Genomic DNA, 57671 nt, shown 5'->3' on the forward strand with positions numbered 1-57671 from the left:
CCAAATTTTGTTTCTGTCATGAGTAAGACGGTGAAACCGTCTTGGAGTTTTCCTGTACTAGAAGCTATATCGGCTTCTAGTAATAATGCTACTACGATAAGTCCATTCTTTTTAACGTTGTAAAAATAAGAGTGCATTTAAGAAATGGACTTTTATGAGATAGTAATGGATGCTAGCAGCTTCGCAAAGCGAATCTCATGGCTAATGCTATAGAGAAAAATCATTTCTAAAGGGAGACGACTGAAGTCGTCTCTTTTTTGTATAAAAAATAGGAGATAAGTCTTGACAAAAGATGAAAAAAGGGTTATTTTATAAAACGTAATATTTACGATTTAAAAAGGAGATATATATGAAGCCAACTAGAAAACAACTTTGGATGGCAAGCTTAAGTAGTGTTATTGCACTTAGCGCTGCAGCTTGTGGACTATTTCAAGGACAAACAGATAACAATTCTCAACAGCAAGTTGAAGAAACAACTGTGTCAAATGCTCAAATGACTAAATTTGAAAAACTTGCAGAAGAAATTAAAAATAATAAGCCAAAAACAATTGTGGGAGAAGTATTCGAAAATGGATACTTAAAAAAACATGGAGATCACTACCATTTTGTATATGGAGCTCCTCCAGCAGATGCTATTTATGAACAAAAAACTTCTGCAACTGCAATTAGTTCTGCAGATGATGGATATGTCTTTAATCCAAATGATATTGTAGAAGAAAATGAAATGGGATATGTTGTTCGCCACGGGGATCACTTCCACTTTATTTATAAAAATAATGCGCAACAAACGATTGCTACAACATTGGCTACAAATTCAGTAGCGAATGAACATCATGAAGAAGATGGGTATGTATTTGATAAAAAAGATGTTGTTAGTGAGACAGAAACAGGATATGTCGTAAGACACGGGGACCATTTCCATTTTATATTTAAAGATAAACAAGGAAATCCAGTAGTAACTACAGAACACCATGAACACGAAGGTGAGCACCATGAACACGATGGCGAACATCACGACCACGAAGGTGAACACCATGATCATGACCATGATGGCTATGTATTTGATAAAAAAGATATTGTTAGTGAAACAGCAGAAGGTTATGTAGTGCGCCATGGAGACCATTTCCACTTTATTTATAAAGATAAAGATGGGAAACCTATTGTAAGTAATGAACATCATCACGAAGGCGACAAACATGAGCATGAAGGAGAGCACCACGACCACGAAGGTGACAAACATGACCATGAAGGTGAGCACCACGATCACGAAGGTAACAAACATGACCATGAAGGTGAGCACCACGACCATGAAGGTGACAAACATCATCACGAAGGTGAACACCATGACCATGATGGGTATGTATTTGATAAAAAAGATATTGTTAGTGAAACAGCAGAAGGTTATGTAGTACGCCATGGAGACCATTTCCACTTTATTTATAAAGATAAACAAGGAAATCCAATTTTAGAGAACCACGACCACGAAGGTGACAAACATGAACATGAAGGTGAGCACCACGACCACGAAGGCGACAAACATGAAAATGAAGGTGAGCACCACGATCACGAAGGTGACAAACATGACCATGAAGGTGAGCACCACGATCACGAAGGCGACAAACATGAACATGAAGGTGAACACCACGACCACGAAGGTGACAAACATCACCATGAAGGTGAACACCACGACAAAGATGACCACGAAGGTGAACATCACGATCATGACCATGATGGCTTTGTCTTTAGAAAAGAAGATATTGTAAGTGAAACTGAATCTGGATATGTAGTTCGTCATGGCAATCATTTCCATTTTGTTTATAAAGATAAAAATGGAAAACCAATTTTAGATAATCACCACCATGAGCATGAAGGCGAAAAACATGACCACGAAGGTGAGCATCATGAACATGAAGTCGACAAACATGAGCATGAAGGTGAGCACCACGATCACGAAGGCGACAAACATGACCATGAAGGTGAACATCACGACCATGAAGGTGAAGTAACTTCAGATAACCATGTTTCTACAATTCTAAATGAAAAAGATTTAAATGAAAAATCTCCAGAAGTTCAAAAATATTTGGACTACATTGCTTATGCATATGGTGTTGAAAGAGATTCAATTAAATTAGAATCAGCATATAAAGATGGAAAATATGTAGGAAAAGTATTTGCTTTCCAAAATATGGAACAAGGTCAAGATAAAACACATATTCATCCTTGGGCGATTCCATTACGTAATTTTGAAGTACCAAGTTCAGATGAATCGATTGATCCTGAATTAAGATTCGCACAAGAAATTGCTTCTTTAGCAAAACGTATGGGAATTTCTGTAAAAGACATTCGTATTTTAGGCGATAAGTTTGAAGTACCACATGGAGATCATAGTCACTCTCTAAAAATTCAAAATATTGAAGGTGCTAAAAAATATGTTGCGAATAAATTGAAAGAAATTACGCCAACTTATATTGCTGGAGATTTAGATACAAAAGCAGTTGAAAGTCAAATTGAAACATTAGCAAATAAAGCAGTTGAAAAATATAAAACTCAACCTGTTGAATTAAGCCGTATCCTTACAAGTTTACGTGAAATCAAAGAACGTTTAGATGAAAAAGGAAATTCAACTCAAGGATATTTAGAGTTATTAAAACAATTTGATGAAAAATATATTGAAAAAGCATCAACAGTTACAACGCCAGAACTTTCTAAAGAAGAGAAGGCTCTAAACGCATTACACGAAAGTATTATTCGTACGATTAACGATTTAGATTTAACGGATTATAATGTCACAAAAGATGAATTAAGAGCTGCAGCGAATAAAGCTATCGAAGCGAAAGATATGAAAGCTTTAGAATCTGTAAGAGATTATGTACAAGCATTACAAGATGCGAATAAGCGTCTTGGAGTTGAAGGTATGAAGTATTTATACTTCTTAACACAACATGTTCAAGATAAACCATTACCGTTTGAGTTAAGAGAAAAAGTTTCTGATTTAATTGCAAAATTATCGAAAGCAAAATTCATTCCTGGTGAAACAGGAACAACTGAAGCGATTATTAGTCCATCGTATTTTGCCACAAAAGAAATCAAAAAAGCTCATGAAAATCCAGCTGAAAAAGTGGATACACGAGTTGGTGAAAAATACAAGGCAATTGCAAAACCAGATGATGAAGAATCGATGAGTAAATTAGCTGAGATGAAAGAAATGGCTGAAATTGCGTTGGATCAAGAAGATAAAGATAATTCAATCCCAACTTCAGATTTCACTGAAGAACTATCTGAAGAAGTGAAGAAAGATTTAGCAACACCAAAATCAAAAACTACAGCTACAACTGAAAATAGTACAACTCCAAAAGCAGAAGAATCAACTGCTAATGAAGCAAGTGCTCCAGTGGAAGTTGAAAAACCAGTGGTTACTGATAAAGCAGAGGAAACAGTAGCACCTACTAATACAACAGCTACACCACAACCTGCAACGTCAGCTAGTGAACAACCACACGCTTAATTTGTCGATAAACTGATAGCCAAACTACTTGTAGAACATACATATAGTGGCAATCGAAAAAGAACCGAATTGTACCGAATTCGGTTCTTTTTTTATAAACTTTATTAATATTTTTTATATTTTGAAAAAACTATGTAAATTTTTAGAAGTAAAAAGTTGATAATAATTCTTATAAATTCATGAAAAGCATTGTTTTTATAACAAAGAAAGCGTATTCTTAAATTGGTTAAATAATGATTTAATCAAAAAAACTTTTGCGTAAAGAGGGGATAGCTATGAATAAAAAAGTTAGTAAGACATTATTATCTACAGTCCTTATTGGACTTGTGTTATCTCAACAAGCTGTTGAAGCTTGTTCTGCATTTATTATTGGTAAAGGACTAACAAAAGATGGTTCGTTCTTGTATGGACGTACGGAAGATTATCCATATCCACATGAAGATGGAACTCAACAACATACTCATAATAAAAATTTCTTTGTAAATCCTGCTAAGGATTATAAAGAAGGAGATGTTTTATTAGATGCATCTACTGGAACTGTTTATCCTCATTTAAAACATGAATATAAATATACAGTAGTAGCTGATGATTCAAGAGATACAAAAGAAGGTATTTTTTCAGAACATGGGTTTAATGAACATGGGGTTTCAATGACTGCAACAGTAACTGCTACACCACGTAATGAAGTGGTGGGGGGTAAAGCTCCAAAAGTAGCAGCAGATGGACGAGTGTTGGAAGGACCAGAAAATGAAGTTGAATATCCAGCAATTGATCCATTAGTTGAAACTGGAGTTACTGAAGCGATTGTAACAGATTTAATTTTACCACGTGTAAAAACAGCTAAAGAAGCAGCTCAATTATTAGCAAAAGAAATTGATGAAAAAGGATCTGCAGAAGGAAATATTATTGTTTTTGCCGATAAAAACGAATTATGGTATATGGAAATTTATTCAGGTCATGAGTATGTAGCGTTTAAATATCCGGACGATAAATATTCTGTATTCCCAAACACTTATTTCCTAGGTAAAGTAAATATTAATGATAAAGAAAATATTATTGCTTCAAAAGGGATTATTGAAACAGCTAAAAAAGCAGGAGTATTTGTAGGAGATGAAAGTAAAGGTGAAATTGATTTAGCTGCTACTTATGCGCCACCTTTAGAAAATGGTGACCGTTCACGTGTATATGCAGGAATTAAGTTGTTAAACCCATCTTCTAATGTGACATATCAAGATAGACGTTATGAATTTTTACAAGATAGCCCAAGAAGAGATTTTACTGTAATTGATGGATTAAATGTTCAAAGAAACCGTTTTGAAACATTAAACGGAGAATTAGTACCTGATGACCAAGTTCCAGGTTATGATACTAAGAAAGATTATAAACGAAAACTAGCAGACCCATCAGATCCAAACTATGGTAAATATGCTTATGCTCCAGGAAATGAAAATGTGATTGATCCGCACGTATATCAAATTCATAACAAATTACCACAATCATTAGGTGGAGTAATGTGGTTAAGTTTAGGTCGCTCTCGTAATACACCATATGTTCCTTATTTTGGTAGTATTAAAGATACATTTGAAGCTTATAAAGTAAGAGGAAATAAATATGATGCTAATTCTTGGTATTGGGTAGCTACTAATATTGATACAATGGTGATGGATCATCCAGAATTATTTGGAAAGACTATTCGTTCAAATTGGGAAAAAATGGAAGCATTATTAATAGATTATCAAAATCAATTAATTGATGAATATACAGGTAAATCTGATGATTATGTAAAAGAACATGCTGATGAATATACTGCTAAATCAATTGCAGTTGCAAAATCTGTCTTCCAATTAATGAAAGATGTAGAAGCTAAGATGGAAAAAGCTGTTGAAACAAAAACACCACTAGCAAGTCCATTTATCGATGTAACACCATTAAAAGAAGTATTAGATCGTCTACAACCTGCTGCAACTCAACCAGCTGAACCTGCTGAAACAACAACAGTTGCACCAACGACAAATACTTATGTTGCTTCAAATAATCAATCTTCAACATCTTCTAATACGACTCAAACAACATCTGTTCAAAAGAAAGGTTTTGATGGCAAACATTATATTAATGAAGAAGGACAAAAGGTAAGTAATCAATGGGTTTATGATGTGACTTATCAAAGTTGGTTCTTTATTGATTCTAATGGAGAATATGTTGAAAATAAATGGGTTGGAGATTACTATGTAAAATCTGGCGGATACATGGCGAAGTCAGAATGGATTCACGATCAAAAATCTAATGCTTGGTACTATGTAAATTCTGAAGGAAAATATTTAAGAAATACTTGGGAAAAAATTGGTAATAAATGGTATTACTATAATGGCTCAGGTAAGATGGAAAGTGATTGGGTATTCTTAAATGGAAAATGGTTCTACTTAGAAGAAAGTGGGGCAATGAAAGAAAACCAATGGTTTGAAGTCAATGGAAAATGGTACTATGTTGATGCATCAGGTGAATTATTAGTCAATACGAAAACTCCTGATGGATACTATGTAAACGAAAATGGAGAATGGGTTTAATTCTTTAAAGTAAATAAGGAATCCATTAGAATTGCTAAATTCTAATGGATTTTCTAATTTAATAGCAGTATACTTGTAGCAGTATTGCTAAAAGGAGCTAGAATTAAATGGGTGTAATCATAAATGTTATTGCGATTGTGATAGGTACAATCATTGGACTGCAATTAAAACGAGGAATGTCTGAAAAGATGTCTTCTCATATTATGCAAGGTCTTGCATTAATCACGTTTATCATTGGATTAAAAGGTGCTTTAGTAGATCAAGATATGATTTTGTTAATTGTTTCGATTTCATTAGGAGGATATCTTGGAGAAATGATGCAATTAGAAGAGAATATTCGAAAATTTGCAGAGTGGGTTCAAGATAAACTATCAAAAGAAGGTTCCAAAAATCAATTGGCAGAAGGTTTTGTGTCAGCTGTATTGATCTTTTGTGTTGGAGCAATGGCAGTAATGGGTTCTCTTGAAGCAGGACTTCGAGATAATCATCAAATTTTGATTACAAAAGCGATTATTGACGGAATTGCATCCATTATTTTGGCGACAACAAAAGGAGCAGGTGTAATGTTATCTGCATTGGCCATTCTTTTGTATGAAGGTGGGATGATGGTTCTCGCTCAATTTGTAGCACCGTATTTAAGTGAATCCATTGTCTATGCGATGTCTGCAGTGGGTTCTTTATTACTCGTAGCATTAGGATTAAATTTATTAGAATTAACAAAAATAAAAGTCATGAATTTTTTACCTGCAATGTTTTTACCCATTTTGCTAATTCCATTATTTAGTCTCATTCGTGGATAAATAAAAATAAGAGAGTGAATAGGATACAAAATGTATTTCTATTCACTCTCTTTTGTAATATGAAATATTTAAGCTAATTGAATGGCTCCAAAACTATTTGGTCCTACTACAACTCCGTAAGGAGTAGGGTAAAATTCTCCTTTTTGGTAACGGATATCTCCTGAATAGTTTTCAATAAAATGAGCAGAATTATCTAAGTTGATAATACATAGTAAATTACCACGTTTATAAGCGATACATCCATTTGTTACTTTAACGATGTCACATTCTGCTTTAAAATCTTCTTGATATTTATGTCTAAAGTTTGTTAATTCTTGATAGAAAGCTAAAACTTCATCATCTTTATTTTTAAGGTTGAAAGTTTGACGATTATAAGGGTCTCTAAAACCATACATACCAATTTCATCTCCATAGTAAATACATGGAACGCCTGGAAGAGTAAATTGGATAAATGATGCAATATAGAATCTGTCTTTTGCTAATTGATATTTGCTAGCAGTCAGTTTATAATCTGGACGTTTTTCAACAGGAAATTCCTCAGGATTTTCAAATGCTAATACGGTTAAAATTCTTTCTGTATCATGACTAGATAATAGGTTCATTAAAACATCTAATGCTGGTTTTGGATAGTTTTCTAGTAATTCTAATAAAGCTAGAGAAAATTTACGAGCATCCTTATGTTTTACATACTGAATAATCGCATCTCTCCATGGATAATTCATGACACTATCAAATTGTTTTCCTAGGAAATATCTTCTTCTTGTATTGTATGAGAATTTTGTCGTAGCATCTTCCCATACTTCTCCTAATAAGAAGCAATCTGGATCTTCTTGTTTTGCAGATTTTCTTAATTGATCGATAAAACAATCAGGGAATTCATCTGCTACATCAATTCTCCATCCACTAATTCCTAATCGTTGCCAATAAGGGATGACACCATTTTTAGCATCAAACATAAATTCTTGATATTCTTTATTTTCTTTTATAACTGTTGGTAAATTCGTGAACCCCCACCATGATTGATACACATTTGGAAACTCATTAAAAGTAAACCATGGATAGTAAGGCGAATCTTGAGATTGAAATGCTCCAATACTGTCATAATGCCCATAACGGTTGAAATAAATACTATCTGCACCCGTATGGCTAAATACACCATCTAATGTAATACGAATATCGTTTTCTTTAAATTCTGTACATAAATCTTTAAAGTCTTGTACAGTTCCCAAATAAGGATCTACATTAAAGTAATCAGAAGTAGAGTAACGATGATTTTCAGGACTTTCTACAACCGGATTTAAGTAAATGCTATCAATTCTTAATTGTTGGAAGTAAGGTAATTCTTCTTGAATTCCTTTTAAATTTCCCATAAAGAAATCTTGAGCTCGATAATTTTCATGAGTAATTGAAGAATAAGGGATATCATTCCAATCATCATGTCTTACTCTAATTTCTTCATTAGCTGCGAGAGTTGCTGTATATTGTGGACTCTTTTTAAAGCGATCAGGGAAAATTTGATACATGATACTTCCTTTCATCCACTCTGGAGTTTGGAAATCTGCATCGTATACAGTTAATTGCCAAGAAGCATAAGATTGTTCTTCCATCGTAAAGACAGCATTAAATTCATGTTTTTTCAAATATCCAATAGAGTCATCAAAAGTAATTTCAAAATCATAAAAATATAATCCAGTTTCTAATGGTGGAATTGTAACGTTATATTTACGAGATTGCTCTCTTAGAATATCTGTAGGTTTTAATGCGTAACTTGTTTTTTCATGAGTAAAATCATTTAATAAAATTAAAGAAATTTGTTTAAAATAAAAATCTTGGTGAACCCATACTTCAAAAAGAATATCTTGAGAAGAAGAGACTGCACCTTTAGGATGTTTATCTTGAAGAGGATTAAATTTAAGCATGCTATAGCATCCTTTCTAAAATTGTTTTATTAATTTAATTGTAGTATAAAATCCGAAAAAAAGAAACTGTTTGTGAAAGAAATGTTTTAATAGAAGAGAATAATAAAACGCTTTATTTTTTTTGAGAAAAATTGAAAAAAATATACGAAAATAAACAAGGATATGCTATAATTAAGCCATAAGTAAACGAAAAAAATACGATTAAAAGCTTTTTGTTGGATAAAATAATGAAAACGCTTATCGTAAAAAGTAAAACGTATTGATTTTAAGAAGGGAGGTATGCGTATGGAACATACTTTGGACAAATATTTATTTCATGAAGGAAAGAATTTTCATGCCTATGAATTTTTAGGTTCATTCCTTGAAGAAAATCAATGTACGTTTAGAGTTTGGGCCCCACATGCACAACAAGTATTTGTTTCGGGAGATTTTTGTGGGTGGAATCCAATAGCATATGAGTTAACAAGAATAACTAATGAAGGGATTTTTGAAGGGATTGTACCAAATGTTCAATCCTATGATGCCTATAAGTATGTCATTAAGACTTCAGATGGAAGAATGTTATGGAAGTCAGATCCTTATGCAAGACATGCACAAACTCGTCCAGAAACAGCTTCTAAAGTATATGAAAATCAAAAGTATAGTTGGAACGACGAGAGTTGGGTTAAAAATAGAACGATTCCTTATCAACAACCGCTTAATATTTACGAAGTTCATTTAGGTTCATGGAAGCATAGTGAAAATGGAGGATTTTGTAGTTATAGACAAATTGCAGATATGTTAATTCCTTATGTAAAAGAGATGCATTACACGCATATCGAGCTTCTTCCAATAACAGAGTATCCATATGATCCTTCATGGGGGTATCAAGTGACTGGTTATTTTGCAGTGACATCTCGTTATGGAACTCCGGATGATTTTAAATATTTAATCGATAAAGCTCATCAAAATGGCATTGGTGTCATTTTAGATTGGGTACCGGGTCATTTTACAAAAGATGAATTTGGATTGTATGAATTTGATGGACAATGTTGTTATGAATACTCGGATGAACGAAAGAAGGAACATAAATCGTGGGGAACACGAGTGTTTGATTATGGACGTGGTGAAGTTTGTTCTTTCTTATTCTCAAGTGCTAATTATTGGATTAAAGAATTCCATCTAGATGGCTTACGAGTAGATGCTGTTAGTTCAATGTTATTTTTAAATTATGATCGTCCAGAGCATTTAGCTGCTAAAAATATTTATGGTGGAAATGAGAACCTAGAAGTGTTGGATTTCTTTAAAACTCTAAATCAATTTGTTAGGGAAAATTATCCAGGTGTTATGATGATTGCCGAAGAAGCAACAGCTTATCCTAAAATTTCTGCGCCTGTAGAAGATGGTGGACTCGGTTTCCATTTTAAATGGAATATGGGATGGATGAATGACAGTTTAGATTATATCGAAGAATATCCAATTTATCGTCAATGGTCTCATAATAAATTAACATTTTCAATGTGCTATGCATTTGTAGAAAACTTTATTTTACCGATTTCTCATGATGAAGTTGTTCATGGAAAGAAATCATTATTGGATAAAAATCCTGTATCTTATGATGAAAAGTTTTCGAATTTTAAAACATTTTTAGGGTATATGTTTGCACATCCTGGGAAAAAATTAACGTTTATGGGGACAGAAATCCCTCAATTTATTGAATGGGATGAAAAACGAGAGCTAGATTGGTTTTTACTAGATTATCCTCTCCATAAACAAACACATGATTATGTGAGAAATTTAAATGAGTATTATCAAAAAACTCCAGCATTGTGGCAACAAGATGGAGGTTGGGATGGTTTTGAATGGCATGTCGTAAATGATGCTTCTCATAATGTGTTTGCATTTTCTAGAAAAGCAATAAATGGACAGGAGGTTCTAGTAGTTTCTAATTTTTCTGGTGAAAATTGGAATCAATATTGGATTGGGTTTAATAGTGAACGTAGTTATAAAGTTGGTTTAAACTCGGATGATGAGAAATTTGGTGGACAAGGAATTCAACATACACAGTTAAAAACAATTGAGCAACAATGTGGGGAATTTCCGTATACACTTCAGATTGATATTCCGGCTTTTTCAACAATATATTTTGAACGAATAAATTAATAATGTGGGGGATGTACATATGGCAAGAAAAAAAGAAATGGTTGCAATGTTGCTAGCAGGGGGCCAAGGGACTCGTTTACAAGTCTTAACGCAAGATATGGCTAAACCAGCTGTACCTTATGGTGGGAAGTATCGAATTATTGATTTTCCTCTATCGAATTGTGCAAATTCTGGAATTTCAACAGTCGGTGTATTAACACAATTTAAACCTTTAGAGTTAAATTCATATATGGGGAATGGTCAACCTTGGGACTTAGATAGAATGGATGGAGGTTTGTCTATATTACCACCTTATACAGCAGGTAAAACTGGGGAATGGTATAAAGGAACGGCACATGCAATTTATCAAAATATTAAATATATTGAGCAATATGAACCTGAATATGTCTTAATTTTATCGGGAGATCATATTTATAAAATGAATTATAATAAGATGCTTGATTTTCATAAGGAGAAAGAAGCAGATTTAACAATTGCTCATATTAATGTTCCTATGGAAGAAGCTCATCGTTTTGGTATTTTAAATACAGATGAAGATTTAAGAATTATAGAATTTTTAGAAAAACCAGAAAATCCAATTTCAACAAAAGCATCAATGGGGATTTATATTTTCAATTGGAGAGTTTTACGTGAATATTTAATCCGTGATGAAGCTGATCCAGAAAGTGAAAAAGATTTTGGTAAAAATATTATTCCTAAATTATTAGAAGAAGATAAAAAGATTTTTGCATTTCCATTTGAAGGATATTGGAAAGATGTAGGTACCATTGAAAGTTTGTGGGAAGCAAATATGGATTTAATTAAAGCTCGTGAAGCATTTGATATTGATGATACTACATGGAGAATTTATTATCGCCATGAAGGTCGTTTACCACAATTTTTAGGGGAACATGCTGATGTTCAATCTTCTATGATTTCTGATGGTACTTTAGTATTTGGACAAGTAAAAGATTCAATTATCTCTTCAGGAGTAGTCATTGCTGAAGAAGCTGTTGTAAAAGACAGCATTATTATGCAAAATGCAACTATTGAAAAAGGGGCTAAAGTCTATCATTCCATTGTAGCGGAAGGAGCAGTTGTTAAAGCAGGCGTGTCCATTGGACATGAGAAAATAGAGTTAGGAAAAGATATGATTACGGTAATTGGGCGTAATGAAGTCGTTACTGAACCAAAGAAAGCGGGAGGATGCTAAAATGATTAAAGCTTTTGCAATTTTATTTGCGGATAATTATAGACAAGATGATTTACACGGATTAGTTCGTTCAAGAACTTTAGCTTCTCTACCAGTTGGTTCCAGATATCGTTTAGTAGACTTTATGTTATCGTCCTTGGTAAAAGCAGGAATAGATAATATTGGAATTTTAACAAATCATAATTATAAATCCTTAAGAGATCACGTAGGATGGGGAAAAGATTGGGATTTAAATAGAAAAAATAGTGGCTTAACTTTAATTACACCATTATCTAATTATTTATCACCTCGTATTCCACAAAACAAAATTGAAGCTTTAGTAAATACAATGGTTTATACAGAGGATTTAAAAGAAGAATATTGTATTTTAGCAGATACAAATATTATTGGAACGATTGATTTTAAAGAAATGTTTCAATATCACGTTGATACAGGGGCAGATATTACCGTTGCTTATCACTATCGTAAACCTGAAATTGGAGAATCTCAAATCATTTTTGATAAGGATCATAAAGTATATGAAACCTTATACCACTTTAATGGTGGTAGAGAAAAATGTGCCACTCAAGTAAAAATTTATATTATGACAAAGGAATTATTAAATGCCATTATTAAAAAAGGAATGACGCTTGGATGGGAAGATATTTTACGAGACTATATTTCTAAAAATTTGGATACTTTAAATGTTAATGCATATGAAATTAAAGGATATTCAAAAATTATTAATAGTGTAAAAGATTATTTTGACTTTAACCAAGATTTATTAAAACCTGAAACACTGACAGCTGTCTTTGATAGTGGAATTGATATACTAACGAGAGTACAAGATAGTGTTCCTACACGATATGGGGATCATTCGGAAGTCAAAAGTTCCTTATTAGGAGATGGTTCTTGTATTAATGGTACAGTTGAAAATAGTATTATTTTCCGTGATGTTATTATAGAAGAAGGAGCGGAAGTGAAAAATAGTATTATTATGGCAAATTCTATTATTAAAAAAGGTGCGAAATTAAATTATGTGATTACGGATAAAAGTATAGAAGTGCCAGAGAATAAGGAATTATCAGGAACAAGTGAATGCCAAGTCATTGTAGAAAAAAATAAATGTGTATAATCTTTAGGATAGCTTCCAGTTTGGGAGCTATCTTTTTAAATTCTTATGATAAGCGTTTTATAAAATACTGGTGCTTTTTACTGGCTTATCGTATAATGAAAATATCTGAATTTAAAAATTAGAAAAGGTTGTGCATCCATGAGAAGACGTACGATGTTTCTTTTCGTCTGCACGTTTTTAGTGATTTTTTTTGGCGCTGCTCGAATTTTTTATCTTAGCCAATCGGAAAAATTAAAGGCTAAAGATTTAGCGGTAGAAATTGCTGCACAAAAAGTTCAATTCACCAAGATTACAGATTTTTATTGGTTTAATACGGAAGAAACTTATTATTCATTAGCTGGAATTACAACAGAAGGGCAACAAATGTATGCCATTGTTTCTCCGGATAAGAAAGAAGTAACCGTATTACAACAGGATGCTGTTATTAATGAACAAGAAGCACGCTCAATCACAAAACAAGCGAAAAATACAGATGAGATTTTAGAAGCAAGATTGGGAATGATAAAAGATGAACCAGTATGGGAAGTCAATTATCGGACAAAAAATCAACGAATTGGATATTATTATATTTCCGCCAAGAATGGACAATGGATTAAAGATATTGAAAATATTTAAAGGTGGGTTATTATGGTAAAAATCTCGAAACGTGTCGCTAAAATACTTCCTTCGGGTACTTTAGCAATGACACAAAAAGCAAGAGAGTTAAAAGCATCAGGAAAAGATATTATTAGCTTATCAATTGGTGAGCCAGATTTCAATACACCTGAAAAAATTACAAGAGCGGCAATTGAATCATTATTGAAACATGAAACCGATCATTATACGCCTACTTTAGGCTTAGATGATTTAAGACAAGCCATTTGTGATTTTCATTTAAGAAAAGATGGTGTGAAAGTTGCTAAACAACAAGTAGCTGTTTTTGCTGGAGCAAAATTTGCGTTATATTCTGCCTTTCAAACATTAATTGACCCAGGAGATGAAGTTTTAGTTCCAGTTCCGTATTGGGTAAGTTATGCAGAGCAAATTACATTAGCTCAAGGTATTCCGGTATTTGTGGAAACGAGTGAAGAGAATGCTTTTAAATTAACGGTTGATTTGTTAGAAAAAGCTTTAACAGATAAAACAAAGGTATTAATTTTAAATTCTCCTTCTAATCCAACAGGATTAACGTATTCAAAAGAAGAATTATATGAAATTAGTCAATGGGCATTAAACCATCAAGTATTTGTTATTGCTGATGAGATTTATTATGAATTAGTTCATGATGTGCCAAGTATTAGTGTAGCAAGTCTATCTGAAGAAATTCAAAATAATACATTAGTCATTAATGGATTATCAAAGTCTGTTGCAATGACGGGTTGGAGATTAGGATATGCCTTTGGTCCATTGGAAGTGATTCGTGCATTGAATGATTTAACTAGTCATACAACGAGTAATCCAGCTGCAGTCGTTCAATATGCTGCAATTCGTGCTTTTCAAGAAGATTTACAAGAAGATAAAGAAGCGATGCGCCTTCAATTCCAAAAGAGAATTGAATTATTTCATGCACTTATTCAGGAAATTCCTGGTATGTCATGCGTGAAACCAGGTGGAGCCTTTTATCTATTTGTTAATATTCAAGAAGCGATGAAAATAGTTGGAGTTGAAACTTCAGATGCATTTGCATTAAAATTATTAGAGGAAGTTGGAGTGGCGACTGTATCAGGTGAAAACTTCGGTTGTACTGGTTACTTGCGATTAAGTTGTGCAAGTAGTGAAGATGAACTAAAAAATGCCGCTCAAAGAATGAATCAATTTGTTAGAAATTATTTGTAGAAAGAGGGATTATTTTGAAAAAAATCAGAATGAACCAAGCAAAAGATTATGTGGGACAAACAGTCCTTATTGGAGCTTGGGTAGCTAATAAACGTTCAAGTGGGAAAATTGCTTTCTTACAATTGCGTGATGGAGCAACTTATTTTCAAGGAATTGTTGTAAAAAGCGATGTTCCAGAAGAAGTGTTTGAAATTGCTAAATCATTAACACAAGAAACAGCTGTTTATGTAACAGGTATTGTACAAGAAGATACTCGTTCAAGATTAGGGTATGAATTATTAGTAACAGGATTAGAAGTGATTGGGGAAAGTCATGAATATCCAATTACTCCAAAAGAGCACGGTACGGACTTCTTAATGGACCACCGTCATTTATGGTTACGTTCAAGTAAACAACATGCGATTATGCAAATTCGTAATGCTATTATATATGCTTCATATGAATTCTTTGATCAAAATGGATTTATTAAATTCGATAGTCCAATTTTATCTGGAAATGCAGCAGAAAATACAACTGAATTATTTGAAACAGATTATTTTGGAGATCCAGCTTTCTTATCTCAATCAGGTCAATTATACTTAGAAGCTGGAGCAATGGCATTCGGTCCAGTATTCGACTTTGGACCAGTATTCCGTGCTGAAAAATCAAAAACTCGTCGTCACTTAACAGAATTCTGGATGATGGATGCTGAATATCCATTTGTGACTCATGACGAATCATTAGATTTACAAGAAGCTTATGTAAAAGCATTAATTCAAGGAGTTTTAGACCGTGCTCCTCATGCTCTTGAAACATTAGAAAGAGATGTTGAATTATTGAAGAAATATGTAAGCGAACCATTTAAACGTATTTCTTATGATGAAGCGATTGATTTATTACAAGCTCATGAAGCAGATGAAGATACAGATTATGAACATTTAGAACATGGAGATGACTTTGGTTCTCCACACGAAACTTGGATTTCAAACCATTTTGGAGTTCCAACATTCGTTATTAACTATCCAGCGGATATTAAAGCATTCTACATGAAACCAGTACCTGGTAATGAAAGTCGTGTATTATGTGCGGACTTATTAGCGCCAGAAGGATATGGAGAAATTATCGGTGGTTCTGAGCGTGAAGTGGACTATGATAAATTATATGAAAAAATTAAAGAGAATGGCTTAAATCCAGATGATTATGCATTCTACTTAGATTTAAGAAAATATGGTTCAGTTCCTCACGCAGGATTCGGACTAGGTTTGGAAAGAATGGTAACATTCGTTGCAGGAACGAAACATATTCGTGAAGCAATTCCATTCCCACGTTTATTAAACCGTATTTTCCCATAAAACAGACAATTTCAAACCGATTTTTAGAGTTTCTAGAAATCGGTTTTTATGTCAGAAAAAGAGGTGAAAATTTTGGAACAAACATTTCAACAATTTTGGATGTATCAAGGAGGAACAACCGTTCCAAATCCATTCATCCGATATTATCAACAATTACAAATCACCGCTCAAGAATGCTTGATGCTCTCTTGGTGGTTACAACATTCAACTTCAGAATATTTTCCATTAAATGTAGAAGAAGTCTGTGACGTTTTTTCTATTTCAGAAAATACTTTATTTCAAATCATTCAGCATTTATTAGATCGACAAGTAGTATCCGTCACTCAAAAAGAAAATGAAGAAGGAAAAAGAGAAGAGTATTATAGCTTATCTCCTTTATTCCAACAATTAGAAATTTTACATCGACAAGAAATGGCTAAAAAGTCTGAAAGTGATAAGCCAAATTTAATTTTTGTAATCGAAAAAGAATTTGGTAGACCTATTAGTTCGTATGAAATTCAAATGATTAAAAGTTGGATTGATAAAGACGAATATTCTTATGATTTAATTTTAGCAGCTTTAAAAGAAGCTGTTTTAAATCAAGTATTTACGTTGAAGTATATGGATAAGATTTTATTAACATGGCAAAGAAAAGGCTTCAAAACGGTTCAACAAGTAATTCAAGATAAGAATCGTACGAGAAATGGGCATTTTACAGCAAAAACTAAAGATACAACACCGATACCTCAGGTACCATTAGATAATTGGCTGGATTAATGGAGGAAGGTTATGTTATCAAAAATAAAAACGATTGAAGCAGTTCGAATAATGGGGGATTTATTTCCAGATGCTCATTGTGAGCTAAACCATCGCAATGCTTTTGAATTACTAATTGCAACGATTTTAAGTGCTCAATCAACAGATGTATGTGTGAATAAAGTGACTCCTACATTATTTTAGAGATTTCCAACTCCAGCTCATTTAGCGGCTGCTAATGAGGAGTCAGTGATTGAATGTATTCAGTCATTAGGATTGTATCGAAGTAAGGCAAAAAATATTCGTCTTTGTGCTCAACAGCTAATGGAACGTTTTGATGGCGAAGTTCCTCAAACTAGAGAAGAATTAGTGAGTTTAGCAGGTGTAGGTAGAAAAACTGCAAATGTAGTGATGAGTGTTGCTTTTAATATTCCAGCGTTCGCGGTAGATACTCACGTTGAAAGGATTTCAAAACGTCTCCAAATTTGTAGGCAAAAAGATTCGGTATTAGAGGTCGAAGAAACTTTATGTCGTAAAATTCCGAAAGAATTATGGTCGAGAGCACATCATTGGATGATTTTCTTTGGAAGATATCATTGTATTGCTCGAAAACCAAAATGTCATGAATGTCCATTATTAGAAATGTGTGCGTTTGGACAAAGAGAAGTATAAAATCATTCATTGATTATTTAACATAAAAATTGAAACGTTAACAAAATTTCCTAACAAATTCGTCTTTATTTCTTAGAAATGTTATAATATCAATGTTTTTAAGACTTTTTAACTGACATTTCCCCATTTATATGCTATACTAAAGTTAGTAATATTGTAGATGTGTTGGATTTGGAAGGCCCGTGGGAAGAGGCGATAGAGATGGCACTTAAAGTGACCAAAAAGGTTCAAGGAATCGTTGAAACGGAACTTCGTAAAGGAACCACAAAATCTAGAATTGCACATATATTGGGTATATCATATGAAGAAGTTCTTGTTGTCATTAAACGAGTAAAAGATTCTATCCGCCCAGATGTAGGAGATCGAATTCATTTTACATTTAGAGATCAACAGATGTATGGTGTGATTTACAAGTTACTTTCCAATAGTGCAGTCGTGATTATTGATTGGAATTCTTCTACGACCGTGATGAAAGATATTTGTGAAGACCGCACCATCGTGAATTTTAAAGATATTATTGAATTTATACCAGATGATGCTAAGGCAGACTAATCTTGGATTAGTCTGTTTTTCTTTTAAAGAGGAGGAAAAAGATGGGAAATACGATTGAATTTCCAAATCAAGAAGAATTTTATATTCAAAAAGCAACTCAATGTCAGAAAGAAGATGATTTGATTGGTGCTATTGATTGGTTAGAAAAAGGATATATTAAGACAAATTCGAATCAATTATTAGAAAAATTATGGTCTTTACTATGTCGTAGTCAAGATTGGGCTGAAATTATTTGGCTCGTAGAAGAGTTTGATTTAAAGGAAGAAAAGTATTTATGCGTCTATTTAGAAGCATTAATCTATATGAATCGCTTCAAAGAAGTGAAAGATTATTTGAAACAGTCTGAGTATTTAGAGTATCAATGGATAAACACACTTCAACTAAAATTGATGAATCAACAATTGAAACAGGAACAAGAGAAAGTTGAGCAGTTACAAGAAATAGGGGATGCATTACAGAAAAAAGATAAGATTTTTTCTATAGAAGAAATTCAATATATCACTCAAGTATTAATTGATTCAACATTATCACAAAAGGAATTTGTCATTCAGTTATTTTTACTTCATCCACAGACACCTATGTTTGATAAAGCAATTTTATTAGATGAATGGTTAGATTCAGGAATGTCAAAAACGATTCAATTACTATGGAATGGAGAAATTAAAAGCATAAATCGTAATAATATCTTTCCGATTTCAAAATCTCGCTTATATAAAGAAGAGACCATGTTGTTAAATGAGTTAATGAATCATTTTTCTATAGAAGATGCTATGATATTAGCCCAAAAATGGATGCAAGATACCATTCGATTACATCCTTTTCAGGAAGAGTATATCTCTTCTTTTGAAGAATGGATGAATTATTTTTCAGGAAAAGAAAATTTGACGGAAAGTTTATTTTATGAGGATTCTGTTTTTGTAAAACAATACGAAGATTTTCAAAATAATATTTTAAAATAGAGTCTTTATTCTATAGTAATGAGTTTTATTATAATTGAATACTATAGAGTAAAGTCTTTTTTGGCTATTAAAAATATCGTTAAAACTTATTATTTTAAAAAAAGAATTAGAACGTATATAATAAGATAAAAGCTGTCTGAGAATAGAAAAGGCTGGAGGGTTTCATTATGAAAAAAGGAATCGTAAAATGGTTTAGCAATGAAAAAGGTTATGGTTTTATTTCTGTCACTGATACAGATGAAGATGTATTTGTTCACTTTACAGGGATTTTATCTGAAGGATTTAAAACTTTAAGAGAAGGACAAATAGTTGAATTTGAAATTGCACGTGGTGCTCATGGGCTTCAAGCTACAGGAGTACGGGTGATAGAATCGTAATGATTCGAGTAAAAACGGATGCTGCTGTTAATGGAAATCCAGGTAAAGTTGGAATTGGGATTGAAATTTTATATAAAAAGCAACAATTTTTGTTTAAAGAAAATTCTGAACTATTAATGGATAATCATCAAGCAGAATTATGGGCGATTTATCGTGCGTTAATCATTCTTCAAGAAAAAGAATGGGATCAAGAAATGATTTTTTTGAATTCAGATTCGAAGTTTGCAATGATGGCGATTGAAAAAAATTATACGAAACAAATTACTTATCAAGATATTTTAAAAAAAGTACAGGAAGAACGAAAAAAATTTCCTCAACTATTTTTAGAATGGATTCCTGAAAAGGAAAACCGAGGCGCTGATCAATTAGCAAGACAAGCTTTACAACAAATATTAGGAAGATAGGGAGTTTTCACTATGGAAGAACATGTATTATATTTTAGTAGTTTATGTCCAGATACTAAACCTTTTGTAGAAGAGTTACAAAGACAGAATATTAGTTATCGTGAGGTAGATATCACTGCAAGTATGGCGAATTTAAAAGAATTTATTCGTTTAAGAGATGATAAACCACAATTTGAAGGTCGTAAACAATGGGGAATGGTGGGAGTTCCTTGTTTGGTGACTAAAACAGGACAATATATTTTTGAAATCGGTCAATTAAATGGAACTAGTTGTGAGGCTGTTCCAGTTGAATAGTATTCCGTCAATACTATTCTATTATTTTTGGGGAGTGAATCTTTTATTATTCATTTTAATGGGAATGGATAAACGGGCTGCTAGACGAAAAAAATGGCGAATACCTGAAAGAAGATTATTAACCCTAGGTATGATAGGTGGAGGATTTGGTGGGATATTAGGAATGATCATTTTTCACCATAAAACTCACAGAGTTTATTTTACAATTTGTTATGTAGTAAATATCATTTGTTGGGGAATTGCTTTCCTATATTTTACGAAACAATTTTAAGGGGGAAGAGATGAAGCAACAAAAAGGAATATTATTTGCAATATGGATAGGTCTTCTAAGTGCCCTTTCAGGATTTGTAAATATTACAACATTATTATTATATGAAAAACCTACGACACATATGACGGGGAATGTTTCAGGGGTTTTAATCCATGCGATGTCTGGTGAAACGAGTCATGCACTTACATTACTATTGATTATTATTAGTTTTTTACTAGGTGGAGTTTGTTGCAGAATGATTTTTTCTGAAAAAGTTTTCCGATTTGCAAACCGATATGGAATATTACTCATTGTACTAGGATTGTTATTAGGAATCAGTTTCTGGTTACAGCTAGAAGCTTTATGGATTTATCAATTAGCTTTTACAGTCGGTGTTCAAAATGGTATGTTTATTTATTACCGTGGCATGATTGTAAGAACATCTCATTTCACGGGCTATTTAACGGATACAGGATTTGCGATTGGTAGATGTCTAAGAGGTCATCGTAAGGATAAAATAAAAATAGTTTTTTATAGTTTAAGTCTGTTGTTCTTTTTATTTGGAGGAGCAATAGCATTTGAAATGGCAACTTGGTCTAAAGAATTATTACTATTTGTTATTAGTATTAGTTATGTACTTGTTGGTGGATATTATTTCTTATTCCGTCATTTATATGCATACTATCATTTGTTGGAGGAAGAAGCATGACAGATATTTTAGTTGTAGTGGATATGCAAAAAGATTTTGTTGATGGAGTCTTAGGGACCAAAGAAGCAGTTGCAATTGTTCCTAATGTAGCATCAACGATTCGAGAGTTTTCAGGTAAAGTTTTTTATACATTGGATACTCATCATGAAAATTATTTAGAAACAGAAGAAGGAAAAAAATTACCAGTTATTCACTGTGTCAAAGGAACTCCAGGTTGGAAATTAGATGCAACTGTACAAGAAGCTCTTTTAGAAAAAGAAGCTGTTGGAGTTGAAAAACCTACTTTTGGATCTACAGCATTAATGGAATTATTGAAGGAAGTTCCTTCTATTAGCTCCATTACATTTTTAGGTTTATGCACAGATATTTGTGTCATTAGTAATGTCTTATTAGCAAAAGCAAACTTTCCAGAGGTACCCATTAATGTATACTCTACTTCATGTGCAGGAGTTACCCCTCAAAGTCATCAACAAGCATTGGAAGCTATGAAAATGTGTCAGATTAATGTGGTAGAATAAGTGTAGGTGAAAGAATGGATTCTAAAGAAAAATTAAAAGAACTAAATGTCCTGAATGCCATCATGTTAGTAGCAATTCTAATTGGTATTGTAATTGGGATTATCATTCAAGAATTAATCGGTGGGGTAGCGATTGGAATGCTTGGAGGATTTATCACACGATTAATTTATTTAAGAAAAAAATATAAGGATATTAATCCAAAATAAAGGAGAAATCATTATGTCACAAGAATTTTTTGAAGCAGTAGAAAAATTTGAAAAAAAATCAATTAAAGAAGTAGAAAGCTTAATCTCAAGTGGAGAAGAAGTAGTATTATTTATTGGACGTCCAACTTGTCCTTATTGCCGTCGTTTCGCTCCAAAAATGAATGAAGCACGTCAAGCTTTAAATAAACCAGCTATTTTTGTTAATAGTGAAGATGTTACACAACTAAGTGATATTCAATCATTCCGACAAAAATATGGTATTCCAACAGTGCCAGGTCTCTTAGTTGCTAAAGGTGGAGAGGCTCGTGTAGTTTGCGATTCGTCCATTAGCGTTGAAGATATTATTGCATTTGTTAATAAATAAGACTATTTTAATTTAAAAAGGAGGGCGACTTGTATGAACGAAATTAAATGTCCGCACTGTCAAAAGGTTTTTACAATTGATGAACATTCTTATGCAGATATTGTAAGTCAAGTTCGCAATCAAGAATTTACGCAAGAAATTCATCAACAATTAGAATTAGCCAAAAAACAATTTGAAACAGAACAACAGTTAAAATCTCAACAAGCTCAATCTCATTTTGAAGAGAAATTAGCACACTATAGTCAACAAATGGAAGTTCAAGTTGAAAAAGAAAAACATAAATTAGAATTGGAATTATCTAAAATCCAACAAGAACAAGTTGTTTCAAAACAAGAATTGACGCAGCAATATCAAGAAAAAATTACTCAGCAGGAACAAATGATTCAGTCTCTTCAAGCGAAAATTGACGCACAAGAAACAAAAGAAGCCTTACGTGTTTCTCAGTTATCTGCTGAAAAAGATCGTGTTATTGCTGATTTAGAAGCGAAAAATCATTTGCAAGAAAAGGAACAAGAAGTTCAAGCAGCTGCTTTAAAAGAAAAATACGAATTAGAATTACGTCAAAAAGACGAAACGATTGCCTTCTATAAAGATTTTAAAGCAAAACAATCGACAAAAATGATTGGTGAAAGTTTAGAACAACACTGTGAGATTCAATTTAATCAATTAAGAATGACAGCTTTTCCAAGAGCTGAATTTGGTAAAGATAATGATGCTAAAACAGGAAGTAAGGGCGATTATATTTACCGAGAATATGATGATTTTGGGAATGAAATTTTATCGATTATGTTTGAGATGAAAAATGAAAATGATCAAACAGCAACGAAGAAGAAAAATGAACATTTCTTTAAAGAATTGGATAAAGATCGACGTGAAAAAAATTGTGAATATGCGATTTTAGTATCTTTATTAGAAGCAGATAATGAACTATACAATAATGGAATTGTGGATGTCAGTTATGTGTATGAAAAGATGTATGTTGTTAGACCTCAATTCTTTATTCCAATTATTACATTATTAAGAAATGCAGCATTAAATTCATTAAAATATAAACAAGAATTAGCGCAAATGAAAGAGCAACAATTAGATATTACGCATTTTGAAGAAGATTTGCTAGCATTTAAAACAGCCTTTTCTAAAAACTATGAATTAGCGAGTAAGAAATTCAAAACAGCCATTGATGAAATTGATAAAACAATTTCTCATTTACAAAAAACAAAAGATGCGTTGTTATCATCTGAAAATAATTTAAGATTAGCGAATAACAAGGCGACTGATTTAACTGTTAAAAAACTCGTCAAAAATAATGCAACAATGAAACAGAGATTTGAAGAATTAGAATAGGAGAATGAAAAATGGCAAAATTTATCGTAGAACCAGAATTTTGGGAATTATTTCCAGAAGGTCAAGTAAATGTTTTAGTATTAAAAGGGATTAATAATACTGTAGATGAAACAGAAGATCCTTATTTTGAAGGGATTTTACAAGAAGCGTGTCAAAAAGCTCAAGTTCATTTTACTGAAGAAGTGTTTAGTGATAATCTTGTCATTCAACAATGGAGACAAGCCTATTCTAAGTTCAAAACAAAAAAAGGGGCTCGTTCTTCTATTGAGGCTTTATTAAAACGTGTTTCTCAAGGACATACATTCCGATTGATTACTCCATTAGTCGATATTTATAATAGTATTTCTATTGAATATGCTGTTCCATTAGGGGGAGAAGATTTAGATAAAATCCAAGGAGATTTACGCTTAGGTAAAGCTAAAGGTGGAGAAAGTTTCTTCCCATTAGGTGCTGAAGAAGATGCACCAGCATTAGAAGGCGAAATTTGCCACTTCGATAATGATGGCGCTGTATGTCGTTGCTTGAACTGGAGAGAAGCGAAGAGAATGATGTTACAAGAAGAAACAACTAATGCAGTTCTTATAATGGAATCTGTGACAAAAGATCAAGCTGAAAGAGCAACTGTTGCAATGGAAGCATTAAAAAAACGTTGCGAAGAATACTTCAATGTAACAGGAGTAAGTTCGATTGTAACGCCTGAAAATAGCGAAGTTGAATTATAATAGGAAAGTGGTAGAGCAATTGTTCTGCCACTTTTTGAATAGTAAAAAATACAAAAGGAAGGGGGAAGCGAATGCGCAAAATATTACATATTGATATGGATGCTTTTTTTGCATCTGTTGAACAAATGGACCATCCACATTTGAGAGGAAAACCGATTATTGTCGGCGGAAAAGTAAATCAACGTGGTGTGGTGGCAACTTGTTCTTATGAGGCAAGAGCATTTGGAGTACGATCCGCAATGCCAACGAGTAAGGCTATACGATTATGTCCAAAAGCAATCATTGTTCCTCCAAATTTTGAAAGATATCGACAATTAAGTTTACAAATTCGAGAAATATTTCATCGCTATACTCCTATCGTTGAACCGATGTCGATTGATGAAGCTTATCTAGATGTTACAGAAAATTCAAAAAACCAAACTTCTGCAACGATCATTGCCCGAGAAATACAAGAAGCTATTTATAAAGAAGTAGGACTAACATGCTCTGTAGGAGTATCTTTTAATAAATTTTTAGCAAAAATTGCATCTGGCCAACGAAAACCAGCTGGAATTACCGTTATTGACCAAGAATCATTTCCAGAATTTATTAAAACTTTACCTGTTGAAAAATTTTTTGGTGTAGGACAAGCAACTGCAAAAAAATTACATCAGAAAAAATTATTTACTGGAGAAGATATTTTAAATTGTTCAAAAGAATACTTAATCAAACATTTTGGAAAGCAAGGAGAAGCTCTGTATCGACAAGTAAGAGGACAATCGAATGATCAATTAACATTGTATCGTGAAAGAAAATCTTACGGTAAAGAAGAAACTTTATTAGAAGATACTACTGATGAAGAAGTACTACAGAAATATATAGAGCAATTTTCTGAGCAAATATCAAAATGGTTAAAGAAAAATAAATTGGCAGCTAAAACAATAACGATTAAATTAAAACAAAGTGATTTTGAAACAAAAACTAGAAGTAAGACACTCGAGACCTATGTCCAGAGTAAAGAAAAATTAGCTATAGAAGCCTATCATCTATTGATGGAAGAATATAATAATGAATCCATTCGTTTAATTGGTCTGACAGTTTCTCAGTTTGAACAGACGCTTCATTTATTTGAACAAGTAAAGCTGTTTTAAAAATATTAATACAGTTTTTCTAACAGTATATAACACATAATTTGAACTGGAATTTTCATTTATTTTCAATTCATATGAAAAATGATAAAAATATTGCACAAAATGTTCTAAATAAATGTATTGTTTATAAAGATTTTTTTGTAATACTATTCACAAAAAATAAAAAATAAAACTCGAACTTAATTACTTGCATAAGTTAAAAAAGCATGGTAAATTAGTATATGAAAATAATAGAAATGATACAGAAATAAAATTCTGTTTCTTCATTTTTGTTATGAAGCACAATTTCTTAAAGAAAAGGGGAAACAAAAAGTATGGCAACGAAGAAAAAATTCGATCTCGATTCACTTTTCACACCAGACAACTTGAACTTTGAAATGGTTCAAGTATTAGATGAAGAAGGAAAAGTTGTAAATCCAGATTTAGTACCAGATTTATCAGATGATGAATTAGTCGAATTAATGACTGATATGGTTTGGTCACGTATTTTACATGAACGTTCAACAGCGTTAAACCGTCAAGGACGTTTAGGATTTTACGCTCCAACAGCTGGTCAAGAAGCTTCACAATTAGCTTCAATCAAAGCAATTGATAAAGGAGACGTATTATTACCAGGTTACCGTGATGTACCTCAATTAGTAAAACATGGTTTACCATTATCACAAGCATTCTTATGGTCTCGTGGACATGTTGCAGGTAATATGTATCCAGAATCATTAAAAGCTTTACCACCACAAATCATTATTGGTGCACAATATGTTCAAGCAGCAGGGGTTGCATTAGGATTACAAAAACGTGGTAAGAAAAATGTCGCTGTTACTTATACAGGTGACGGAGGTTCTTCACAAGGGGACTTCTATGAAGGAATTAACTATGCTGGTGCATACAAATCACCTGCTATCTTCTTCATTCAAAATAATGGATGGGCTATCTCAACTCCTCGTGAATTACAAACAGCTGCTACAACATTAGCTCAAAAAGCTGTTGCTGCTGGTATTCCAGGTATTCAAGTAGATGGTATGGACCCATTAGCAGTTTATGCCGTAACTAAAAAAGCTCGTGAATATGCAGTTGCAGGAAATGGTCCTGTATTAATCGAAACAATCTGTTTCCGTTATGGTCCTCATACATTATCAGGGGATGATCCAACTCGTTATCAACCAGAAGGGATTCAAGATGCATGGGCTAAAAAAGACCCATTAATTCGTTTCCGTAACTACTTAACAGCTAAAGGCTTATGGTCTGAAGAAAAAGAAAATGAAGTTATTGAAGCAACTAAAGAAGAAATTAAAGAAGCAATCAAAGAAGCTGATAAACAACCAAAACAAAAAGTTTCATTCTTCTTGAAGACAATGTTTGAAGAACCAACAAACGTTATCCAAGAACAACTTGATTACTTTGAAGCAAAGGAGAATAAATAATTATGGCACAAATGACAATGATTCAAGCCATTACGGATGCATTGGCTTTAGAATTAAAACGTGATGAAAATGTCCTAATTTTCGGTGAAGACGTTGGTAAAAACGGAGGAGTTTTCCGTGCAACTCAAGGACTTCAAGATGAATTTGGAGAAGACCGCGTATTCAATACTCCTTTAGCAGAATCAGGTATTGGTGGTTTAGCTATCGGTTTAGCATTAGAAGGTTACCGTCCAGTTCCAGAAATCCAATTCTTTGGATTCGTATTTGAAGTAATGGATAGTGTTGTTGCTCAAGCAGCTCGTTACCGTTACCGTATGGGTGGAACTCGTCAAATGCCTATCGTATTCCGTTCACCATTTGGTGGTGGAGTTCACACACCAGAATTACACTCAGATAACTTAGAAGGTTTAGTAGCACAATCACCAGGTTTGAAAGTCGTTATTCCTTCAAACCCATATGATGCAAAAGGTTTATTAATATCAGCTATTCGTGACAACGATCCAGTTGTTTACTTAGAACATATGAAATTATACCGTTCATTCCGTGAAGAAGTTCCAGAAGAAAGCTATACAGTTCCATTAGGAAAAGCAGCTGTAACTCGTGAAGGTACAGATGTTTCAATTATTACTTACGGAGCTATGGTTCGTGAATCAGTTAAAGCAGCTGAAAACTTAGAAAAAGAAGGTATTTCTGTAGAAGTTATCGACTTACGTACAGTTTCTCCATTAGACTTAGATACAATTTTAGCTTCAGTTCAAAAAACTGGACGTGTTGTAGTTGTACAAGAAGCTCAACGTCAAGCAGGTATCGGCGCAATGGTAATGTCTGAAATTTCAGAACGTGCAATTTTACACTTACAAGCACCAATCGGTCGTGTTGCAGCACCAGATACAATTTTCCCATTTGGTCAAGCTGAAAACGACTGGTTACCAAACGCAAGTGATATTGAAGCAAAAGTTCGCGAAACTTATAATTTTTAATTCGTAAAACCATTCACTAAAGAGCAAAAAGCCCTTCAAAGGTGATTTGCTCTTTAGAATATTTAAGTAAAAATTAAGAAGGGATGTACAAGCATGGCTTTCCAATTTAAAATGCCTGATATCGGTGAAGGTATCGCAGAAGGCGAAATCGTAAAAATCGACATTAAAGTCGGTGACACAATTCAAGAAGATGATATTTTATTCGAAGTACAAAACGACAAATCTGTAGAGGAAATTCCATCTCCAGTAAGTGGTAAAGTATTAGAAGTTAGAGTTCAAGAAGGAACAGTAGCTCGTGTTGGAGACATTATCGTAGTTATCGATGATGGTTCTGGTCCAGCAGAAGCAGCTCCAGCTGCAGCGCCAGCAGCAAGTGCGCCAGCGGCTCCAGCAGCAGGTGTATTCCAATTCAAATTACCAGATATTGGTGAAGGAATTGCAGAAGGTGAAATCGTTAAAATTGATGTTAAAGTAGGCGACACAATTGCTGAAGACGATATTTTATTTGAAGTACAAAATGACAAATCTGTAGAAGAAATTCCTTCTCCAGTAAGTGGAACAATTACTGCAGTTTTAGTATCTGAAGGAACAGTAGCTCGTGTAGGAGATGTTATTGTTGAAATCGCAGCAGAAGGAGTTGCACCAGTTGCATCAGCAGCGCCAGCAGCTAGTCCAGCGCCAGCGGCTCCAGCAGCAAGTACGCCAGCGGCTCCAGCACAACCAACTGGAGTTCCAGCAGCAAGCAATCCTGGTAAATTAGTATTAGCAATGCCATCAGTACGTCAATACGCACGTGAAAAAGGTGTTGATATTACAGCAGTTGTTCCAACTGGTAAAGGCGGACGTATAACTCGTGAAGATATCGATAACTTCGGTGGTGCACCAGTTGCAGCTCCTGCAGTAGAAGCAGCACCAGCAGCTCAAGCGGCAGCACCTGCATCAGCACCAGCGGCTCCAGCAGCGCCAGCAGCTAAACCAGAACCAGCTAAACCATTTGTAGGTTCAGCAGAACGTGAAGAGCGCGTGAAATTAACTCCAATGCGTAAAGCAATTTCTAAAGCAATGGTTAATAGCAAACATACAGCTCCTCACGTAACATTACATGATCAAGTTGAAGTTTCTAAATTATGGGATCACCGTAAGAAATTCAAAGATGTTGCTGCAGCACAAGGTACTAAATTAACATTCTTACCATATGTTGTTAAAGCATTAGCAGTAGCAATGAAGAAATATCCAGTATTAAATGCTTCAATTGATGACGCAACACAAGAAATCGTGTATAAAAACTACATCAATATCGGTATTGCAACTGATACAGATTTAGGATTATTCGTTCCAAATATTAAAGATGCAAATACTAAGAGCATGTTTGGAATTGCTGATGAAATTAATGCATTAGCAGCTAAAGCGCACGAAGGTAAATTAACTGCAGCTGATATGGGACATGGAACAATTACAATTTCAAATATTGGTTCAGTAGGTGGTGGCTGGTTCACTCCAGTTATTAACTACCCTGAAGTAGCTATCTTAGGTGTAGGTACAATCGTTCGTGAACCAGTAATTAACGAAAACGATGAAATCGTAATCGGACGTAACATGAAATTATCATTAAGTTTCGACCACCGTATCGTGGACGGAGCTACTGCTCAAAAAGCAATGAACGAATTAAAACGTTTATTAGCTGATCCAGAATTATTATTAATGGAAGCTTAATTATAAATTAGTTGTACGACGTAAACCCTTTGGTATACGTCGTATGGCTATTGAAAACTTTTAAGAGGTGAAAAAGATGGTAGTAGGCGATTTCGCTATTGAACTAGATACAGTCGTAATTGGTGCCGGCCCTGGTGGTTACGTTGCTGCAATTCGTGCAGCTCAAGAAGGACAAAAAGTTGCGATTATTGAAAAAGAATATATTGGTGGTGTGTGTTTAAATGTTGGATGTATTCCATCTAAAGCATTAATTTCTGCAGGACATCATTATCAAGAAGCTCAACATTCTGAAGTTTTCGGAGTAACTGCTAAAGAGGTAGTATTAGATTTTGCTAAAACTCAAGAATGGAAAGATAATCAAGTAGTTAAAAAATTAACTTCTGGTATTGAGTACTTATTAAAGAAAAATAAAGTAGAAATCATCCGTGGGGAAGCATTCTTAGTTGATGAGCATACATTACGTGTTGTGACAGAAGATGCTGCTCAAACATATTCATTTAACCATGCAATTGTTGCAACTGGTAGTCGTCCAATTGAAATCAAAGGTTTCAAATTTGGTGGACGTGTGATCGATTCAACAGGTGGTTTAGGATTAAAAGATGTTCCTAAGAAATTGGTTGTTATCGGTGGTGGAGTTATCGGTTCAGAATTAGGTGGAGCTTATGCTAACTTAGGTTCTGAAGTAACAATTTTAGAAGGTGCTCCAAGCATTCTATCAATGTTCGATAAAGACATGGTGAAATTAGTAGAAGATGATTTCGCTAAAAAAGGTGTTAAAGTTATTACTTCTGCAATGGCTAAAGAAGCTGTTGACAATGGAGATAGCGTAACAGTTAAATTCGAAGTTGAAGGAAAAGAACAATCAATCGTTGCTGATTATGTAATGGTTGCTGTAGGACGCCGTCCAAATACTGATGAATTAGGATTAGACGTTGTAGGTGTTGAAATGACTGAACGTGGTTTAGTGAAAGTAGACAACCAAGGACGTACAAATATTAAAAATATTTTCGCAATTGGAGATATCGTTCCTGGTGCAGCATTAGCACATAAAGCAAGTTACGAAGGTAAAATTGCTGCTGAAGCAATCTCAGGTAAACCAGTTGCTGTTGACTATCGTGCAATGCCAGCTGTTGCGTTTACAGATCCAGAATTAGCTTCTGTTGGTTATACTCAACAACAAGCGAAAGATGCAGGATTAAAAGTGAAAGCATCTAAATTCCCTCTAGGTGGAAATGGACGTGCAATTTCATTAAATGCAACTGAAGGTTTCGTTCGTTTAATTACAACAAAAGACGATAACGTAATTGTTGGTGCTCAAGTAGCAGGGGTAAATGCAAGTGACTTAATCGCAGAATTAGGTTTAGCTGTTGAAGCAGGAATGAATGCAGAAGATATCGCATTAACAATCCACTCACATCCATCATTAGCTGAAGTAATTATGGATACAGCTGAATTAGCATTAGGAATGCCAATTCATATTTAATAAATTTTACGTTTAAAAGGCCGAGTTTTCTCGGTCTTTTTTGTTTCGATAACATTATGAGTTGCACATCACCTCTAATGGGTATAGAATAGAGTGTAATTTTGAAAAGAAGGAGAGATGGCATGGAAGAAGGACTAGATCAGAAGTTTAATAAAACACAATTAAGAATGAATATTTTTCATATTGTATGGCCTGTTTTTATTGAAGTATTATTAGGTTCTTTATTCGGAATGGTCGATATGATGATGGTAGGTCGTATTCCAGAACATGCAGCTCAAGCAGTTTCTGCTGTTGGCATGACGAACCAACCCGTATTTTTAGGATTAAGTTTTGTTCAAGCGTTGAATGTAGGTGGAACAGCCATCATTGCTCGTTATTATGGAGCAAAAAAATATAAAAATATTAGCTTAGTTTTAAAACATGTGATGTTGTTGGCAATGGTAGGATTTGTATTTCCTATTTCAGTGTTGATGATTTTACTAGCACCCTATGTATTATCTTTTTTAGGGGCAGATACTTCTGTTATTGAAGTAGGGTCAGCTTATTTTCGTGTCATTATGCTAGGATTTATTTTCCAATCATTTTCATTTACGATGACAGCAGCTTTACGTGGGATTGGCGAAACGAAAATTCCAATGCGTAATAATTTAATTGCGAATAGTTTAAATGTACTTGGAAATGCTGTATTAATTTATGGTTTATTTGGTTTCCCAGTTCTTGGAGTAACTGGAGCTGCTATTTCAACAGCGTTAAGTAATGTGATTGCCATGTCGTTAAACTTACGGTATGTGTTATCTAAAAAGAGTGTTTTATATTTAGATTTTAAGGAAAAATTTGAATTTCGTTTTGAAATGATGAAAGATTTAATTCGAATTGGATTACCGACTGCTTTAGAACAATTAGCATTAAGAGTTGGGATTATTTCATTTTTAAATATCGTTTCGGGATTAGGGACTAATGTTTATGCGGCTCATCAAATTTCGTTAAATATTTTAAATCTAACGTATTCACCTGCTCAAGCTTTTGGGATAACGGCTTCTACTTTGATGGGACAATCTTTAGGAGCAAAAAATGAGCAATTGGCAAGAATGTATACTAGAATGTGTCAACGAATTGGTTTTGTCATTGCCATTGGAATGTCACTATTTATCTTTTTCGGTTCGCAAACTTTGGCAGAATTTTATTCAACAAATCCTGAAATTATTCAAAATACAATGATTGCTCTAACAATTGTAGCATTTGTTCAACCGTTCCAAAGTCATCAATTAATTACTTCAGGTGCACTACGAGGAGCAGGGGATACCGTTTGGCCATTGATTGCCATTTTTGTAGGTTCAATTCTTATTCGTGTTAGTTTAGGATATATTTTTGTAAACATCATTGGCTTAGGTTTAGCAGGAGCCTGGTATGCAGTATTTATTGACCAATTTATTCGTTGGCTCATTATTCTATTTAGATTTAAATCAGGAAAATGGAAAAATATACGTATTTCTCTAGATTAGGAGAGGAAAGGATAAGCCTTTTTATTTTCATAAAAAAGGTGTATACTAAGGGGTGTACTTTTTTGAGGAGGGACTTATTTGGCAAATTATAGTTATCCATTAAACTTGGATTGGACTCACCAAGAAATGTCAACGGTTATTTCATTATGGAATGCTGTAGAAGATGCTTATGAACGAGGAATTGAAACAGAATTATTTATCAAACGATATAAAGATTTCAAAACGATTGTAAAAAGTATTGGTGAAGAAAAAAGACTTGGTAAAGAATTTGAATCGGTGTCTGGATATAGTTTATACCGTGTCGTTCAAATGAGTAAAAATGCTTCAAAAAGAATTAAAATGGAACAGTAGAAAGGATGTTAGTTATGGATTTATTTGCAACACATTTATTAGTCAATGATTGGATTATGGAGGCTGGAAATAAAATTCGTCATAGTTTCGGTGAATCAATTACAGTGGATACAAAATCTAGTCGTAATGACTTAGTAACGAATGTTGATAAAGAAATCGAACAATTTTTAATTTCAAAAATTCGTGAACAATTTCCAACACATAAAATTATGGGTGAAGAAGGATTCGGTGACGAATTAACTTCAATGGACGGTTATGTATGGTTAATTGATCCAATCGATGGCACATTAAACTTTGTAAAACGTCAAGAAGATTTTGGAATTATGGTTGCTTTATATAAAGATGGTGTAGGTTTATTAGGTTACATTTATGATGTAATGCGTGATCGTTTTGTTTATGGTATTAAAGATTACGGTGCTTATTGCAATGGTCGTCGCTTATCTAAACCAGAAGTTCATAGTATCGGTGATAGCTCTATTAACGTAAACGGATTTATGTTATTAGAAGCAAATGAAAAAGAAGCAGCTATGATTCGTAAAGCAATGGTAACTCGTACTTATGGAGCTTCTTCAATTGAACATATTCAAGTAGTATTAGGAAAATCTGTTGCTTATGTATCAACATTATTAGCACCATGGGATATTGCTGCTGGTATGGTAATTGCAAAAGAATTAGATTTACACTATAGTACAGTAGACGGAAAAGAAGTAGACTTCTTAGTAGCAAATAAAAAGACTACAGGAGTTATCTGTTCAAAAGATATTGCAGAAGAAATTATTGCAGCATTTAAATAATAATAATCGAGTCGTAAGATTTTTCGGCTCTTTTTTATAAGGAGAATTTATGAATATTGCAGTTTATTGTGCCGCTAGTCAGAGTAATGATTCAACTTTTGATGAAAGAACAGAAGAACTAGGGAACTGGATAGCGAAGAATAACCACACACTTGTATACGGTGGAGGAAATACTGGTTTAATGGGAGTTGTTGCAACCTCAGTTATGAAATCGGGTGGAGAAGTTATTGGTGTCATGCCACAGTTTTTTGTAGAGCGAGAAATTGCTAAAAAAGATATTACAAAACTTCATATTGTTGAAACGATGTCAGAGCGTAAAAACAAAATGATTGAATTAAGTGAAGTGTATATTGCACTTCCAGGAGGACCAGGAACACTAGAAGAAATTGCAGAAGTTGTTTCATGGGTAAGAGTCGGTCAAACGAATGGAATTTGTATTTTCTACAATATGGAAGGCTATTATAATCATTTAGAGGCTTTTTTCAATCACATGGTAACGACAAACTTACTAAGTCAGGAAGATAGAAATCAAATATATTTTGTAAAATCATTAGAAGAAATTGAAAAATTAATCGAAAACTACGAAAAGCGTTAGAGGAGAGTCTGACGCTTTTTAATATTTGGTAAAACTATTTAAATGATCAGTTTTTTGAACAGTAATGAGGTTATAATAGTGAGAGTAGGAAAGTTTAGAGTTATTTTTAGAGGTGTAAAATGGGGTAGATATGTTATGAAAAAGAGTATTATTCTTATATTGATATTAGTTGCCTGTATTTTTGCGTTTAATCATTTTGCCCAGAACAATAGAAATGAGCTTTCTGAATTACAGGCTCCTGTGCAAAATATAAAATTGGAGTATAAAAGTGAGAGAGGATTTGGCAACGATAGGTTTGATATTTACTCTTTTTCTATAGAGGGTGAAGTTAACTTTAATGACGATGTTAGTAATCTTGAAGCGATTTATCGAAAAGAATTTAGAACTATCTTAAATACAGAAAGTAAAAAGAATCCAGAATTAAAAGAAAAACAAGATCAAATAGAAAATCTATTAGGGAATAAACGTTTTGTTTATAAATTTATTAACCTAAAAGGTACTAAAAAATTGTATTTGTATGATTCAGTATCAAAAAAAGGATATTGTTTTATACTAACCATTTGATTTTTGTCGTATAATCATTAATATGATTGAAAAATGATTAAATGAAGGAGATTTTATAGTGAGATACATCCTTTTACTACGTGGAATAAATGTTGGTGGTAAGAATAAAGTTGCCATGAGTGAATTGAAAGTATTATTAGAAAGTTTGAATTTTGAAAATGTTCATTCCTATATTAATAGTGGTAATTTATTTTTAAGTAGTAGTGATACATTCGATACTTGTATTTGCAAAATTAAAAATTTGCTAGAAAGTCATTATGAGTTTTCAATTCCTTTTGCATTATTAACAAAAGAAGAATATTTAGAAGAAAAAGTAAACTTACCAGAGTGGTGGAATGAAGAGTTGGCTAGAAGAGATGTATTATTCTTTTCTTATCAGTTAGATAAAAGCTCGATACTAGAGTTTCTTAACGAAGCAAACTTTCATAATGAGATAGTCCATATAGGAAATCATGCTGTGTTTTGGGGAAAATTTGATGAAGCAGAGTATTTAAAGACAACTTACCATAAACAGTTATTAAAGCAAGAGTTTTATAAGATGATTACGATTCGAAATGGAAACACTTTTGAAAAAATAGCTCAAATTTTAGAAACTGAAAAATAGTTCTAATTTTCATTGCAATGCCATTATCAATAATTCTAATAATTGACATTTAAATTGTTTAAAGTTATTCTTTTTTTAAGATAGAAATATCTCAAATACTTGTTGTTACTTAATAGGCAACTAAAATAAGTTTAAGCTCAAATAGTTGTCGCTTCTCGATATGCGACTCATAAATTATCGAGTTCAAATATTTATTTTATAAAAAAGCGTTTGTGCCATAGATAACAGCAATAGTTTCATTGCAATTGGCATAAACGCTAGTTTTTGTTATAATTAGAAAGTGAGTTTAAGGACAGGAGGATGGCAATGGAAATTGAAAAGACAACTCAGATGAATTTGTTGTTAGAATTTTATGGCAAACTTTTGACTGAAAAACAACTAGGATATATGGAATTATATTACGGGGAAGATTATTCTCTTGGAGAAATTGCAGAAGAATTCGAGGTTAGTCGACAAGCCGTATATGATAATATTCGACGATCTGCTCAATTATTAGAAGATTATGAACAAGAATTACATTTAGTAAATGATTTTTATAAAAGACAAGCTATCTATGATGGAATTGAACAGCATATCAAAAAACATTATCCAAATGATCATCAATTGCAACAATTGATGACAGACTTACAAGAAATGAATAAATAGCCTAATTGAGGAGTGAGAAAATGGCATTTGAAGGATTATCAGATCGCTTGCAAAATGCGATGGGTTCGGTAACAAAAAAAGGAAAAATTACCGAAGCTGATTTAAAACAAATGATGCGTGAAGTTCGTTTAGCGTTATTAGAAGCAGACGTTAACTTCAAAGTTGTAAAAGATTTTGTACGAAAAGTAAATGAACGTGCATTAGGCTCTAATGTATTAGAAGCTTTATCTCCAGCACAACAAGTTGTAAAAATTGTTAATGAAGAATTAACAGAATTAATGGGTGGAGAACAAGCTCCATTCCAATTTTCACCTAAGCCACCTACTGTTGTGATGATGGTTGGTTTACAAGGGGCAGGTAAAACAACAACTGCTGGTAAATTAGCTTCATTCTTAGCAAAACATGAAAACAAACGTCCATTATTAGTAGCTGCCGACGTATACCGTCCAGCCGCTATTGATCAATTACAAACGTTAGGAAAACAATTAAATTATCCAGTATTTTCATTAGGAACAGATGTCAATCCAGTTGAGATTGCTAGACAAGCGATTGAACGTGCAACGATTGAAGGTCGTGATTTAGTCATCATCGATACGGCAGGTCGTTTACATATCGATGAAGCTTTAATGGAAGAATTACAAAATATTAAAGCTATTGCAAATCCAAATGAAATCTTATTAGTTGTCGATGCAATGACAGGGCAAGATGCTGTGAATGTTGCTGAAACATTTAATGAACGTTTAGATATTACTGGGGTTATTTTAACAAAATTAGATGGGGACACTCGTGGTGGTGCAGCTCTATCAATTCGTTCTGTAACAGGCAAACCAATTAAATTCTCTGGTCGTGGAGAAAAATTAGAAGATTTCGAAATTTTCTATCCTGAACGTATGGCTTCTCGTATTCTTGGTATGGGCGATATCATGACTTTAATTGAAAAAGCTCAACAAGATTTTGATGAAGCAAAAGCTCAAGAAATGGCAGATAAAATTAAAGCTAATACATTTGACTTTAATGATTTTATCGACCAATTAGATCAAGTGAATAAAATGGGACCTTTGGAAGATATCTTAAAAATGATTCCAGGGTTAAATAAAATTCCAGGATTAAATGATTTAAAAGTGGATCCAAAAGATACAGCCCGTATGAAAGCTATTGTCTTATCCATGACGCCCGCAGAACGTGAAAATCCAGATATTTTATCACAGGCAAGACGTAAAAGAATTGCAGCAGGTTCAGCTCGTCCATTAGCAGAAGTAAACCGTTTGATTAAACAATTTAATGAGTCTAAAAAAATGATGAATCAAATGTCAAATGGAAATATGCAAGCGATGGAATCAATGATGGGACAATTAGGCATGGGTGGAGGCCGTAATAAATTAGGTCAAATTGCTATGCAACAATATGCTCGTCGTCAAAAACAAAATAAATTGAAAAAATTAAAGAAAAAACGTTAATAAATAGAAGGAGAGTTTGCAATGTCAAAACAAGTATTATTCATTAATGGTTCATTAAGAAAAGAATCTTTTAACCAAACTATTATTGATTATGTACAAGAAAAATTAGTTGAAAAAGGTTATCAAACAAAACAAATTAGTTTTAAAGATGTACCATTTTTCAATCAAGATATTGAATTTCCCGCTCCTGCTATTGTAGAAGAGTATCGTTTAGATTTTGAAGCATCTCAAGCTGTTTGGATTGTATCTCCTGAATATAACGGAAGTTTACCAGGAAGTTTAAAAAATGGTTTAGACTGGATGTCTCGTTCATTAGATATTACTTCTTATGCACCTCCTGCTTATATTGATAGCAAATTAATTGCATTCAGTAGTGCAGCTGGACATTCTGGTGGAGCAAATGTTTTACGTGCTTTAACAGAATTAGCCACTAAAATGCGTATGAATCCACTAGAAAAAACAGTGGGACTTCATATCGGAGCAGGATTCCAAACAGGTGTTTTAACTCTAACAGAGGAAGATAAAGCAGAGTTAGATCAACAAGTGGAATTATTAGTGGAGGCATTAGAAAAATAATAATTGAATGAATTGAAACGACCAGGCTTTTGTCTGGTCTTTTTCTTTGTGCCTGAAATAGTTTTCAGTGGCTTTTTATAAATGAAATATGGTAAGATATTTGGCTATGGATTTTTAGTGAAATGTATAGCAATAAATTGAAAGGATGTAACATGAATGAATAATGAAAAATGGCATGTATTGCCAGCAGTAATTGCGACAGCCATTATGAGTTTCTGCGGTGTATTAATTGAAACGGCAATGAATGTGACATTTCCGACATTAATGCAAGAATTTCAGACAACTTCATCTGGAATTCAATGGGTTACAACAGGTTATTTATTAGCTATTGCGATTGTTGTGCCTATTTCTGCGTATTTAGTACGTAATTTTACAACAAGACAATTATTTTTAGCTTCGAATTTAATTTTTATTATAGGAGTTTTAATCAATTGTATTTCTCCCAATTTAATTATGCTATTATTTGGAAGATTTTTACAAGGAGTTGGTACTGGGATTGCTTTACCATTAATGTTCCATATTGTATTAACTCAAGTACCGATTGAACAGCATGGTATAGTCATTGGATTAGGTTCTATGACAACTGCCTTAGCACCACCTATTGGGCCAACTTTTGGTGGATTAGTTTCAGCAGCTTTAGGATGGAGATTTATTTATTGGATTTTAATTCCATGTTTAGTCATTTCTTTAGTAATTGGTTTATGGGCAATTCCAAAAGAGAAAAGTATTCAAAAATCACCATTTAATGTGCTAGCATTTTTCTTCTTAGCGAATTGTTTAGCTAGTTTATTAATGGCCATTGAACATTTATCTCTTGTATGGCTATTAAGTGCAGTAGTAACGGGTGGATTGTTTGAATATTTCAATCGTAAAAATGCTTTATTATCTTTTGCACCATTTAAAAATCATACGTTTAATGGAATGTTATATGTAGTGTTAGCTTTCCAAGCAACAGTATTAGGTTTATCATTTGTTTATCCAAATTACTTACAATTAGGTTTAAATCAAAGTGTGACAACTGCGGGGCTATTTATGTTCCCTGGTGCAACAATGGTTGCTTTATTAGCTCCTGTTTCAGGTAAATGGTTTGATGTTAAAGGGCCGTTGAAGCCTTTATTAACAGGTTTAATTTTGGCGAGTATTGGTGGAGTATTGATTAGCGTCTTCTTTGAACATTTAGCGATTCTTCCATTATTAGCATTGAATATTATTTTAATGAGTGGAAATGGATTTGTGATGGGAAGTAATGTAACATTTTGTTTAATGCAATTAGACAAGGATGTTCAGGCTGATGGTAATAGTATCGTTAATACTTTACAGCAGTTTACAGGGGCGATTTCTACAACAGTCGTAGCAAGAATTTTTTCTGCGAATATGGATCGATTACCATTTGCTGGAAAATATAGTTTAATGTTTATAACAAGTTTAATTTTATTAGCTTTAGTAATCTTTGTTGTTCAATATAAGAAGACAAGAAAGCCTAGTGAAGTATAACTAAAATTAGTTTTAAATGACTGATTAGCGTAAAAAAATTCAATGAAAAAATTCCTTTTGTAGGCTAGGCCGCCAGCAGCCTCGCATAGCGAGTCTCATGGCTAAACTTCGAGCCTTTGTCTCGAAGTTTGCCTGTAAAAAAATCCATCGTGAAGATGGATTTTTTTACTTTAGCTACAAAGAAATTTTTCTTTTTGAAATTTATAAGATATGATTCTAATTTCCAGTAACAATTTTAGTAGTTTAACTTTATAGGCAAGTTAGAATGCGTTTTCTTCATCCTGTGATATAATCTTAGTGTATTATAAAATAATATGGATTAAAATTTAGGAGCTGATAATTTGAAAAAGGCAATGGTTATTATTAACCCTACTTCTGGAGGAGAACAAGCATTAAATTACAAAGAAAAAATTGAAAATAAAGCAAAAGAATATTTTGAAGTTGTTGAAACACGAATTACTGAAAAAGCTTTAGATGCAACGCATTTTGCTGAAGAAGCAGCCAAAGAAAAATATGAGGCTGTGATTGTTTTCGGTGGAGATGGCACGGTGAATGAAGTTGTTTCAGGTATTGCAGAAAAAGAATATATTCCAAAATTAGGGATTATTCCTGGAGGAACAGGTAATTTAATTACTAAATTAGTACAAATTGATCAAGATATCGATAAAGCAATTGAAAGTTTAGATTTTAATTTAACAAATAAAATTGATATTGGTAAAGCAAATGATCATTATTTTGGATATATCTTCAGTGTAGGTTCATTACCAGAAGCAATTCATAATGTAGAAATTGAAGATAAAACAAAATTTGGAATGTTTGCATATGCAATTAACACAGTAAAATCTGTTATTAGAGATGAAGTTTTTAATATTAAAGTTGAAACAGAAAATGGCAACTATGAAGGAGATGCTAGTCAAGTATTAGTGTTATTATCAAACTATTTCTCTGATAAAAAAATATTTGATGAGAACAAAGTAGGATATGCTAATATTTTAATTTTAAAAGATGCATCTATTTTCTCAAAATTATCATTAATTCCTGATTTGTTAAAAGGGGATGTGGTAGAAAATGATAGTATTGAATATATTAAAGCAAAAACGATTAAAATTTCTTCTGATATTGAAATTGAATCAGATATCGATGGAGATCAATCAGATGATTTACCAGTGGAAATTAAAGTGTTAGGAAATCATATTGAAATCTATTCATATCCAATTGAGGAAGAATAGATAAATAGGCATTCTTTTTAAAAGATTTGTTCGAAGTATCGAAATTACTGTTTTGGTGTATATAAAATTCAAAAGAAAAAATTCCCTTTGTAAGCTAGGCCGCCAGCAGCCACCTTTGGTGTCTCATGGCTAAACTTCAAGCCTAGATCTTGAAGTTTGCCTGTAAAAAAATCCATCTCATGATGGATTTTTTTACTTTAGCTACAAAGAAATTATTTCTTTTTGAATTTTAAAAGAGATAAGCGTAATTTTCAGTACTAATTTTATTTTTAAAAAAATGATGGAACTAAATTTCTTCTTCGATTTGCAAGAGTATAGTGAATCTGTTACTCTAGTTTTAAATTAATAGAAATAAGATTAAAAGGAGCAGAAAAATTTCGCTTATTTAGGCGTATACTTCGCCTTTAATAATCTAAATACATTATATAAGGAGATATGTTTATATGGAAATTATAGATTTAAATGAAGAACAGGTTGAGAATATCGAATCGAGATTGAGTTTATTTGATAGAAACTATATAAGTTATAAAATGAACGGATACATTCGGATCGGTATTGAATCTGATGGTACACTAATTGCTGGCTTGGATGCTTGTATTACCGCGTTTAAAATCATCTATGTATCAACTGTTTTTGTTGATTTAGAATACAGGAGAAAAGGCATAGGTACTAAATTAATCTGTGAGATGGAAAAACGGGCAGCTGCAATGGGAGTTAATATCATCCGTTTAGATACATTTGACTGGCAGGGAAAAGAGTTTTACGAAGCATTGGGATATGAATGTGTTGGTCATTATGAAAATGCAGAAGATAACTATGCTGAATATTTTTTCTTGAAGAGAATTAATTGATAATTCTATATTTTAACTTTGTTTGACAAATCCTATCGGCGAATCAGTTTGAGGTTCGAAATTTCTTTATGGTACAATTAAAAATTTAAAAAGAAAAAATTTTCTTCGTAGCTATAGTAAAAAAATCCATCTTTTTATGATGGATTTTTTTACAGGTAAACTTCGAGACCAAGGCTCGAAGTTTAGCCATGAGACACCAAAGGTGGCTGCTGGCGGCCTAGCCAACAAAGGGAATTTTTTCTTCTTGAATTTTGTAAGAGATAGATTCAGTTAAGCTTCTAAATTAAAATAATTCATCAAGTAATGAGCTAATCCATCTTGATCATGTGGAAGTGGGGTAATATCATCAGCAATTGCTTTTAGGCTATCAATGGCATTATTCATCGCAACACCGTGCCCAGCAAATTCAATCATTTCTAAGTCATTATCTTCATCACCAAAAGCTAAAACATCTTCTGTTGGAATTCCATAATATCGAGATAAATGTTGGATTCCAGTAGACTTATCGATACCATAAGTGACGATTTCTAGGCAAGGCATGTCGCCTCCCCAAGTACGAACGTCAATCGTGTGACCATAACGTTGCTTAATTTTTTCTTTAATGAAAGGTTGTTTTTCAATACTAGAAAAAACGGTAATAGCTGTTGGCTTTTCTAATAACTGCGTATCTTTTTGTAATAAGATAGGTTGTTGATCTTTTGGATAGTAAGGTGAATCTGGAATGTTTTCAATGGTAGCATATAAATGATGCTTTCCTTCGACCATGAAATAATCACATTCTAATTCTTTATGAAATTCTAACATGTCAAAAACGATTTCTTCATCTAATGTTACGTGAAATTCTCCTTGCCATTTTTCGTCAGTTGGAATATGGCATAGGGCACCATTGAAGTTTACTAGTGGTCCACCTAATCCTAATTCTTCATATAAATGTTTTGAGCTTCGATAAGGACGCCCAGTTACAATGGCGATTTTATGCCCAAGTTCTGTTAAACGATGTAAGGTTTGAATCGTAATGGGATTAAATTCTGATTGGCCATTTAATGTTGTTCCATCTAAATCTAGTGCAATTAATTTTGGTTTCATTATTTCCTCCTATAGTAATCTATATAATCGATTTGATTGACGAAAAGTTGTCAATTTGGTTACAATAACTTTATGAGTATACCATATTTTTATGAAAATATGAAAGAAGAGGTTAGTTATGATTATTATTCAAGAAAAAAACATTGAGCAAATTCCAATTTTAGAAATTGTTCAAGAAGAAAATAAAGATAAAATGATTCCAACAGTTGTTTGTTATCATGGTTGGACTGGAAGTAAGGAAAATTGTATTCACTATGGAGCAATGCTGGCGAAAAATGGTATGCGCGCAATTTTACCTGATCAGCTATATCATGGAGAGAGAAAAACATCTGAATTAAATGGCTTTGAATTATGGGAAATTATTGGGCAAAATGTTAAAGAATTTCCAACATTAGTGGGAGCTTATCAAAAAGAAAATTTAGTCGATAATAAAATTGGCGCAATTGGTTTCAGTATGGGGGGAATGACAACTTACGCATTATTAAAACATTTTCCATTTTTATACGCTGCAGTTAGTTTAATGGGGAATGCAGATCCAGTTGAATTTGCAAAATGGTCGATTACTTCTACTTGGATGAAAGACAAACCAGCAGTAGAATTAACTCCAGAGTTAATGGATAAATATATTCCAATGTTACAAAGTTTATCATTAGCAGATACACCTGAGAAAATTGCTGGACGTCCTGTTTTAATTTGGCATGGAGTAGAAGATAAAAAAGTTCCTTATGCATTAAACCATGCCTTTTATGAAAAGATTAAAGATGAACCGTATGCCAATCGTGTGAAATGGATTGAAACACCAGATGTGCCACACTTTGTTACGTTTAAAGCCATTGAAGCATCTGTAGAATTTTTAAAACAAACATTAGTAGAGGAGTAATCGTATGAGTGAAACACCAGAAGCAATGAAGGAAAAAATTTTAGAAGCGTTAGAAACAGTGATTGACCCTGAATTAGGAATTGATATTGTTAATTTAGGATTAATTTATGGAGTAGAGTTAAATGAAGAAGGACATTGCCAAGTGAATTTAACACTAACAACAATGGGATGTCCATTAGCTGATATAATTACAGATGAAATTCATCGTGCATTAAAGGAAATCGAAGAAATCAAAACGATTGATGTTAAATTAGTATGGTATCCAGCTTGGTCTCCAGAAAAAATGTCTCGTTATGCGAGAATTGCATTAGGAATTCGATAATGAAATAAAAAGAAGGCTTAAAATCATGAATAGATTTTAAGCCTTTTATAGTATTTATATTAGTTATTTTAATCTTCACCAGGTCGCATTGGTCGTTTATATTTACTTTTTGCTTCTTGACGAATGACTGTTTGAGGACTCTTTCTTCCTGAGTTATACGTTTTAAAAATTTCTTGCATTCGTTGATCATCAAATAATTCAAGATTTTTGTCGACAAAATGCATGGCATCTTGTTGCCAATCTGAATGATAATAATTAAATAGTTCTGCAACAGCCATTCTTTTGTCTGTAGCACTTCCTTGGAAGTTAGGATCTGTAATTTCTGCTAAATATTGTTGCATTTTTGCAATTTTTTCTTTATCAAATTCAACCATAAATCTTCGCCTCTTTTCGTTTGTATTGTAACATAATTTGTATGTCTAAAAAAGGAAAAGTTTATCGTTACAATGAGAGAATCCTATCATTTTTCTAAGGGTATGACTGTCAAATTTATGGATATTTTAGTATAATGTATAATTGAGTATGTATATAGAAAAGAGGAGTAAAATGGCGAAGGATATGACATCTGGAAATCCGATGAAATTAATTTCTCGGTTTACCTTACCATTATTAATTGGGAATGTTTTTCAACAATTCTATAATATGGCAGATACTTATTTTGTTGGTAGATACATTGGGGTACAAGCACTTGCAGCTGTTGGTTCTACTGGAAGTATTGTATTTTTTATTATTGGTTTTGCCATTAGTATGACCGCCGGATTAGCGATTCCTCTTGCCCAAAAATTTGGGGCTAAAGATATGCAAGGAGTAAAAAGAAGTTTCTATGTTTCTACTTTAATTTCTATAGGAGCAACGATATTATTGACGACATTCAGTATGCTATTTTGTCGTCAAATATTAGAAATAATGCAAACTCCTCCAGAAATTATTGACTATGCTTATGAATATTTAATGGTGATTTTTGCAGGGATTTTTGCTCAAATTGCTTTTAATTTATTATCAAATATTATTCGAGCCATTGGAGATGCGATTACACCGCTATATTTTTTAGTTTTATCTTGTATTTTAAATATATTTTTAGATTATGTATTTATTGTTCATTTTAATATGGGAGTTGGAGGTTCTGGCTTTGCAACTGTAGTCAGTCAATTATTCTCTGCTATTTGCTGTTATATTTATATTAAAAAGAAAATTCCAATTTTACATATTGAAAGAGAGTCGTTACAGTTTACAAAAGATTTCTTATGGCATCATATAAATATTTCATTCCCAATGGGATTTCAATCCTCTATTATTGCGATTGGAACAATCACGGTTCAAATTGTATTAAATCGTTTAGGACATGAAGCTGTAGCTGGCTATACAGCTGCACAAAAGATTGACCAATTAGGAATATTACCAATGATGTCATTTGGAATTACAATGGCGACTTATTCAGCTCAAAATTATGGAGCAAAATTATATGATCGTATTTGGAAAGGTGTTAGAGATTGTATTAAACTGTCCCTTACGTTTAGTTTTTGTGTAGGCTTTATTTTAATTCTATTTAGCCCACATTTTATGAGAATGTTTGTAGGTGTAGGGCATGAGTCGGTAGTGGAATATGGCAGACTTTATATTTTAGCGAATTCTTCATCCTATGCTATTTTGTCTTTATTATTTATTTATCGTTATACATTACAAGGGGTAGGAAAAACTGTGATTCCAACCATTGCAGGAATGATGGAGTTAATGATGCGTGTGTTTGCAGCATTAGTGTTAACAAAAGCTTTTGGCTATATAGGGTTAACAACGGCTAATCCTTTAGCGTGGTTTGGTTCCTTAGTTCCATTAGCAATTACTTATTATGCATTTAAAAGAAAATTTCAACGTTACAGTTAATTAGAGGAGGGGTATGGATGAAATCAGATATTCAAATTGCTCAAGAAGCTGTTATGAAACCAATTCGTGAAATTGCTTCTAGCATTGGCTTAGAGGAAGAACAAATCGAGTATTATGGGAAATATAAAGCAAAAATTGATGTGAATCGAATTTCTAAAGAGAAAAAAGGCAAGTTAGTGTTAGTTACAGCTATGAGTCCAACTCCTGCTGGAGAAGGAAAATCAACTGTTACGATTGGATTAGCAGATGCTTTCACAAAACTAGGTAAAAAATCCATTATTGCCCTTCGTGAACCTTCATTAGGACCTGTAATGGGTATTAAAGGAGGAGCTTGTGGTGGAGGATATGCGCAAGTTGTTCCGATGGAAGAAATTAATTTGCATTTTACTGGAGATATGCATGCATTAACTTGTGCTACAAATGCTTTAGCTGCATTTATTGATAATCATATTTATCAAGGAAATGAATTACAAATTGATAGTAGAAGAGTCATCTGGAAAAGAGCAGTTGATTTAAATGATCGAGCTTTACGACAAGTCATTGTAGGATTAGGTGGTCCAATTCAAGGAGTTCCTCGTGAAGATGGATTTGATATTACGGTTGCGAGTGAAATGATGGCCATTTTATGCCTAGCAACAGACTTAAAAAACTTGAAACAACGATTAGAAAATATCGTAATCGGGTATACTTTTGATAAAATTCCAGTAACGGTGAAAGATTTAAATGTTCAAGGTGCCTTAACATTATTATTAAAAGATGCCTTAAAACCAAATTTAGTTCAAACATTAGAACATACGCCTGCTATTGTTCATGGTGGCCCGTTTGCCAATATTGCACATGGATGTAATAGTGTAATTGCGACAAATGCAGCTTTAGCCCTTGGAGAAATTGTTGTAACAGAAGCAGGATTTGGAGCCGATTTAGGGGCTCAGAAATTTTTAGACATTAAAGTTCCACAATTACAAAAAGCACCTGATGTCGTTGTTATTGTGGCGACGATTCGTTCGCTTAAAATGCATGGGGGAGTTTCCCTTTCTGGATTAACAGAAGGAGAAAATTTAGAAGCTTTAGAAAAAGGTTTTGCTAATTTAGAAAAACATATTGAAAATATGACGGAACATTATGGACTTCCAGCAGTTGTTGCATTAAATGAATTTGTAACAGATACCCCACAAGAAAAAGAATTAGTGCAAACTCTTTGTCAGAAAAAAGGGATTTCTTGTATTTCTACTTCTGTATGGGAAAATGGTGGAAATGGTGGTGTAGCATTAGCAAAAGAAGTGTTACACTTATTAGAGCTTTCGACATCTCAATTCCATTCAGTCTGTGAAGAAAACAGTACGATAGAAGAACAACTGGAAGTTATTGCAACTAAAATTTATGGAGCAAGTTCTGTTCAATATACAAAAGAAGCGAAATTACAATTAAAACAGTTAGAGAAAAATGCTTGGAATCATTTGCCAGTTTGTATTGCGAAGACGCAATATTCCTTCTCAGATGATGCGACTTTATTAGGAAGACCAAAGGGATTTGAATTAACAGTTCGATCTCTTGTTCCTAAATTAGGGGCAGGCTTTGTTGTAGCTTTAACGGGTAATATTTTAACAATGCCAGGACTGCCAAAAAAACCAGCTGCATTAGAGATGGATGTATTAGAAGACGGTAGAGCAACCGGTTTATTTTAATCATAAAAGGAGAGTATTATGAAAGATTTTCGTGTAGATCATTTGAAAAAAACATATGGTGCTAAAACATTATTAGCAGATGTTTCGTTCATTATTAATGAAGGAGAACATGTCGGCTTAATTGGTCAAAACGGTACAGGAAAAAGCTCACTATTAAATATTTTAGCTGGAATAGATGAAGCAGAAAGTGGTACGATTACTTGTTCAAATGATTTTAGAATTGGGTATCTTTCACAAAATCCTTCTTTAAATCCTGAACATACGGTATTTGAAGCTATTTATGAATCAGACAATCCATTATTGAGATTAGTTCATGATTATGAATGGAGTGTCGAACAATTACAACAGCATCCACAAGATGAAAAATATTTAAAACAATTTGAAGCATTGGAACAAAAAATGAATCAAGTGGATGGTTGGCAATATGAAGTGAAAATTAAATCCATTTTACAGCACGTGGGAATTGAAGATATTCATCAACAAATTTCTACATTATCTGGTGGACAAAAGAAACGAGTAGGTCTTGCAAAAGTTTTAATGGAAGAGCCGGATTTATTATTATTAGATGAGCCGACAAACCATTTGGATATGCAAGCCATTCAATGGTTAGAACAATATTTAGCTTCGTACAAAGGTTCCTTATTATTAGTAACCCATGATCGTTATTTCTTAGAACGTGTTGTAGACCATATGTTTGAATTAACTCAAGGGAGAATTGAAGCATATGATGGGAATTATCAATCCTATTTAGAACAAAAATCTCAACGAGAACAAATTGCGCAAAAAATGTCTCATAAACAGCAACGTTTATATCAACAAGAATTACAATGGATGAGACAAGGTGCTAAAGCAAGAACAACAAAACAACAAGCTAGAATTCAACGATTTGAACAATTAGAAAAAGAAGTGAAACAAACAGATTCTAAAGAATCTTTAGCCATTCGTTTTGATCAAACAAGAATCGGAAAACGAGTGTTTCAATTAAAAGATGTCAGCTTACAAATTGGAAATCAGTCAATTGTTCGCTCATTAGAGTGGATTATTCAAAGCCAAGCCAGAATTGGAATTGTTGGAGAAAATGGAGTCGGAAAATCTACATTCCTAAATGCTCTTGCTGGTTTGTATCCATTTAGTGAAGGAGAAATGACTGTTGGAGATACGGTTCGCTTAGCTTACTATAAACAACAAGATGAAGATATTCCAATGGATAAGCAATTAGTGCAATATTTAAGAGAATATGCCGAAGAAGTAAGACAAAAGAATGGTGAAGTAGCTTCGATTACAGAATTACTAGAAACATTTTTATTCCCTCGCTATATGCATGGAGCATTAATTGGAACGTTATCAGGTGGAGAAAGAAGAAGATTATATTTATTACGCCTACTAATGACGAAGCCAAATGTCTTATTACTCGACGAACCGACGAATGATTTAGATATCGATACGTTAACCGTTTTAGAAGACTATTTAGAAGAATTTAATGGCGCAGTCATTGTAGTTTCTCACGACCGTTATTTCTTAGATAAAACAATGGATCAATTATTTGTTATTAAAGGACAAGGAAATACAGAATTGTATTATGGTTCTATGAGTGATTTCCTAGAAAAACAAGGGAACGTAACAGTAGAAGAAACTAAAACAGTAGAAGTTCCAAAAGTGACAGAAACCTCAAAAGCTTCCATACCAGAAAAAGCTAAAAAGATGACGTACCATGAGAAAAAAGAATGGGAAGAAATCGAAGGAAAAATCGCTGAATTAGAAGCATCCATTGAAGAAATTCAAGAAGCAATGAACCAACAAGCACAAGACTTTGCTAAATTACAAGAATTACAAACACAATTAGAAACATTAGAACTAGAATTAGCTAATTCCTACGAACGATGGGAATATTTAGCTGAGTTAGTTTAAATAGTAGGGAGCTCATCAGATGAAACAATATTTAGAATTATTAGAAAAAATTAAACAAGAAGGAATCGAAAAATCAGACCGTACTGGTACAGGGACAAAAAGTATTTTTGGTTATCAAATGCGATTTGATTTATCAAAGGGATTTCCAATTTTAACAACTAAAAGAGTTCCATTTGGACTTATTAAAAGTGAGTTATTATGGTTTATTAAAGGAGATACAAATATCCATTATTTATTACAACATAATAATCATATTTGGGATGAGTGGGCTTTTAAACGTTATGTCGAGTCTCCCGATTATACTGGAGAAGATATGACAGATTTTGGTCGTAGAAGTTTACAAGATCCAGAATTTAAAGAAGTGTATGAAAAAGAATTAGAAACATTTTGCCAAAGAATTTTAAATGAGGATGACTTTGCTGCAAAATATGGAGAATTAGGAAATATTTATGGTTCACAGTGGAGACATTGGAAAACGACTCAAGGGGAAACCATTGACCAATTAGCGCAAGTGATTGAAATGTTGAAGACATCTCCTGATTCAAGAAGATTAATAGTATCTGCATGGAATCCAGAAGATGTTCCAAGTATGGCATTACCTCCATGTCACACAATGTTTCAATTTTATGTAGCTGATGGGAAGTTAAGCTGTCAATTATATCAACGTAGTGCAGATGTCTTTTTAGGTGTGCCATTTAATATTGCGAGTTATGCATTATTGACGCATTTAATTGCTAACGAAGTAGGGTTAGAAGTTGGAGAGTTTGTTCATACATTAGGGGATGCGCATTTGTATTTAAATCATTTAGAACAAGTGGATCTTCAATTAAGTCGTGAAATGTATGAGTTACCACAATTAGTGTTAAAATATCCTGAAAAATCATTATATGATTTAGAAGTTGCAGACGTTGTATTAGAAGGATATGAATGTCATCCAACGATTAAAGCACCGATTGCTGTTTAATCTAGAGGGGGAATTTGAATGTTAATTTATATTTGGGCACAAGATGAAAATGGAGTGATTGGTAAAGAAGGAGTTTTACCATGGCATTTACCAAATGATTTGAAATTTTTTAAAGAAGTAACTTTAGATCAAACGATTGTAATGGGGCGCAATACATTTGAAGGTATGGGGAAGAGATTATTACCAAGAAGACATAGTATTGTTGTTTCGAATGTAGAGGATTATGATGCTAATGGAGCAGAAGTAATTACGGATGTTGAAATGTTAATTGAAGATGCCAAACATGAAGATATATACATTATTGGTGGAGCTGTATTATTTGATTCTTTAAAACATCAAGTGAATACACTTTATTGCACAAAAATTCATGGGCAATTTGATGGTGATACTTATTTTCCACAAGATTTTCCATGGGAAAAATTTGTAAAAGTCAAAAGTATGGATGGAACAGTGGATGAAAAAAATATTTATCCCCATACATTTGAAATTTATCAAAAAATAGAGGATGAAGGATGACGACTTGGAATGAAATTTTAGCAGAAGAAATGGAAAAAGACTATTATCAGGAGTTACAAGCTTTTGTTCAAAAAAGAAGAGCAGAAGTCAGAGTATTTCCTGAAGAAAAGAATGTTTTTAATGCTCTAGAACTTACGCCATTTGAATCGGTGAAAGTTGTTATTTTAGGACAAGATCCTTATCATGGATTTGGTCAAGCGCATGGATTAAGCTTTTCTGTTCAAAAAGGAATTCCACTTCCTCCATCCCTAAAAAATATTTATAAAGAATTACAAGAAGATATTGGAGGAGAATTTCCAACAGAAGGAGATTTATCTCATTGGGCAAAACAAGGAGTATTATTGTTAAATACTGTTTTAACAGTAGAAGAAGGAAATGCGAATAGTCATAAAGGAAAAGGCTGGGAAAGATTAACGAATCGATTGATTGAGTCTTTAAATGAATTGCCTCATCCAGTAATTTTCATCCTTTGGGGTAAACCAGCTCAGGATAAGGAAAAACTCATTACAAATTCGAATCATGTTATTTTAAAAGCTCCGCATCCAAGTCCTTTATCGGCTTATCGAGGGTTCTTTGGAAGTAAACCATTTAGTAGGGTAAATGATATCTTAATCCAGCAAGGACAAACACCTATTCGTTGGACGGAATAAAAGGAGAATGATATGAAAAATCGTTTTTTTAAACTCTTTCTTTTATGGATGACCTCTTTAACATTCGCTGCTTGTTCGACGAATACTCAAAAAGGAGTCCAAGAAGAAACAACCACCCCAACCGTTCAGATTGATAAATCTCATGATTTACCAGAATCTCTTTTACCTTTTAAAAGAAAAAAACAAATGGTATTAGGGGAATTAGATATTTATAAGCGTTCAACTCAAGCGCATATCCAATTACGATATGATGATAAACCAACAGAAGAAAGAGACAGTAGAATTAATGTTGATCCAGTAGGATGGCATAACTTTAAGTTTCCAGTAGATTATACAGGGAAAGAAGCTTGGTTCATGAATCGTGGTCATTTAGTAGGTTATCAATTTAGTGGATTAAATGATGAACTTAGAAACTTAACTCCTATGACAGCTTATTTAAATACAGGAAGTATGACAGGTACAGATGAAAAAAATCCTGCAGGAATGTTATTTTATGAAGAAAAATTAGCCGCATGGTTAAAACAAAATAAAAATGCATGGCTAGATTACCGAGTAACTCCTCTTTATACAGATTCAGAATTAATTCCACGCCAAGTAGAGTTGCAATATGCAGGGATTTCTGCTAATGGAAGATTGATACCAATTCGATTTAATACTTCTTTAGAAGAAGTGAATGAAGATGGAACTACTAGAGTTATTTTAAATAATGATGCACCGAATGGAATACTTGATTATCAAACAGGTTTAGCCGAACCAACTATTACAAGTGAGGCTCAAGAAACGACTCAGAGTGAAGCTCAAGTAACAACTAAAAGTACAGCAAAAAGAAAAAATGACCGTACAGTATATGTAGCAAATGAAGGAAAAGCAACGGTATATTGGTATAACAAGAAAAATATGCCAGCAAAAACAAATCAAGCTAAAGTAGTTGAAATGAGTGAATCCCAAGCAAAAGCACAAGGGAAGACTCATGCTGAAAAAGAATAATAGAAGTATGACTTTTCTGAAGTAGCAAAGGACGCTAGTTTCCTAAAGTCAATTTCTATTTTAACGAATAATTATGAGAGAGCGTATAAGAATAGACTTCTCTAATGTAGTAAGTATGCTACATTGGAGAGTCTTTTTTTAAATTAATGTTTTAAAAGAAACTTAGGAACTAGATTTAAAAAACACTAGTATAAGCAAATATATTTTCAGAATAAAACGGATTTTTTCTGATTTTTTTATATTTTTAAATAATATAAGTTATTTTTTTATATAAAGCCTTTACATTAGCAAATTGTTGGATTATTATTACGTTAAATATTTAATAAAGGAAAGTAGGGTGTTTTGAAGTGGAAAAATTATTTGGGAATCCAAAAGGTCATGGTTATTTAAGAAAAACAAATTTAGGGCTAGTAAGTAGTATTTTATTAGCGTCTTCATTGTTTATGACTTTAGGAAATAATCCAATTCTTGCAGCTCAAGAAGAAAAAGTAAATTCGACAGAAAATTTTGCTCCTAATGGGAAAACAGAGGCAAAAGATCAATTTGTACGAGAAGAAACAGTTACTGTTAAGAAAGTTGCATTGAAAGCCAAAGTTGAAGAAGTTAAAACAGCTGGAGTTACTGTTGAAGAAAAGCCAGCTGAAGCAGTTGGAGTAGCAAAAACAGAAACTGAAGAAGCTACTTTAAAGAAAAATGCAGAAACAAAAATAGATGAACAAATTAAAGCTCTTGAAGAAGCTAAAAAAGAAGAAGAAGCAAGACAAAAGAAAGCAAATAATATTAATAATACAATAAAATTTTACGTAAATAATAATTCAATGAAACATTTTTTAGTCCAGCATTTAAATTCAAGAGAATTTGATGAAGATTTTAAAAAGACAGTAGAACTTTCCGATTTTAAATCTAACAAAGGGGATGTTCATTTTGTTGAAGGAAAAAGAGCTGTATTAAAAAGACCAGAAACTTTTGTAAATAATCCAATCACTACGGTACCTACAAAAGTAAAAACTATATTGTATGAAACTAATACAAAATTAACACCTCTTCAAGCTGAAAGATTAAATTATCTTATTGATTCATACATTTTGAAAGTAAAAGACGGAGAAACAATTTCTTACAATATAAAAGTAAATGATGAAAGCAATCTCAGAAAAACTTATGGTATTGATACTATTGAAGTAAAACGTACTTATAATTTTGGATTTACGAATAATCCTGAGTATTTTAATGTTATAACAGATAAGATGATTGAAAGTATTTATGCTTTTCCAGAAGACTTTAAATCAACTAATCAAAAAGAGGGAAGTTCTAATGTAATTACGGAATATTCTTACAAAGATTCAACAGGTAGACTTATTCCTTTTAAAGACTTATACGCTAAAGTTATTAATACTTCAGTATTTAATGGACAGGAAATAATCAAACCTTCTGATATTCGTGATGAAAATATTAATGCAGCGGAACTAGTGAGAGTACAAAATGATACGTCAAATATTCAATTCAATAGTTATGAGGTAAAAGTAACTCCTGAGGGAAGAATTTCTCAAAAATTCAGTTACACTTTTAAAAATAATATAGGAGGTTTTATTCTAAATACTTATTTCACGAAAAAAGATGTTTTAAAAAATGTTGATTACAAAAAATTAATGGAGCCTGTTTCTACAAATTATCATTTAGTAACTTATAAAAAACTAATTGATACTGGAGTTGTACAACAAAAATTTGTTGATGAACAAGGAAATGAAATTGCTCCTACAATTACTAGCGAGAAAAGTGATAAAGGATCTAAAGTTACTGTAACAACTCCTCCAAATAAAATAATTTATAAAGGTCAAACTTATTTGTTACAAAAAGAAAATATTCCTAGTAGTTTAGTAATTAAAAAAGGAATTAATTCAGTAACTTTTAGTTATAAATTACAAGTTGTTAGTGAAAAGGGAACTCCAGAAAATAAAGAAGAAGTAGAATTTAACGGTGGAGTAGTCCCAAATGAAACACCAAAAATAGAAGAATCAGAATATACTAAACCATTAAGTATGAATGGTGAACCTTTAACTCTTGAAGTGCAAGAATATAATGAACCAGTAAGTAAGAAAGGTGAACCATTAGTACAGCCAGAATTACCTGCATTTGACTTGAATAATAAACAACAAGAACCAGATGTTGATACGCCTAAACCTCAACAGAAAGAACAAACAAAAAAATCTACATTTGATGAAACTTCTAAAAAAAATGAAAATGAAGTTCAAACTTCAAGTGAAAAACCACTGCCAACAAAGCATGAAAAAGAAGTAGTTTATCAAATAGTATCTGAAAAGGTTGTTTCAAATAAACAAGTGCTTCCAAATACAGGTATGTCGGATACTAGTTTATATTATACAATTAGTGCTAGTGTTATGAGCTTATTAGGTATGATGAGTTTAAAATTCAAGAAGAAAGATACGAAATAAATTATAATAGTATCGAATAAGTATTCATCCAAATAAATAAGAAATCAAAGACTTTTCGAAGTAGCTAGTTGACTTCGGAGAGTCTTTTTTTCTTGTAAATTTCATATAAAGTGATAATATTACATTTATAGTATTAAATTTCTAATATAACGAGGTGAATAAATGAGTAAACCTTTAATCGAAGTGAAAAATATTCATAAACGATATGCAAAATATCATGCCTTAGATAATGTATCATTCAATATTTATGAAGGTAGAATTTGCGGCTTAATTGGTGAAAATGGAGCAGGAAAAACGACATTAATTCGTATTATTTCAGGACTAATTAAACAAGATTCCGGAGAAATTGTTGGACTAAAAGGCTGTAAACTAAGTTCGATTGTGGAATCACCAGCTCTGCATTTGAATCTTTCCGCTTATGATAATTTACATTATCAATTATTACTATGTGGAGAAAATCCTTCTCATGAAAAAATAGAGAAAGTATTAAATTTAGTAGGGTTAGCGGATGTGGATCCAAAGAAAAAAGCCAAAGATTTTTCATTAGGAATGAGACAACGATTAGCGATAGGGTTGGCAATTATCGATTCACCAAAATTATTAATTTTAGATGAACCAATTAATGGATTAGATCCAAAAGGTATCAAAGATATTCGTGATATTTTAGCAACTTTAAAAAATGATTTTAATATTACCATTTTAATTTCCAGCCATATTTTATCTGAATTAGATCTTATTGCAGATGATTATGTCATTATGAGTAAAGGAAAAGTTATTCAGGAAGACTCAAAAGCAGCTATCTTATCTTCATTAGCTAATAAAATTATCGTTTCTACAGCAACAAACCAAACAGCGATTGACATTTTAACAGCAAATGATTGTCAGTGTACTCTTTTGCCTGACAAAATCGAAGTGAACCATACATCCCTTACAATTAATCAGATTATTGATCTATTAAGAGAAAATCAGATTGAAATTTTTGAAATTTATAAGGAACAAGTTTCTTTTGAAGAATATTATTTTAATTTGGTTGAAGGAAGGTAAGCGTAATGATGTCAAATTTTAAAGCAGATATTTATAAAATTAGAAAAGAAAGAATCTTTTCGATTTCAATTTTACTATGTGTCTTATTAGAGTTCTTGTTTACATTTGTAATGAGAGAAAAGAGTGGAGATATTGGTGTCATTATGACTTTATCGACTTCAACAGCCTTTCTCCCATTATTTTTCATCGCAGTGGATTTATTCGTTTGGGGAGAAGATTTTGTATCCAGAACGATTAATACACAGATTATTAAATCTAAGAATCGGTTGTCTTTATTCATTTATAAAGTTGTGACGACAGTTTTATATTCAACCATCCATTTATTCGTAGGTTATTTATCTGTAGCTGTATTTAGAGGGATTTTTGCAGATAGTGCTTCTTTATCGACAGTTTGGAATATAGCAGTATATCAATATCCTTATTTTTTATGTGTCATGTTCTTGTCTATCTTCATTTTCAACTATGTCGATAAGGTAAGTTATGCGCAGTTAATTTATGTAGTGATTGTCATTTTATTTGATAATTTAATGAGTTTTTCGATGGCAAATGTTATTGACCCTGAATTGTTGGAACACTTTTTACTTTTTAACCAATTAAAAGCTATCACAGGTAGTGGAGACTTTTTAACGCCATCTGTTATGATTGCACTGATTTTTAGTGTCTTATACTTTATTTTTAGTTATTATTTATTTAGTGAACGAGAATTTAAATAAGGAGAAAGCTTATGAAGAAAATTTTACCATTTATCGTTTTTTTTCTAGTTATTGTAGCTTTTGCATTTTATATGACTTATAGCAATGCAAAAACAGATTTTGATTTTACACAGACTTGGGAACTACAAGAAAATGCGAAACAAAAAGTAGAAATTTATGGAACAGAGCAAAATGTGGAATTATCGATTGTAGAAACTTCTAATCCTCAAACAAAAGTAACCGTATCAGGGAAACTTTCAAAAACTTCTGTGAATACGATTAAAGATACAAAATCAAACGAAGAAGGATTGTATATTCCAATCTCAAAACATGGGTTTCGATTATACACTTCTCAATTTGGAAAAGATACATTAAAAATTACGGTTGAACTAGCCAAAAATGCTGACCCTTATGAAGTATTTTTAGATACCGTTAGTGGGGAAGTAAAAGTGAATGTTCCTCAAACATTTGATGGAAAATATGACATCATGTTGAATAATGGAGCTAAAATAACAGAAAAACCTGAAACAAAAGAAACAAGTGCAAGTGTCATTAAAGTGGATGCTTATACAGATGTAACGATTGTAAAAGGAAAATAAACAAAGTAAAAGAGCCTTCGTAGAGAAAACGAAAGGCTCTTTTTTAGGAGTGATTGTATGTTTAATGTAATTCTTTTTTGAAGGCTTCGATTTCTTGTAATGATAAACCAGTATGTTTTTGGATTTCATC

56 protein-coding genes and 1 pseudogene (1 of these 57 running past the window's edge) are annotated in these 57671 nt (G+C 32.7%); 53 read left to right on the forward strand and 4 right to left on the reverse strand.

Translation table 11 applies throughout. From position 1 onward, the window contains the following. Window positions 1-349: 349 nt before the first annotated feature. The 3 genes from RWR88_RS02960 to RWR88_RS02970 all read left to right on the forward strand — a co-directional run bounded on the left by RWR88_RS02960 (window position 350) and on the right by RWR88_RS02970 (window position 6869). A complete protein-coding gene (locus RWR88_RS02960) occupies window positions 350-3505 on the forward strand; it encodes a pneumococcal-type histidine triad protein (RefSeq protein ID WP_314450599.1) in 3156 nt (1051 codons plus the stop codon). A gap of 275 nt (window positions 3506-3780) precedes the next feature. Then, window positions 3781-6069, forward strand: a complete 2289-nt coding sequence (locus tag RWR88_RS02965) for a C69 family dipeptidase (protein WP_314450600.1) — start codon at window positions 3781-3783, stop codon at window positions 6067-6069. A 107-nt stretch (window positions 6070-6176) separates the two neighbouring features. Continuing rightward, window positions 6177-6869, forward strand: coding sequence for a DUF554 domain-containing protein (locus RWR88_RS02970; protein ID WP_314450601.1), 693 nt, complete (start codon window positions 6177-6179; stop codon window positions 6867-6869). A gap of 68 nt (window positions 6870-6937) precedes the next feature. On the opposite strand, the gene RWR88_RS02975 is transcribed toward RWR88_RS02970, so the two are convergent. Next, entirely contained in the window at window positions 6938-8788 is a 1851-nt protein-coding gene (locus tag RWR88_RS02975; protein ID WP_314450603.1) for a glycoside hydrolase family 13 protein, read from the reverse strand. 285 nt (window positions 8789-9073) lie between these two features. On the opposite strand from RWR88_RS02975, the gene glgB reads away from it, so the two are divergent. The 37 genes and pseudogenes from glgB to RWR88_RS03160 all read left to right on the forward strand — a co-directional run bounded on the left by glgB (window position 9074) and on the right by RWR88_RS03160 (window position 41877). Next, on the forward strand, window positions 9074-10930 hold the full coding sequence (gene glgB, locus RWR88_RS02980; protein WP_314450605.1) for a 1,4-alpha-glucan branching protein GlgB: 1857 nt from the start codon (window positions 9074-9076) through the stop codon (window positions 10928-10930). Window positions 10931-10949: 19 nt separating this feature from the next. Further along, a complete protein-coding gene (locus tag RWR88_RS02985; RefSeq protein WP_314349734.1) occupies window positions 10950-12122 on the forward strand; it encodes a glucose-1-phosphate adenylyltransferase in 1173 nt (390 codons plus the stop codon). Window position 12123: 1 nt separating this feature from the next. Further along, window positions 12124-13236: a glucose-1-phosphate adenylyltransferase subunit GlgD gene (glgD, locus tag RWR88_RS02990; protein ID WP_314349735.1), complete on the forward strand. Its 1113-nt coding sequence runs from the start codon at window positions 12124-12126 to the stop codon at window positions 13234-13236. Between the two features lie 153 nt (window positions 13237-13389). Continuing rightward, window positions 13390-13851, forward strand: a complete 462-nt coding sequence (locus RWR88_RS02995; RefSeq protein ID WP_314450606.1) for a DUF5590 domain-containing protein — start codon at window positions 13390-13392, stop codon at window positions 13849-13851. Between the two features lie 12 nt (window positions 13852-13863). Beyond that, complete coding sequence (locus RWR88_RS03000; protein ID WP_314450607.1) at window positions 13864-15051, forward strand: pyridoxal phosphate-dependent aminotransferase; 1188 nt, start codon at window positions 13864-13866, stop codon at window positions 15049-15051. 29 nt (window positions 15052-15080) lie between these two features. Further along, complete coding sequence (gene asnS / locus RWR88_RS03005) at window positions 15081-16382, forward strand: asparagine--tRNA ligase (RefSeq protein ID WP_314450670.1); 1302 nt, start codon at window positions 15081-15083, stop codon at window positions 16380-16382. A 63-nt stretch (window positions 16383-16445) separates the two neighbouring features. Next, window positions 16446-17138 carry a DnaD domain protein gene (locus RWR88_RS03010; RefSeq protein WP_314349742.1) on the forward strand — a complete coding sequence of 231 codons (693 nt, stop codon included), beginning with the start codon at window positions 16446-16448 and terminating at the stop codon, window positions 17136-17138. Between the two features lie 12 nt (window positions 17139-17150). Next, window positions 17151-17789 (forward strand): annotated as a pseudogene (nth, locus tag RWR88_RS03015) (endonuclease III). Window positions 17790-17990: 201 nt separating this feature from the next. Beyond that, the gene (locus RWR88_RS03020; RefSeq protein WP_314450608.1) at window positions 17991-18341 is read left to right on the forward strand and encodes a DUF2187 domain-containing protein; all 351 of its coding nucleotides are present in this window, start codon (window positions 17991-17993) and stop codon (window positions 18339-18341) included. A gap of 41 nt (window positions 18342-18382) precedes the next feature. Then, window positions 18383-19300, forward strand: a complete 918-nt coding sequence (locus RWR88_RS03025) for a hypothetical protein (protein ID WP_314450610.1) — start codon at window positions 18383-18385, stop codon at window positions 19298-19300. A 167-nt stretch (window positions 19301-19467) separates the two neighbouring features. Next, the gene (locus tag RWR88_RS03030; protein WP_314450611.1) at window positions 19468-19677 is read left to right on the forward strand and encodes a cold-shock protein; all 210 of its coding nucleotides are present in this window, start codon (window positions 19468-19470) and stop codon (window positions 19675-19677) included. Continuing rightward, window positions 19677-20081 carry a ribonuclease HI family protein gene (locus RWR88_RS03035; protein ID WP_314450612.1) on the forward strand — a complete coding sequence of 135 codons (405 nt, stop codon included), beginning with the start codon at window positions 19677-19679 and terminating at the stop codon, window positions 20079-20081. Before RWR88_RS03030 ends, RWR88_RS03035 begins: the two co-directional genes overlap by 1 nt. Window positions 20082-20093: 12 nt before the next feature. Then, on the forward strand, window positions 20094-20375 hold the full coding sequence (locus RWR88_RS03040) for a glutaredoxin (protein WP_314450613.1): 282 nt from the start codon (window positions 20094-20096) through the stop codon (window positions 20373-20375). After that, window positions 20341-20646, forward strand: coding sequence for a DUF1294 domain-containing protein (locus tag RWR88_RS03045; protein ID WP_314450614.1), 306 nt, complete (start codon window positions 20341-20343; stop codon window positions 20644-20646). The genes RWR88_RS03040 and RWR88_RS03045 overlap by 35 nt, the downstream gene beginning before the upstream one ends. A 10-nt stretch (window positions 20647-20656) precedes the next feature. Beyond that, entirely contained in the window at window positions 20657-21334 is a 678-nt protein-coding gene (locus RWR88_RS03050) for a DUF1275 family protein (RefSeq protein WP_314450615.1), read from the forward strand. Continuing rightward, the gene (locus RWR88_RS03055) at window positions 21331-21852 is read left to right on the forward strand and encodes an isochorismatase family cysteine hydrolase (protein WP_314450616.1); all 522 of its coding nucleotides are present in this window, start codon (window positions 21331-21333) and stop codon (window positions 21850-21852) included. The genes RWR88_RS03050 and RWR88_RS03055 overlap by 4 nt, the downstream gene beginning before the upstream one ends. Window positions 21853-21914: 62 nt before the next feature. After that, window positions 21915-22058, forward strand: coding sequence for a hypothetical protein (locus RWR88_RS03060; protein WP_314450617.1), 144 nt, complete (start codon window positions 21915-21917; stop codon window positions 22056-22058). A 13-nt stretch (window positions 22059-22071) separates the two neighbouring features. Then, on the forward strand, window positions 22072-22422 hold the full coding sequence (locus RWR88_RS03065) for a thioredoxin domain-containing protein (RefSeq protein WP_314450618.1): 351 nt from the start codon (window positions 22072-22074) through the stop codon (window positions 22420-22422). Between the two features lie 33 nt (window positions 22423-22455). Beyond that, window positions 22456-23766: a DUF2130 domain-containing protein gene (locus tag RWR88_RS03070; RefSeq protein WP_314450619.1), complete on the forward strand. Its 1311-nt coding sequence runs from the start codon at window positions 22456-22458 to the stop codon at window positions 23764-23766. 11 nt (window positions 23767-23777) lie between these two features. Beyond that, window positions 23778-24488, forward strand: a complete 711-nt coding sequence (locus RWR88_RS03075; RefSeq protein ID WP_314450620.1) for a phenylalanine--tRNA ligase beta subunit-related protein — start codon at window positions 23778-23780, stop codon at window positions 24486-24488. 71 nt (window positions 24489-24559) lie between these two features. Continuing rightward, complete coding sequence (gene dinB / locus RWR88_RS03080; RefSeq protein WP_314450621.1) at window positions 24560-25618, forward strand: DNA polymerase IV; 1059 nt, start codon at window positions 24560-24562, stop codon at window positions 25616-25618. 314 nt (window positions 25619-25932) lie between these two features. Beyond that, complete coding sequence (pdhA, locus tag RWR88_RS03085; RefSeq protein WP_314450622.1) at window positions 25933-27039, forward strand: pyruvate dehydrogenase (acetyl-transferring) E1 component subunit alpha; 1107 nt, start codon at window positions 25933-25935, stop codon at window positions 27037-27039. Window positions 27040-27041: 2 nt separating this feature from the next. After that, complete coding sequence (locus RWR88_RS03090; protein ID WP_006702450.1) at window positions 27042-28019, forward strand: alpha-ketoacid dehydrogenase subunit beta; 978 nt, start codon at window positions 27042-27044, stop codon at window positions 28017-28019. Window positions 28020-28112: 93 nt separating this feature from the next. After that, window positions 28113-29732 (forward strand): 2-oxo acid dehydrogenase subunit E2, encoded by a 1620-nt coding sequence (locus RWR88_RS03095; RefSeq protein WP_314450623.1) that lies wholly within the window; start codon window positions 28113-28115, stop codon window positions 29730-29732. A 76-nt stretch (window positions 29733-29808) separates the two neighbouring features. After that, window positions 29809-31215, forward strand: a complete 1407-nt coding sequence (lpdA, locus tag RWR88_RS03100; RefSeq protein WP_314348705.1) for a dihydrolipoyl dehydrogenase — start codon at window positions 29809-29811, stop codon at window positions 31213-31215. 122 nt (window positions 31216-31337) lie between these two features. After that, window positions 31338-32717, forward strand: a complete 1380-nt coding sequence (locus tag RWR88_RS03105) for an MATE family efflux transporter (protein ID WP_314450625.1) — start codon at window positions 31338-31340, stop codon at window positions 32715-32717. 78 nt (window positions 32718-32795) lie between these two features. Then, on the forward strand, window positions 32796-33068 hold the full coding sequence (locus RWR88_RS03110) for a UPF0223 family protein (RefSeq protein WP_314450626.1): 273 nt from the start codon (window positions 32796-32798) through the stop codon (window positions 33066-33068). A 14-nt stretch (window positions 33069-33082) separates the two neighbouring features. Further along, window positions 33083-33862, forward strand: coding sequence for an inositol monophosphatase family protein (locus RWR88_RS03115; RefSeq protein WP_314450627.1), 780 nt, complete (start codon window positions 33083-33085; stop codon window positions 33860-33862). Window positions 33863-33911: 49 nt separating this feature from the next. After that, complete coding sequence (locus RWR88_RS03120) at window positions 33912-34457, forward strand: TIGR00730 family Rossman fold protein (protein WP_314450628.1); 546 nt, start codon at window positions 33912-33914, stop codon at window positions 34455-34457. A 78-nt stretch (window positions 34458-34535) separates the two neighbouring features. Further along, window positions 34536-35021: a hypothetical protein gene (locus RWR88_RS03125; RefSeq protein ID WP_314450629.1), complete on the forward strand. Its 486-nt coding sequence runs from the start codon at window positions 34536-34538 to the stop codon at window positions 35019-35021. Between the two features lie 58 nt (window positions 35022-35079). Continuing rightward, a complete protein-coding gene (locus tag RWR88_RS03130) occupies window positions 35080-35625 on the forward strand; it encodes a DUF1697 domain-containing protein (protein WP_314450630.1) in 546 nt (181 codons plus the stop codon). Window positions 35626-35931: 306 nt separating this feature from the next. Then, window positions 35932-36270, forward strand: a complete 339-nt coding sequence (locus RWR88_RS03135; protein WP_314450631.1) for a putative DNA-binding protein — start codon at window positions 35932-35934, stop codon at window positions 36268-36270. 20 nt (window positions 36271-36290) lie between these two features. Continuing rightward, entirely contained in the window at window positions 36291-37727 is a 1437-nt protein-coding gene (gene ffh / locus RWR88_RS03140; RefSeq protein ID WP_314450632.1) for a signal recognition particle protein, read from the forward strand. A 21-nt stretch (window positions 37728-37748) separates the two neighbouring features. After that, window positions 37749-38303 carry an NADPH-dependent FMN reductase gene (locus tag RWR88_RS03145; RefSeq protein WP_314450633.1) on the forward strand — a complete coding sequence of 185 codons (555 nt, stop codon included), beginning with the start codon at window positions 37749-37751 and terminating at the stop codon, window positions 38301-38303. Between the two features lie 156 nt (window positions 38304-38459). Further along, window positions 38460-39797, forward strand: a complete 1338-nt coding sequence (locus tag RWR88_RS03150) for an MFS transporter (protein WP_314450634.1) — start codon at window positions 38460-38462, stop codon at window positions 39795-39797. A 341-nt stretch (window positions 39798-40138) separates the two neighbouring features. Next, window positions 40139-41026, forward strand: a complete 888-nt coding sequence (locus RWR88_RS03155; RefSeq protein WP_314450635.1) for a diacylglycerol kinase family lipid kinase — start codon at window positions 40139-40141, stop codon at window positions 41024-41026. Between the two features lie 443 nt (window positions 41027-41469). Beyond that, entirely contained in the window at window positions 41470-41877 is a 408-nt protein-coding gene (locus tag RWR88_RS03160) for a GNAT family N-acetyltransferase (RefSeq protein WP_314450636.1), read from the forward strand. A gap of 270 nt (window positions 41878-42147) precedes the next feature. Here the strand turns inward: RWR88_RS03160 and RWR88_RS03165 are convergent, their stop codons facing one another. Beyond that, the gene (locus RWR88_RS03165) at window positions 42148-42963 is read right to left on the reverse strand and encodes a Cof-type HAD-IIB family hydrolase (protein WP_314450637.1); all 816 of its coding nucleotides are present in this window, start codon (window positions 42961-42963) and stop codon (window positions 42148-42150) included. Window positions 42964-43081: 118 nt separating this feature from the next. Here RWR88_RS03165 and RWR88_RS03170 point away from each other — a divergent pair, with 118 nt between their 5' ends. Both RWR88_RS03170 and RWR88_RS03175 read left to right on the forward strand, forming a co-directional pair. Next, complete coding sequence (locus RWR88_RS03170) at window positions 43082-43843, forward strand: alpha/beta fold hydrolase (RefSeq protein ID WP_314450638.1); 762 nt, start codon at window positions 43082-43084, stop codon at window positions 43841-43843. A 4-nt stretch (window positions 43844-43847) separates the two neighbouring features. Then, the gene (locus RWR88_RS03175; protein WP_314348693.1) at window positions 43848-44165 is read left to right on the forward strand and encodes a metal-sulfur cluster assembly factor; all 318 of its coding nucleotides are present in this window, start codon (window positions 43848-43850) and stop codon (window positions 44163-44165) included. Between the two features lie 68 nt (window positions 44166-44233). Here the strand turns inward: RWR88_RS03175 and RWR88_RS03180 are convergent, their stop codons facing one another. Continuing rightward, the gene (locus RWR88_RS03180; protein ID WP_227931228.1) at window positions 44234-44539 is read right to left on the reverse strand and encodes a dTDP-glucose 4,6-dehydratase; all 306 of its coding nucleotides are present in this window, start codon (window positions 44537-44539) and stop codon (window positions 44234-44236) included. Between the two features lie 172 nt (window positions 44540-44711). On the opposite strand from RWR88_RS03180, the gene RWR88_RS03185 reads away from it, so the two are divergent. The 11 genes from RWR88_RS03185 (at window position 44712) to RWR88_RS03235 (ending at window position 57541) form a co-directional block, all read left to right on the forward strand. Then, window positions 44712-46046, forward strand: a complete 1335-nt coding sequence (locus RWR88_RS03185; protein WP_314450639.1) for an MATE family efflux transporter — start codon at window positions 44712-44714, stop codon at window positions 46044-46046. A 17-nt stretch (window positions 46047-46063) separates the two neighbouring features. Then, window positions 46064-47731, forward strand: a complete 1668-nt coding sequence (locus RWR88_RS03190; RefSeq protein ID WP_314450640.1) for a formate--tetrahydrofolate ligase — start codon at window positions 46064-46066, stop codon at window positions 47729-47731. Window positions 47732-47749: 18 nt separating this feature from the next. After that, a complete protein-coding gene (locus RWR88_RS03195) occupies window positions 47750-49639 on the forward strand; it encodes an ABC-F family ATP-binding cassette domain-containing protein (RefSeq protein ID WP_314450641.1) in 1890 nt (629 codons plus the stop codon). 19 nt (window positions 49640-49658) lie between these two features. Continuing rightward, entirely contained in the window at window positions 49659-50603 is a 945-nt protein-coding gene (locus tag RWR88_RS03200) for a thymidylate synthase (RefSeq protein WP_314450642.1), read from the forward strand. 18 nt (window positions 50604-50621) lie between these two features. Next, entirely contained in the window at window positions 50622-51119 is a 498-nt protein-coding gene (locus RWR88_RS03205) for a dihydrofolate reductase (protein ID WP_314450643.1), read from the forward strand. Further along, window positions 51116-51769: a uracil-DNA glycosylase gene (locus tag RWR88_RS03210; RefSeq protein WP_314450644.1), complete on the forward strand. Its 654-nt coding sequence runs from the start codon at window positions 51116-51118 to the stop codon at window positions 51767-51769. The genes RWR88_RS03205 and RWR88_RS03210 overlap by 4 nt, the downstream gene beginning before the upstream one ends. A 12-nt stretch (window positions 51770-51781) precedes the next feature. Further along, a complete protein-coding gene (locus RWR88_RS03215) occupies window positions 51782-52756 on the forward strand; it encodes a DNA/RNA non-specific endonuclease (protein ID WP_314450645.1) in 975 nt (324 codons plus the stop codon). Between the two features lie 347 nt (window positions 52757-53103). After that, window positions 53104-55206 (forward strand): LPXTG cell wall anchor domain-containing protein, encoded by a 2103-nt coding sequence (locus RWR88_RS03220; protein ID WP_314450646.1) that lies wholly within the window; start codon window positions 53104-53106, stop codon window positions 55204-55206. A 162-nt stretch (window positions 55207-55368) separates the two neighbouring features. Next, the gene (locus tag RWR88_RS03225) at window positions 55369-56250 is read left to right on the forward strand and encodes an ATP-binding cassette domain-containing protein (protein WP_314450647.1); all 882 of its coding nucleotides are present in this window, start codon (window positions 55369-55371) and stop codon (window positions 56248-56250) included. A 5-nt stretch (window positions 56251-56255) separates the two neighbouring features. After that, window positions 56256-56963: a hypothetical protein gene (locus RWR88_RS03230; protein ID WP_314450648.1), complete on the forward strand. Its 708-nt coding sequence runs from the start codon at window positions 56256-56258 to the stop codon at window positions 56961-56963. 11 nt (window positions 56964-56974) lie between these two features. Continuing rightward, complete coding sequence (locus tag RWR88_RS03235) at window positions 56975-57541, forward strand: AMIN domain-containing protein (RefSeq protein WP_314348680.1); 567 nt, start codon at window positions 56975-56977, stop codon at window positions 57539-57541. 61 nt (window positions 57542-57602) lie between these two features. On the opposite strand, the gene RWR88_RS03240 is transcribed toward RWR88_RS03235, so the two are convergent. After that, on the reverse strand, window positions 57603-57671 hold the 3' portion of the coding sequence (locus RWR88_RS03240) for an Rpn family recombination-promoting nuclease/putative transposase (protein ID WP_314450649.1). It continues 804 nt past the right edge of the window; only the last 69 of its 873 coding nucleotides appear in the window; the start codon falls outside the window, past its right edge; the stop codon is at window positions 57603-57605.

Source organism: uncultured Granulicatella sp., assembly GCF_963528195.1.
Lineage (GTDB): Bacteria > Bacillota > Bacilli > Lactobacillales > Aerococcaceae > Granulicatella.

Excerpts from the sequence above, each read along its gene's own strand:
- RWR88_RS03105 (WP_314450625.1), top strand. The coding sequence starts at position 31,338 with ATGGAAGAAGGACTAGATCAGAAGTTTAATAAAACACAATTAAGAATG.
- RWR88_RS03165 (WP_314450637.1), bottom strand. The coding sequence starts at position 42,963 with ATGAAACCAAAATTAATTGCACTAGATTTAGATGGAACAACATTAAAT.
- RWR88_RS03055 (WP_314450616.1), top strand. The coding sequence starts at position 21,331 with ATGACAGATATTTTAGTTGTAGTGGATATGCAAAAAGATTTTGTTGAT.
- RWR88_RS03075 (WP_314450620.1), top strand. The coding sequence starts at position 23,778 with ATGGCAAAATTTATCGTAGAACCAGAATTTTGGGAATTATTTCCAGAA.
- RWR88_RS03190 (WP_314450640.1), top strand. The coding sequence starts at position 46,064 with ATGAAATCAGATATTCAAATTGCTCAAGAAGCTGTTATGAAACCAATT.
- RWR88_RS03235 (WP_314348680.1), top strand. The coding sequence starts at position 56,975 with ATGAAGAAAATTTTACCATTTATCGTTTTTTTTCTAGTTATTGTAGCT.
- RWR88_RS03210 (WP_314450644.1), top strand. The coding sequence starts at position 51,116 with ATGACGACTTGGAATGAAATTTTAGCAGAAGAAATGGAAAAAGACTAT.
- RWR88_RS03035 (WP_314450612.1), top strand. The coding sequence starts at position 19,677 with ATGATTCGAGTAAAAACGGATGCTGCTGTTAATGGAAATCCAGGTAAA.
- RWR88_RS03205 (WP_314450643.1), top strand. The coding sequence starts at position 50,622 with ATGTTAATTTATATTTGGGCACAAGATGAAAATGGAGTGATTGGTAAA.
- RWR88_RS03120 (WP_314450628.1), top strand. The coding sequence starts at position 33,912 with ATGAATATTGCAGTTTATTGTGCCGCTAGTCAGAGTAATGATTCAACT.
- RWR88_RS03115 (WP_314450627.1), top strand. The coding sequence starts at position 33,083 with ATGGATTTATTTGCAACACATTTATTAGTCAATGATTGGATTATGGAG.
- RWR88_RS03215 (WP_314450645.1), top strand. The coding sequence starts at position 51,782 with ATGAAAAATCGTTTTTTTAAACTCTTTCTTTTATGGATGACCTCTTTA.
- RWR88_RS03175 (WP_314348693.1), top strand. The coding sequence starts at position 43,848 with ATGAGTGAAACACCAGAAGCAATGAAGGAAAAAATTTTAGAAGCGTTA.
- glgB (WP_314450605.1), top strand. The coding sequence starts at position 9,074 with ATGGAACATACTTTGGACAAATATTTATTTCATGAAGGAAAGAATTTT.
- RWR88_RS03020 (WP_314450608.1), top strand. The coding sequence starts at position 17,991 with ATGGCACTTAAAGTGACCAAAAAGGTTCAAGGAATCGTTGAAACGGAA.
- pdhA (WP_314450622.1), top strand. The coding sequence starts at position 25,933 with ATGGCAACGAAGAAAAAATTCGATCTCGATTCACTTTTCACACCAGAC.
- RWR88_RS03065 (WP_314450618.1), top strand. The coding sequence starts at position 22,072 with ATGTCACAAGAATTTTTTGAAGCAGTAGAAAAATTTGAAAAAAAATCA.
- RWR88_RS03070 (WP_314450619.1), top strand. The coding sequence starts at position 22,456 with ATGAACGAAATTAAATGTCCGCACTGTCAAAAGGTTTTTACAATTGAT.
- RWR88_RS03090 (WP_006702450.1), top strand. The coding sequence starts at position 27,042 with ATGGCACAAATGACAATGATTCAAGCCATTACGGATGCATTGGCTTTA.
- RWR88_RS02965 (WP_314450600.1), top strand. The coding sequence starts at position 3,781 with ATGAATAAAAAAGTTAGTAAGACATTATTATCTACAGTCCTTATTGGA.
- RWR88_RS02960 (WP_314450599.1), top strand. The coding sequence starts at position 350 with ATGAAGCCAACTAGAAAACAACTTTGGATGGCAAGCTTAAGTAGTGTT.
- RWR88_RS02995 (WP_314450606.1), top strand. The coding sequence starts at position 13,390 with ATGTTTCTTTTCGTCTGCACGTTTTTAGTGATTTTTTTTGGCGCTGCT.
- RWR88_RS03150 (WP_314450634.1), top strand. The coding sequence starts at position 38,460 with ATGAATAATGAAAAATGGCATGTATTGCCAGCAGTAATTGCGACAGCC.
- RWR88_RS03025 (WP_314450610.1), top strand. The coding sequence starts at position 18,383 with ATGGGAAATACGATTGAATTTCCAAATCAAGAAGAATTTTATATTCAA.
- RWR88_RS03145 (WP_314450633.1), top strand. The coding sequence starts at position 37,749 with ATGTCAAAACAAGTATTATTCATTAATGGTTCATTAAGAAAAGAATCT.
- RWR88_RS02975 (WP_314450603.1), bottom strand. The coding sequence starts at position 8,788 with ATGCTTAAATTTAATCCTCTTCAAGATAAACATCCTAAAGGTGCAGTC.
- RWR88_RS03060 (WP_314450617.1), top strand. The coding sequence starts at position 21,915 with ATGTTAGTAGCAATTCTAATTGGTATTGTAATTGGGATTATCATTCAA.
- RWR88_RS03160 (WP_314450636.1), top strand. The coding sequence starts at position 41,470 with ATGGAAATTATAGATTTAAATGAAGAACAGGTTGAGAATATCGAATCG.
- glgD (WP_314349735.1), top strand. The coding sequence starts at position 12,124 with ATGATTAAAGCTTTTGCAATTTTATTTGCGGATAATTATAGACAAGAT.
- RWR88_RS03195 (WP_314450641.1), top strand. The coding sequence starts at position 47,750 with ATGAAAGATTTTCGTGTAGATCATTTGAAAAAAACATATGGTGCTAAA.
- RWR88_RS03225 (WP_314450647.1), top strand. The coding sequence starts at position 55,369 with ATGAGTAAACCTTTAATCGAAGTGAAAAATATTCATAAACGATATGCA.
- RWR88_RS02970 (WP_314450601.1), top strand. The coding sequence starts at position 6,177 with ATGGGTGTAATCATAAATGTTATTGCGATTGTGATAGGTACAATCATT.
- RWR88_RS03185 (WP_314450639.1), top strand. The coding sequence starts at position 44,712 with ATGGCGAAGGATATGACATCTGGAAATCCGATGAAATTAATTTCTCGG.
- RWR88_RS03050 (WP_314450615.1), top strand. The coding sequence starts at position 20,657 with ATGAAGCAACAAAAAGGAATATTATTTGCAATATGGATAGGTCTTCTA.
- RWR88_RS03040 (WP_314450613.1), top strand. The coding sequence starts at position 20,094 with ATGGAAGAACATGTATTATATTTTAGTAGTTTATGTCCAGATACTAAA.
- ffh (WP_314450632.1), top strand. The coding sequence starts at position 36,291 with ATGGCATTTGAAGGATTATCAGATCGCTTGCAAAATGCGATGGGTTCG.
- RWR88_RS03000 (WP_314450607.1), top strand. The coding sequence starts at position 13,864 with ATGGTAAAAATCTCGAAACGTGTCGCTAAAATACTTCCTTCGGGTACT.
- RWR88_RS03200 (WP_314450642.1), top strand. The coding sequence starts at position 49,659 with ATGAAACAATATTTAGAATTATTAGAAAAAATTAAACAAGAAGGAATC.
- RWR88_RS03030 (WP_314450611.1), top strand. The coding sequence starts at position 19,468 with ATGAAAAAAGGAATCGTAAAATGGTTTAGCAATGAAAAAGGTTATGGT.
- RWR88_RS03180 (WP_227931228.1), bottom strand. The coding sequence starts at position 44,539 with ATGGTTGAATTTGATAAAGAAAAAATTGCAAAAATGCAACAATATTTA.
- RWR88_RS03170 (WP_314450638.1), top strand. The coding sequence starts at position 43,082 with ATGATTATTATTCAAGAAAAAAACATTGAGCAAATTCCAATTTTAGAA.
- RWR88_RS03045 (WP_314450614.1), top strand. The coding sequence starts at position 20,341 with ATGGAACTAGTTGTGAGGCTGTTCCAGTTGAATAGTATTCCGTCAATA.
- RWR88_RS03230 (WP_314450648.1), top strand. The coding sequence starts at position 56,256 with ATGATGTCAAATTTTAAAGCAGATATTTATAAAATTAGAAAAGAAAGA.
- dinB (WP_314450621.1), top strand. The coding sequence starts at position 24,560 with ATGCGCAAAATATTACATATTGATATGGATGCTTTTTTTGCATCTGTT.
- RWR88_RS03135 (WP_314450631.1), top strand. The coding sequence starts at position 35,932 with ATGGAAATTGAAAAGACAACTCAGATGAATTTGTTGTTAGAATTTTAT.
- asnS (WP_314450670.1), top strand. The coding sequence starts at position 15,081 with ATGAACCAAGCAAAAGATTATGTGGGACAAACAGTCCTTATTGGAGCT.
- lpdA (WP_314348705.1), top strand. The coding sequence starts at position 29,809 with ATGGTAGTAGGCGATTTCGCTATTGAACTAGATACAGTCGTAATTGGT.
- RWR88_RS03095 (WP_314450623.1), top strand. The coding sequence starts at position 28,113 with ATGGCTTTCCAATTTAAAATGCCTGATATCGGTGAAGGTATCGCAGAA.
- RWR88_RS02985 (WP_314349734.1), top strand. The coding sequence starts at position 10,950 with ATGGCAAGAAAAAAAGAAATGGTTGCAATGTTGCTAGCAGGGGGCCAA.